This window comes from Listeria marthii, from assembly GCF_014227425.1.
GTDB classification, from domain to species: domain Bacteria; phylum Bacillota; class Bacilli; order Lactobacillales; family Listeriaceae; genus Listeria; species Listeria marthii.
The window spans coordinates 288357-346027 of sequence record NZ_JAASWB010000003.1 but is presented as its reverse complement, the minus strand read 5'-3'; the positions used below and the strand labels follow the sequence as shown (position 1 = coordinate 346027).

Annotated in this window: 51 protein-coding genes and 2 pseudogenes (2 of these 53 cut by a window edge); 40 read left to right on the top strand and 13 right to left on the bottom strand. The window is 38.3% G+C overall.

Annotation, left to right across the window (positions count from 1 at the left end; translation table 11 throughout):
• The 7 genes and pseudogenes from recN to HCJ55_RS07015 form a co-directional block, all read left to right on the top strand.
• Positions 1-1213: the 3' portion of a DNA repair protein RecN gene (gene recN, locus HCJ55_RS07045; RefSeq protein ID WP_185517581.1), read on the top strand. It extends 479 nt beyond the left edge of the window; the window shows 1213 of its 1692 coding nt (coding positions 480-1692); its start codon lies beyond the left edge, outside the window; its stop codon occupies positions 1211-1213.
• Between the two features lie 128 nt (positions 1214-1341).
• Positions 1342-2207, top strand: a pseudogene (locus HCJ55_RS07040) (phosphate acyltransferase).
• A gap of 136 nt (positions 2208-2343) precedes the next feature.
• Positions 2344-3411 (top strand): butyrate kinase, encoded by a 1068-nt coding sequence (gene buk / locus HCJ55_RS07035; RefSeq protein WP_185517579.1) that lies wholly within the window; start codon positions 2344-2346, stop codon positions 3409-3411.
• 14 nt (positions 3412-3425) lie between these two features.
• Positions 3426-4853: a dihydrolipoyl dehydrogenase gene (gene lpdA / locus HCJ55_RS07030; RefSeq protein ID WP_185517577.1), complete on the top strand. Its 1428-nt coding sequence runs from the start codon at positions 3426-3428 to the stop codon at positions 4851-4853.
• A 24-nt stretch (positions 4854-4877) separates the two neighbouring features.
• Entirely contained in the window at positions 4878-5873 is a 996-nt protein-coding gene (locus tag HCJ55_RS07025; protein ID WP_008947750.1) for a thiamine pyrophosphate-dependent dehydrogenase E1 component subunit alpha, read from the top strand.
• Between the two features lie 16 nt (positions 5874-5889).
• Positions 5890-6873 carry an alpha-ketoacid dehydrogenase subunit beta gene (locus HCJ55_RS07020; protein WP_008947751.1) on the top strand — a complete coding sequence of 328 codons (984 nt, stop codon included), beginning with the start codon at positions 5890-5892 and terminating at the stop codon, positions 6871-6873.
• 30 nt (positions 6874-6903) lie between these two features.
• The gene (locus HCJ55_RS07015; RefSeq protein WP_185517575.1) at positions 6904-8151 is read left to right on the top strand and encodes a dihydrolipoamide acetyltransferase family protein; all 1248 of its coding nucleotides are present in this window, start codon (positions 6904-6906) and stop codon (positions 8149-8151) included.
• Between the two features lie 157 nt (positions 8152-8308).
• Here the strand turns inward: HCJ55_RS07015 and prli42 are convergent, their stop codons facing one another.
• Positions 8309-8404, bottom strand: coding sequence for a stressosome-associated protein Prli42 (gene prli42, locus HCJ55_RS07010; RefSeq protein ID WP_003722501.1), 96 nt, complete (start codon positions 8402-8404; stop codon positions 8309-8311).
• Positions 8405-8526: 122 nt separating this feature from the next.
• Between prli42 and HCJ55_RS07005 the strand changes: the two genes are divergently transcribed.
• The 4 genes from HCJ55_RS07005 to HCJ55_RS06990 all read left to right on the top strand — a co-directional run bounded on the left by HCJ55_RS07005 (position 8527) and on the right by HCJ55_RS06990 (position 13504).
• Entirely contained in the window at positions 8527-9621 is a 1095-nt protein-coding gene (locus tag HCJ55_RS07005; protein ID WP_185517574.1) for a M20/M25/M40 family metallo-hydrolase, read from the top strand.
• A 144-nt stretch (positions 9622-9765) separates the two neighbouring features.
• Positions 9766-11184, top strand: coding sequence for an NADP-dependent phosphogluconate dehydrogenase (gene gnd, locus HCJ55_RS07000; RefSeq protein ID WP_185502199.1), 1419 nt, complete (start codon positions 9766-9768; stop codon positions 11182-11184).
• A 191-nt stretch (positions 11185-11375) separates the two neighbouring features.
• Positions 11376-12056: a response regulator transcription factor gene (locus tag HCJ55_RS06995; RefSeq protein ID WP_003719652.1), complete on the top strand. Its 681-nt coding sequence runs from the start codon at positions 11376-11378 to the stop codon at positions 12054-12056.
• Positions 12053-13504, top strand: coding sequence for a HAMP domain-containing sensor histidine kinase (locus tag HCJ55_RS06990; RefSeq protein WP_185517572.1), 1452 nt, complete (start codon positions 12053-12055; stop codon positions 13502-13504). The genes HCJ55_RS06995 and HCJ55_RS06990 overlap by 4 nt, the downstream gene beginning before the upstream one ends.
• Before the next feature lie 36 nt (positions 13505-13540).
• Here HCJ55_RS06990 and HCJ55_RS06985 read toward each other — a convergent pair whose 3' ends face one another.
• The 3 genes from HCJ55_RS06985 to HCJ55_RS06975 all read right to left on the bottom strand — a co-directional run bounded on the left by HCJ55_RS06985 (position 13541) and on the right by HCJ55_RS06975 (position 15053).
• Positions 13541-14368, bottom strand: a complete 828-nt coding sequence (locus tag HCJ55_RS06985) for a membrane protein insertase YidC (RefSeq protein WP_185517570.1) — start codon at positions 14366-14368, stop codon at positions 13541-13543.
• A 36-nt stretch (positions 14369-14404) separates the two neighbouring features.
• Positions 14405-14686: a hypothetical protein gene (locus tag HCJ55_RS06980; protein WP_185391319.1), complete on the bottom strand. Its 282-nt coding sequence runs from the start codon at positions 14684-14686 to the stop codon at positions 14405-14407.
• Between the two features lie 85 nt (positions 14687-14771).
• Positions 14772-15053 carry an acylphosphatase gene (locus HCJ55_RS06975; RefSeq protein ID WP_003722507.1) on the bottom strand — a complete coding sequence of 94 codons (282 nt, stop codon included), beginning with the start codon at positions 15051-15053 and terminating at the stop codon, positions 14772-14774.
• A 139-nt stretch (positions 15054-15192) separates the two neighbouring features.
• Here HCJ55_RS06975 and HCJ55_RS06970 point away from each other — a divergent pair, with 139 nt between their 5' ends.
• Positions 15193-15540 carry a DUF1033 family protein gene (locus HCJ55_RS06970; RefSeq protein WP_008947759.1) on the top strand — a complete coding sequence of 116 codons (348 nt, stop codon included), beginning with the start codon at positions 15193-15195 and terminating at the stop codon, positions 15538-15540.
• A 28-nt stretch (positions 15541-15568) separates the two neighbouring features.
• The gene (gene fni, locus HCJ55_RS06965; RefSeq protein ID WP_185517568.1) at positions 15569-16645 is read left to right on the top strand and encodes a type 2 isopentenyl-diphosphate Delta-isomerase; all 1077 of its coding nucleotides are present in this window, start codon (positions 15569-15571) and stop codon (positions 16643-16645) included.
• Between the two features lie 39 nt (positions 16646-16684).
• Here the strand turns inward: fni and trhO are convergent, their stop codons facing one another.
• Positions 16685-17644: an oxygen-dependent tRNA uridine(34) hydroxylase TrhO gene (gene trhO / locus HCJ55_RS06960; RefSeq protein ID WP_185517566.1), complete on the bottom strand. Its 960-nt coding sequence runs from the start codon at positions 17642-17644 to the stop codon at positions 16685-16687.
• A gap of 251 nt (positions 17645-17895) precedes the next feature.
• On the opposite strand from trhO, the gene HCJ55_RS06955 reads away from it, so the two are divergent.
• Positions 17896-18822: a YitT family protein gene (locus tag HCJ55_RS06955; protein ID WP_003727465.1), complete on the top strand. Its 927-nt coding sequence runs from the start codon at positions 17896-17898 to the stop codon at positions 18820-18822.
• A gap of 150 nt (positions 18823-18972) precedes the next feature.
• Complete coding sequence (locus HCJ55_RS06950; RefSeq protein WP_185506815.1) at positions 18973-21246, top strand: FtsK/SpoIIIE family DNA translocase; 2274 nt, start codon at positions 18973-18975, stop codon at positions 21244-21246.
• A gap of 35 nt (positions 21247-21281) precedes the next feature.
• Here HCJ55_RS06950 and proG read toward each other — a convergent pair whose 3' ends face one another.
• Entirely contained in the window at positions 21282-22121 is an 840-nt protein-coding gene (proG, locus tag HCJ55_RS06945) for a pyrroline-5-carboxylate reductase ProG (RefSeq protein ID WP_185517564.1), read from the bottom strand.
• Between the two features lie 352 nt (positions 22122-22473).
• Here proG and HCJ55_RS06940 point away from each other — a divergent pair, with 352 nt between their 5' ends.
• From HCJ55_RS06940 to pflA, 20 genes are all read left to right on the top strand, one after another.
• Positions 22474-23547 (top strand): BMP family lipoprotein, encoded by a 1074-nt coding sequence (locus HCJ55_RS06940; protein WP_185391325.1) that lies wholly within the window; start codon positions 22474-22476, stop codon positions 23545-23547.
• Positions 23548-23979: 432 nt separating this feature from the next.
• Positions 23980-25521, top strand: a complete 1542-nt coding sequence (locus HCJ55_RS06935) for an ABC transporter ATP-binding protein (protein ID WP_008947766.1) — start codon at positions 23980-23982, stop codon at positions 25519-25521.
• Entirely contained in the window at positions 25514-26566 is a 1053-nt protein-coding gene (locus tag HCJ55_RS06930) for an ABC transporter permease (RefSeq protein WP_008947767.1), read from the top strand. The genes HCJ55_RS06935 and HCJ55_RS06930 overlap by 8 nt, the downstream gene beginning before the upstream one ends.
• Positions 26563-27513 carry an ABC transporter permease gene (locus tag HCJ55_RS06925; RefSeq protein ID WP_003723916.1) on the top strand — a complete coding sequence of 317 codons (951 nt, stop codon included), beginning with the start codon at positions 26563-26565 and terminating at the stop codon, positions 27511-27513. The genes HCJ55_RS06930 and HCJ55_RS06925 overlap by 4 nt, the downstream gene beginning before the upstream one ends.
• 117 nt (positions 27514-27630) lie before the next feature.
• Positions 27631-28923, top strand: a complete 1293-nt coding sequence (gene yfmF / locus HCJ55_RS06920) for an EF-P 5-aminopentanol modification-associated protein YfmF (RefSeq protein WP_185517562.1) — start codon at positions 27631-27633, stop codon at positions 28921-28923.
• Complete coding sequence (gene yfmH, locus HCJ55_RS06915; protein ID WP_185517560.1) at positions 28904-30190, top strand: EF-P 5-aminopentanol modification-associated protein YfmH; 1287 nt, start codon at positions 28904-28906, stop codon at positions 30188-30190. The genes yfmF and yfmH overlap by 20 nt, the downstream gene beginning before the upstream one ends.
• A gap of 92 nt (positions 30191-30282) precedes the next feature.
• Entirely contained in the window at positions 30283-31014 is a 732-nt protein-coding gene (gene ymfI, locus HCJ55_RS06910) for an elongation factor P 5-aminopentanone reductase (RefSeq protein ID WP_185503572.1), read from the top strand.
• Positions 31015-31065: 51 nt separating this feature from the next.
• Entirely contained in the window at positions 31066-31986 is a 921-nt protein-coding gene (locus tag HCJ55_RS06905; protein ID WP_185517558.1) for a helix-turn-helix domain-containing protein, read from the top strand.
• Positions 31987-32076: 90 nt separating this feature from the next.
• The gene (pgsA, locus tag HCJ55_RS06900) at positions 32077-32655 is read left to right on the top strand and encodes a CDP-diacylglycerol--glycerol-3-phosphate 3-phosphatidyltransferase (protein ID WP_003723921.1); all 579 of its coding nucleotides are present in this window, start codon (positions 32077-32079) and stop codon (positions 32653-32655) included.
• 66 nt (positions 32656-32721) lie between these two features.
• The gene (locus HCJ55_RS06895; protein ID WP_185517555.1) at positions 32722-33969 is read left to right on the top strand and encodes a competence/damage-inducible protein A; all 1248 of its coding nucleotides are present in this window, start codon (positions 32722-32724) and stop codon (positions 33967-33969) included.
• A gap of 270 nt (positions 33970-34239) precedes the next feature.
• The gene (gene recA, locus HCJ55_RS06890) at positions 34240-35283 is read left to right on the top strand and encodes a recombinase RecA (RefSeq protein ID WP_008947774.1); all 1044 of its coding nucleotides are present in this window, start codon (positions 34240-34242) and stop codon (positions 35281-35283) included.
• A 300-nt stretch (positions 35284-35583) separates the two neighbouring features.
• On the top strand, positions 35584-37146 hold the full coding sequence (gene rny, locus HCJ55_RS06885; RefSeq protein WP_003721904.1) for a ribonuclease Y: 1563 nt from the start codon (positions 35584-35586) through the stop codon (positions 37144-37146).
• 114 nt (positions 37147-37260) lie between these two features.
• Entirely contained in the window at positions 37261-37758 is a 498-nt protein-coding gene (locus tag HCJ55_RS06880; RefSeq protein WP_185517553.1) for a GNAT family N-acetyltransferase, read from the top strand.
• 4 nt (positions 37759-37762) lie between these two features.
• The gene (locus HCJ55_RS06875) at positions 37763-38566 is read left to right on the top strand and encodes a TIGR00282 family metallophosphoesterase (RefSeq protein WP_185517551.1); all 804 of its coding nucleotides are present in this window, start codon (positions 37763-37765) and stop codon (positions 38564-38566) included.
• A gap of 16 nt (positions 38567-38582) precedes the next feature.
• Complete coding sequence (locus HCJ55_RS06870; RefSeq protein WP_008947779.1) at positions 38583-38945, top strand: YlbF/YmcA family competence regulator; 363 nt, start codon at positions 38583-38585, stop codon at positions 38943-38945.
• A 109-nt stretch (positions 38946-39054) separates the two neighbouring features.
• The gene (gene mutS, locus HCJ55_RS06865) at positions 39055-41637 is read left to right on the top strand and encodes a DNA mismatch repair protein MutS (protein ID WP_185517549.1); all 2583 of its coding nucleotides are present in this window, start codon (positions 39055-39057) and stop codon (positions 41635-41637) included.
• 21 nt (positions 41638-41658) lie between these two features.
• Positions 41659-43470, top strand: coding sequence for a DNA mismatch repair endonuclease MutL (gene mutL, locus HCJ55_RS06860; protein ID WP_185503567.1), 1812 nt, complete (start codon positions 41659-41661; stop codon positions 43468-43470).
• A gap of 16 nt (positions 43471-43486) precedes the next feature.
• Positions 43487-44035 carry a glycerol-3-phosphate responsive antiterminator gene (locus tag HCJ55_RS06855; RefSeq protein ID WP_008947782.1) on the top strand — a complete coding sequence of 183 codons (549 nt, stop codon included), beginning with the start codon at positions 43487-43489 and terminating at the stop codon, positions 44033-44035.
• A 425-nt stretch (positions 44036-44460) separates the two neighbouring features.
• Positions 44461-46692, top strand: coding sequence for a formate C-acetyltransferase (pflB, locus tag HCJ55_RS06850; RefSeq protein WP_185502212.1), 2232 nt, complete (start codon positions 44461-44463; stop codon positions 46690-46692).
• Between the two features lie 76 nt (positions 46693-46768).
• Positions 46769-47515 carry a pyruvate formate-lyase-activating protein gene (pflA, locus tag HCJ55_RS06845; RefSeq protein WP_008947784.1) on the top strand — a complete coding sequence of 249 codons (747 nt, stop codon included), beginning with the start codon at positions 46769-46771 and terminating at the stop codon, positions 47513-47515.
• Between the two features lie 36 nt (positions 47516-47551).
• Here the strand turns inward: pflA and HCJ55_RS06840 are convergent, their stop codons facing one another.
• Positions 47552-48082: a PadR family transcriptional regulator gene (locus HCJ55_RS06840; protein WP_008947785.1), complete on the bottom strand. Its 531-nt coding sequence runs from the start codon at positions 48080-48082 to the stop codon at positions 47552-47554.
• 166 nt (positions 48083-48248) lie between these two features.
• Between HCJ55_RS06840 and mdrL the strand changes: the two genes are divergently transcribed.
• From mdrL to HCJ55_RS06820, 4 genes are all read left to right on the top strand, one after another.
• Complete coding sequence (mdrL, locus tag HCJ55_RS06835; RefSeq protein WP_008947786.1) at positions 48249-49442, top strand: multidrug efflux MFS transporter MdrL; 1194 nt, start codon at positions 48249-48251, stop codon at positions 49440-49442.
• A gap of 133 nt (positions 49443-49575) precedes the next feature.
• Positions 49576-50124 (top strand): DUF2975 domain-containing protein, encoded by a 549-nt coding sequence (locus HCJ55_RS06830; RefSeq protein WP_185506825.1) that lies wholly within the window; start codon positions 49576-49578, stop codon positions 50122-50124.
• Positions 50125-50139: 15 nt separating this feature from the next.
• Positions 50140-50367, top strand: coding sequence for a helix-turn-helix domain-containing protein (locus HCJ55_RS06825; protein ID WP_185502215.1), 228 nt, complete (start codon positions 50140-50142; stop codon positions 50365-50367).
• Between the two features lie 39 nt (positions 50368-50406).
• Positions 50407-50940: a P-loop NTPase family protein gene (locus HCJ55_RS06820; protein ID WP_185517547.1), complete on the top strand. Its 534-nt coding sequence runs from the start codon at positions 50407-50409 to the stop codon at positions 50938-50940.
• 741 nt (positions 50941-51681) lie between these two features.
• Here the strand turns inward: HCJ55_RS06820 and HCJ55_RS06815 are convergent.
• A pseudogene (locus HCJ55_RS06815) lies at positions 51682-51750 on the bottom strand (LPXTG cell wall anchor domain-containing protein); the annotation flags it as partial.
• Positions 51751-51820: 70 nt separating this feature from the next.
• Positions 51821-52990, bottom strand: coding sequence for a thiolase family protein (locus HCJ55_RS06810; RefSeq protein ID WP_185517545.1), 1170 nt, complete (start codon positions 52988-52990; stop codon positions 51821-51823).
• Between the two features lie 149 nt (positions 52991-53139).
• Here HCJ55_RS06810 and HCJ55_RS06805 point away from each other — a divergent pair, with 149 nt between their 5' ends.
• Positions 53140-54306, top strand: a complete 1167-nt coding sequence (locus HCJ55_RS06805) for a hydroxymethylglutaryl-CoA synthase (protein ID WP_008947793.1) — start codon at positions 53140-53142, stop codon at positions 54304-54306.
• 23 nt (positions 54307-54329) lie between these two features.
• Here HCJ55_RS06805 and HCJ55_RS06800 read toward each other — a convergent pair whose 3' ends face one another.
• The 4 genes from HCJ55_RS06800 to HCJ55_RS06785 all read right to left on the bottom strand — a co-directional run.
• Positions 54330-54929, bottom strand: coding sequence for a VanZ family protein (locus HCJ55_RS06800; RefSeq protein ID WP_185517543.1), 600 nt, complete (start codon positions 54927-54929; stop codon positions 54330-54332).
• Between the two features lie 69 nt (positions 54930-54998).
• Complete coding sequence (locus tag HCJ55_RS06795) at positions 54999-56243, bottom strand: MFS transporter (RefSeq protein ID WP_185517541.1); 1245 nt, start codon at positions 56241-56243, stop codon at positions 54999-55001.
• Between the two features lie 18 nt (positions 56244-56261).
• Entirely contained in the window at positions 56262-57530 is a 1269-nt protein-coding gene (locus HCJ55_RS06790; protein ID WP_185517540.1) for an alkaline phosphatase family protein, read from the bottom strand.
• Positions 57531-57593: 63 nt separating this feature from the next.
• Positions 57594-57671, bottom strand: partial view of an AI-2E family transporter gene (locus HCJ55_RS06785; RefSeq protein WP_008947797.1) — the 3' portion only. 960 nt of this gene lie beyond the right edge of the window; 78 of the gene's 1038 nt are visible here — the last part of the coding sequence; its start codon lies beyond the right edge, outside the window; its stop codon occupies positions 57594-57596.

Below are 57671 nucleotides of genomic sequence, written 5' to 3'. Positions count from 1 at the left end.
GACGAAGTATCAAACTAATTTTAAAGAATACCAAGCGATTGAGAAAGAATGGCAAAACTGGACAAAAAATGAACGAGAACTAGCACAGCGACTAGATATGCTTCGTTTTCAACAACAGGAAATCGAAAATGCCAATTTACAAGCTGGCGAAGAAGATCGTTTGTTAGAACAAAAAAACATTTTAGCTAATTTTGAAAAACTGAATGAAAATTTGCAAGGTGCTTATGCGGCGATTCAAGGTGAGCCTGGTGGGCTAGAGTTTGTCGGGGAAGCGATGCGCCAAATGGAAACAGCGGCCAGCATCCATACCGACTATAAAGCAGTCAGTGAGGCAATTTCGTCTAGTTACTATATGTTAGAAGATAGCATGAGCCAGATTAGACAATCGCTCGACCAGCTAGAATTCCAACCAGAAGAACTTAATCAAATTGAATCTCGTTTGAATGACTTAAACCAATTGAAACGCAAATATGGTAAAACAATTGAAGATATCATTCAATACGAACAAGAAATAAGCAGCGAAATGGAAAAACTAACGGATAGTGAATCGCATGTAGGTCATTTAGAGACGAAATTAGCTGCTCTTAAAGCCGAACTAACGAAACAGGCGAACACGCTCACAGATATCCGTAAAAAAGCGGCCGTTATCTTAGAAAAACAAATTAAACAAGAATTAAATCAACTTTATATGGAAAAAGCTATTTTTAGCGTGCGTTTTGAAACAAATAAAATGGAACTAACAGAATCTGGACAAGATAGCATCGTTTTCTACATGTCCACTAACCCAGGGGAACCATTAAAACCATTAGCAAAAATTGCTTCTGGAGGGGAGTTATCGCGGATGATGTTAGCGTTGAAAACCATTTTCTCAAGACACCAAGGCATTACTTCCATCATTTTTGATGAAGTAGATACGGGTGTAAGTGGCCGGGTCGGTCAAGCAATTGCAGAAAAAATATACGCTGTTTCTGTAGGATCGCAAGTGCTATGTATTAGCCATTTGCCACAAGTTGCTGCTATGGCGAATCACCATTACTACATCACCAAAAAAGTCCAAAACAAGCGGACAACAACCTCCGTCGCCGTGCTTAAAGGTGAAGATAAAGTAGAAGAAATCAGTCGAATGATTGCTGGAATAGAAGTAACAGAACTAACAAAACAACATGCAAAAGAAATGATTGAACAAGCAGAAAAAGTAAAACAAACCTATTAAAAAACGAAATTGCTTGCATATCGAATAGTTTTTGCTTAAAATGAATAAGGTAGAAATTATTACCTGGTCATAAAAACAACTACTAATTCGAAATGCGGCTTTTTTGTGCGATAAAGGAGTTATTTTTTATGACAAAAAGCAGATTTTTTACAGAAGTAGCAGACACAAGCTCATTTGTTTTTGCGGTAGCAGGCGCGGATGATGAAGTAGTACTTGAAACGATTCGCCTCGCATTAAACCAAAAGCTAGGTAAATTTCTTTTATTCGGTAGAAACGAAGATAAAACGTTAACAGCGAACGAAAGTGTTACGTGGATTCAAGCAGATACAGCAGAAGCAGCAGCACAGGGCGCGATTTTAGCGGTGAAAAATAAAGAAGCAGACATTTTAGTTAAAGGTTTTATTCCAACGGCTACATTGATGAGTCATGTATTAAAAAAGGAAAATGGCCTTAGAACAAACCAATTATTAAGCCAAATTGCTATTTTTGATATTCCGACTTACCATAAACCATTGCTCCTAACAGACTGCGCCATGAACGTTGCACCAACAACCAAAGAAAAAATCGCGATTACAGAAAATGCGGTCGCGGCTGCGCATAAGATTGGCATAGCAAATCCCAAGATCGCTTTGCTAAGTGCCGTGGAAGAAGTAACAGAAAAAATGCCATCCACTGTGGAAGCGCGGGATGTGGTGGCTCATTTTGGCAATACCATAAACATCTCAGGTCCATTAGCGCTAGATGTAGCCATTTCAAAAGAAGCAGCCCTTCATAAAGGTATCACCGATAGTTCAGCTGGTGAAGCGGACATATTAATAGCACCAAATATCGAAACAGGAAATGCGCTTTATAAATCACTCGTATACTTTGCAGGCGCCAAGGTTGGGAGTGCGATTGTTGGCGCGAAAGTACCAATTGTTATTTCCTCGAGAAATGATACACCAGAGAATAAATTAGCTTCATTTATTCAACCGTAAGAATGGTTGGGAAATGATGAAATAATGTGAATAGACGGACTTTAACAAACTGAATGCAAAGGCTTTTATTTGATTACGCCCTACGTGTTACAATAGTCCATGGGAAAATGATAACCTACTGCATTTTTCACAATTAAATTTGGAGGAAAGCAAATGTCTTTTGATGTTTTGACCATAAATCCTGGTTCCACGTCTACAAAACTCGCTGTTTACCAAGGCGATAAAGTACTTTTTGAAGAAACAGTCAGACACACAATGCAAGAACTAGCCGATTTTAACAATGTACAGGAACAATTTGATTTTAGAGGGCAAGTTTTACGTCGAGTGATGGATGCATTTGGTTATGATGTAAAGAATTTACAAGCAGTAGTTGGTAGAGGTGGCTTACTTAGACCAGTTGCTGGCGGTACATATATGGTTACAGAAAAAATGATAGCGGATTTAAAAGAAAATAAATACGGAGAGCATGCTTCGAATTTAGGTGCGATGCTAGCAAAGAAACTAGCAGATGAACTCGAAATTCCAAGTTTCATTGTCGACCCAGTGGTAGTGGATGAAATGCAAGCCATCGCACGAGTTTCTGGAAACGTCTTGGTTGCAAGAAAAAGTATTTTCCACGCGTTAAACCATAAAGCTGCGGGTCGGAAAATTGCAAAACAACTAGGATCAGATTACGAAAAAATGAATTTCGTTATTGCCCATCTTGGGGGTGGAATTTCAGTTGCTGCTCATCGACAAGGTGAAGCGGTTGATGTGAATAACGCTTTAGATGGAGATGGCCCTTTTAGTCCAGAACGTTCTGGTTCACTTCCGATGAATGATTTTTTAGAGGCGTGTTTTAGTGGGAAATGGACGAAACGCGAACTACATGATTTGATTGTTGGTCGTGGTGGAATGATTTCTTATCTAGGAACTAATAGCATGCTAGATGTAGAAGCGAAAGTTCAAGCCGGTGACGAAAAAGCAATTGAAGCGTTTGATGCAATGGCTTATCAAGTGAGTAAAGAAATTGGTGCTTGCTCTGTTGTCTTACAAGGCAAAATTGACGCGATTATTTTAACTGGCGGACTTGCTAGAAGTGAGCTTTTTACAAAGAAAATTACCGAGCAAATAAGCTGGATAGCCAGTGTGATTATAGAGCCAGGAGAAGACGAATTAGAAGCATTAAATAGCGGCGTACAACGCGTGCTCGCTGGTCTTGAAGAAGGAAAAGTGTATTAAAAGGAGGAGATAATGTGGCAACAGAATATGATGTAGTTATTCTTGGCGGGGGAACTGGCGGTTACGTTGCAGCAATTCAAGCAGCTAAGAATGGCCAAAAAGTAGCTGTCGTTGAAAAAGGAAAAGTTGGTGGAACGTGTCTTCACCGAGGCTGTATCCCAACAAAAGCTTTGTTACGATCAGCTGAAGTTCTACAAACAGTAAAAAAAGCAAGTGAATTTGGTATCTCGGTTGAAGGAACAGCCGGAATCAATTTTTTTCAAGCACAAGAACGAAAACAGCAAATCGTAGACCAATTAGAAAAAGGTATCCACCAGTTATTTAAACAAGGTAAAATAGACTTGTTTGTTGGAACGGGAACGATTTTAGGACCATCGATTTTTTCACCAACCGCTGGAACAATTTCAGTCGAATTTGAAGATGGCTCTGAAAATGAAATGCTAATTCCTAAAAACTTAATTATCGCGACTGGCTCCAAACCTCGCACATTAAATGGTTTAACAATTGATGAAGAACATGTTTTATCATCTGACGGCGCGCTAAACCTTGAAACTTTACCAAAATCAATCATTATTGTTGGTGGCGGAGTTATCGGGATGGAATGGGCTTCAATGATGCATGATTTCGGCGTAGAAGTGACTGTGCTAGAATATGCGGATCGAATCTTGCCAACCGAAGATAAAGAAGTAGCGAAAGAATTAGCAAGACTGTATAAAAAGAAAAAACTAACGATGCATACATCTGCTGAAGTTCAAGCAGCTAGTTATAAAAAAACAGATGCTGGTGTGGAAATTAGCGCAATCATCAAAGGCGAAGAGCAGACTTTCACAGCGGACAAAATTCTTGTTTCTGTTGGTCGTTCAGCTAACACAGAAAATATCGGCTTACAAAACACGGATATCGCGACCGAAAACGGCTTTATCCAAGTAAATGACTTTTATCAAACAAAAGAAAGTCATATTTATGCGATTGGTGACTGTATCCCAACTATTCAACTGGCGCATGTTGCCATGGAAGAAGGAACGATTGCAGCCAACCATATTGCCGGAAAAGCGACCGAAAAACTTGATTATGACTTAGTTCCACGCTGTATTTATACTTCTACCGAAATCGCAAGTGTTGGTATCACAGAAGAGCAAGCAAAAGAACGCGGTCATGAAGTGAAAAAAGGTAAATTTTTCTTCCGTGGTATCGGGAAAGCGCTCGTTTACGGAGAATCAGATGGTTTTATTAAAATTATTGCAGATAAAAAGACAGACGATATCTTAGGCGTGAGCATGATTGGACCGCACGTAACGGACATGATTAGCGAAGCCGCTTTAGCGCAAGTTTTAAATTCAACGCCGTGGGAAGTGGGCAACACGATTCACCCGCACCCAACTTTATCAGAAAGTTTTAGAGAAGCTGCCCTTGCTGTGGATGGCAATGCAATTCACGGTTAATACAGCTTTAAAGGAGGAACAAAAATGACTTTAAAAGAAGCAGGTTTAACAGAAGATAAATTAATTAAAATGTATGAAACGATGTTAATGGCAAGAAGACTTGACGAGCGTATGTGGCTACTTAACCGTTCTGGGAAAATTCCTTTCACCATTTCTGGACAAGGACAAGAAACGGCACAAATTGGCGCTGCGTTTGCCTTTGATTTAGATAAAGATTACGCATTACCATATTACCGCGATTTGGCGGTTGTGTTAGCATTCGGAATGACAGCGAAAGATATTATGTTATCCGCGTTTGCTAAAGCCGAAGACCCGAACTCTGGCGGACGTCAAATGCCAGCTCACTTTGGACAAAAATCAAACCGCATCGTGACACAAAGCTCACCAGTAACAACGCAATTTCCGCACGCAGCAGGTATTGGTCTTGCAGCAAAAATGGCCGGTGATAAGATTGCAATTTATGCTTCAACTGGGGAAGGATCTTCTAACCAAGGTGATTTCCATGAAGGAATCAACTTCGCATCTGTACATAAGTTGCCAGTTGTTTTCGTGATTCACAATAACCAATATGCCATTTCTGTGCCAGCATCGAAACAGTATGCCGCAGAAAAACTATCTGATCGAGCAATTGGTTACGGCATCCCTGGTGAACGTGTTGATGGAACGAACATGGGAGAAGTTTATGCAGCATTTAAACGTGCAGCAGATCGCGCAAGAAACGGCGAAGGACCAACTTTAATCGAAACAGTTTCATACCGCTTCACACCGCATTCCTCTGATGATGACGATAGCAGTTATCGTTCCAGAGAAGAAGTTAACGAAGCAAAAGGAAAAGATCCACTGACAATTTTCCAAACAGAACTACTTGAAGAAGGTTACTTAACAGAAGAAAAAATCGCTGAAATCGAAAAAAGCATTGCGAAAGAAGTTAACGAAGCAACCGATTACGCGGAAAGTGCAGCATACGCTGAACCAGAATCATCTTTACTTTATGTATATGATGAAGAAGCGAATAGCTGATTAGGAGGGAATTTGAATGCCAGTCATTTCATATATTGATGCAATAACAATGGCGCTTAAAGAAGAAATGGAGCGCGACGATAAAGTATTTATTTTAGGAGAAGACGTAGGGAAAAAAGGTGGCGTATTTAAAGCGACTGCTGGCCTATATGATGAATTCGGTGAAGACCGAGTTCTTGATACGCCGCTTGCTGAATCCGCGATTGCCGGAGTTGGAATTGGCGCAGCGATGTACGGCTATCGTCCAGTTGCAGAAATGCAATTTGCTGACTTTATTATGCCAGCTGTGAACCAAATTATTTCAGAAGCATCCAGAATTCGCTACCGTTCCAATAATGATTGGTCTTGCCCGATGGTTATTCGCGCACCTTTTGGCGGCGGGGTACACGGAGCACTTTACCATTCACAATCAGTTGAAAAAGTGTTTTTTGGACAACCAGGTTTGAAAATAGTTGTTCCTTCTTCACCATATGATGCAAAAGGACTTTTAAAAGCAGCGATTCGCGATAACGATCCAGTGCTTTTCTTTGAACATAAACGTGCGTATCGTTTACTAAAAGGCGAAGTGCCGGAAACAGATTATATTGTTCCAATCGGCGAAGCAAATGTCGTACGTGAAGGCGATGATATTACCGTAATTACTTATGGACTTGCGGTTCAATTTGCGCAACAAGCAGCAGAACGTTTAGCAGCGGAAGGCGTAGAAGCGCATATTCTTGATTTACGGACAATCTATCCACTAGATCAAGATGCAATTATTGAAGCAACGAAAAAAACAGGTAAAGTACTTCTTGTAACGGAAGATAACAAACAAGGAAGCATTATCAGTGAAGTGGCAGCAATCATTTCAGAGCATTGTCTATTTGACTTAGACGCACCGATTGCTAGACTCGCAGGACCTGATACCCCAGCAATGCCGTTTGCTCCAACAATGGAAAAACACTTTATGATTAATCCAGATAAAGTAGCGGATGCAATGAAAGAATTAGCGGAATTTTAGACCCGTTTTAAATTAAAGGAGTGAAGACCCGTGGCAGTTGAAAAAATCACCATGCCCAAATTAGGGGAAAGCGTAACAGAAGGAACGATTAGTTCGTGGTTAGTGAAACCTGGCGATACAGTCGAAAAATATGATGCTATCGCGGAAGTTTTAACCGACAAAGTAACAGCTGAAATCCCGTCTTCTTTTAGCGGGACAATCAAAGAAATTTTAGCTGAAGAAGATGAAACTTTAGAAGTAGGCGAAGTGATTTGCACGATTGAAACAGCAGAGGCGGGCAGTTCAGAGCCAGTTGCTGAAGTAGAAAAAGCAGAAACAAAAGCGCCTGAAAAACAAGAAACGAAACAAGTTAAATTAGCAGAAGCACCAGCTAGTGGAAGATTTTCCCCAGCTGTACTGCGAATTGCTGGCGAAAATAATATTGATTTATCAACTGTAGTAGGCACTGGTAAAGGTGGCAGAATTACAAGAAAAGATTTACTTCAAGTCATTGAAAACGGACCGGTAGCTACTAAGCCAGAAGTGCAAAGTGCGCCGCAAGAAAAAGCAGCTGCATCAACACCTGTAAGTTCAGCGGCCGGCGATAAAGAAATCCCAATCAATGGCGTAAGAAAAGCTATTGCGAAACATATGAGCGTCAGCAAACAAGAAATCCCGCACGCATGGATGATGGTGGAAGTAGATGCAACTGGACTTGTTCGCTATCGTAATGCAGTTAAAGATAGCTTCAAAAAAGAGGAAGGTTACTCGCTAACTTATTTCGCCTTTTTCATCAAAGCTGTTGCACAAGCCTTGAAAGAATTCCCGCAACTTAACAGCACATGGGCAGGAGATAAAATCATTGAGCACGCTAATATCAATATTTCCATTGCTATTGCGGCCGGCGATTTATTATATGTTCCAGTCATTAAAAATGCAGATGAAAAATCCATTAAAGGGATTGCTCGCGAAATAAGCGAACTTGCTGGAAAAGCGCGTAATGGCAAACTAAGCCAGGCGGATATGGAAGGTGGTACATTCACAGTAAACAGCACCGGTTCATTTGGTTCTGTTCAATCTATGGGAATTATTAATCACCCACAAGCAGCGATTCTTCAAGTGGAATCGATTGTTAAACGTCCAGTTATTATCGATGATATGATTGCCGTGCGCGATATGGTTAACCTATGCCTATCCATCGACCACCGTATTTTAGATGGCTTACTAGCAGGGAAATTCTTACAAGCAATTAAAGCCAATGTCGAAAAAATTTCCAAAGAAAATACAGCGTTGTATTAAAGATGTTTTAATCTAGGTTTAGCGGGTATTGTTTAGTACATCTAGATCCATACCCCTAAACTCCCTAGATGTCTTGGGTAGTACTTTCGGGTGCTGCTCTTTTTTTGAGGAGAAAAATAAAAAAAGTCTGAACCAAATTGGCTCAGACGGAGGATATTTATAAAAACATTAATACCCCGGTTAAAACACTTGATAATACAATCGCGATTAACATTAAAATAACGACAACGCGAACTACTTTTTTATTAGTCATTGCGGAAGAAAACTCCTCTCATAAAGCATTTCAGATATATCCATCTTACTGATAATTAAAGCAAATTTCAAGTTATTTCTTGATTTTTTTAGGCAAATAGGAAGAATGTAGGTGAAAATAAGATGATAGCCAATGCGAAAAAATATTTTACCGAATTAATCCAAATTCCATCTGTTTCTGGGAAAGAAAAAGCCATTTTAACTTACATAAAAAAACATTTAACGACATTGGACGTTCCCTATAGTTTGGACGAAAATTATGGCTTGATTGCACGGATTCCGGCGACTAGAGAGAAGTATCCAACAATCTTTTTCTGTAGTCATGTTGATACGCATCCAAATGCAGCTGCGCCAGTTTTTCAACTCGAACAAGATGTATTTACAGCGACAAATGGGACTTCTTTAGGTGCAGATGATAAAGCGGCCGTTGCAGCTATGTTGGCGGCAATTGATTATTTTTGCACCGAAAAAACACCGCACGGGGAAATTGAATTCATTTTTACAACAAAAGAGGAACTCGGAATGATCGGGATGCGGTTGTTTCCGGAAGAAAAAATTACAGCTGCATACGGGTATTGTTTAGATGCACCAGGCGAGGTAGGCAGTTATCAATTGCAAGCAAGTACGCTAGTTACGATGGGATTTACGATTGCGAGTTCTGATAGTGCCCAAATGTCGCCGATTTCCATTGCTAGAATGGCGCTTCATGCAACACGCCCAGGACGAATTGACCGGGAAAACAAATGGGAAATACAGTCGTTTTCTGGCGGAATAAATGATGAAAATGAGCAAGATGCGCAGTTAGAAGTTCTTTTCACGTCAGCAGCAAGTTTTCGTAAAGCGCTTCTGCATATTCAAACAATTAGAGAACGTTTTGCTCAAACCTGCGAGAAATATGGTGCGATGTTAACACACGATACGAAACTGATTTACGAAGGTTACCATATCCGTTCTAAACATCCGCTAATGAATATTTTCCAAAAAGCGGCTAAAAAACAAGCTTTAGAAACGCACGAAATTTTGTTAGAGGGCGGAACCGATGCCAATGTGTTAAATGAAAAAGGTATTCCAACTATGCTCTTGTCGGCGGGATATGAAAATGCCCACACAGACAAAGAAACAATTTCTGTAGGGCAGTTAGAAAAACTCACACAACTCGTGATTGACCTTGCAGAATCCGCTAAAAACGAGAAAATTTTACTCAGAAAGCTAAATTAATGAAAAAAAGTCAAATAATTCGGATTGATTCATTGTCCAAGAAGCAATTCTTTGATATAGTAATTAATGTTGATACTTTTATGTGTCATGTTGAAGTAAGACAGATTTTTCTGCCTTAATAAACCGGAAAGGAAGAAGTGCAAAATGGCAAAACAAGAAATTGGCGTTATAGGAATGGGCGTTATGGGCCGTAACTTGGCTCTAAACATTGAAAGCCGCGGTCATACAGTATCTATCTTTAACCGTTCTACTGAAAAAACGAAAGCGGTTATGGAAGAAAATGCGGACAAAAAATTAGTACCAACTTATAGTTTAGAGGAATTTGTCGAATCTCTTGAAGTGCCTCGCCGTATCCTTATTATGGTAAAAGCTGGCGATGCTACAGATATGATGATTGAAGCAGTTAAACCTTTCTTAAACGAAGGCGATATTTTAATCGATGGTGGTAATGCGTTCTTCAAAGATACGATTCGTCGTAATAAAGAACTAAGCGAAGAAGGATTTAACTTCATCGGAACTGGTGTATCAGGCGGAGAAGAAGGCGCACTTAAAGGCCCTTCCATCATGCCAGGTGGTCAACGCAAGGCATATGACCTTGTAGCCCCTATTTTACGTGAAATTGCTGCAGTAGCAGACGGAGAACCTTGTGTGACTTATATTGGTCCAGATGGTGCCGGACATTACGTTAAAATGGTGCATAACGGTATCGAATACGGCGATATGCAATTAATCGCAGAAGCTTACACTATTTTGAAAGAAATCGGTGGATTAAGCCATGATGAACTTGCTGACGTATTTGAAGAATGGAATAATGGCGAACTTGATAGTTATTTAATCGAGATCACTAAAAATATCCTAAAAGTAAAAGACGAAGAAACCGGCAAACCAATTGTCGATGTTATTCTTGATAAAGCTGGTCAAAAAGGAACTGGTAAATGGACTAGCCAAAGTGCACTTGACTTAGGTGTTCCACTTTCCTTAATTACAGAATCTGTATTTGCTCGTTATATCTCTGCTCTTAAAGAAGAACGTGTTTATGCAAGCACTGTATTAAATGGCCCATCTAACTATCATTTTGAAGGCGACAAAAAAGCATTTGTTGAATCTGTTCGTCGCGCACTTTATTTCAGTAAAATCGCATCTTATGCACAAGGTTTTGCTCAAATGAGAGCTGCTAGCGAAGAGTACAACTGGGATTTACAATACGGCGAAATCGCGAAAATTTTCCGCGCTGGTTGTATTATCCGTGCTCGTTTCTTGCAAAAAATTACCGATGCTTATAACCAAGATAAAAACCTTAAAAACTTGCTATTAGATCCTTATTTCAAAGATATCGCTCATAACTACCAAGGCGACCTTCGTACAGTTGTTGCAGAAGCAGTAAAAGCTGGAATTCCAGTGCCAACATTCACTGCAGCAATCAGCTACTACGACAGCTACCGTTCGGAAGTATTATCTGCAAATCTAATTCAAGCACAACGCGACTACTTTGGCGCTCATACGTATGAAAGAATCGACAAACCAGGCGTATTCCATACAGAATGGCCACAAGTAGAAGATTGATTTAAAAATACGGCATCCACTTTCACGAGTGGATGCTTTTTTTATGAGATTTGAATTAGTAAATCATGGTAAACCGCTAAAAAATACAGGAAATATCTATTTATGCGCTGTTATTAGTTGTTTTTGAGCCAAAGTTCGTTACAATAGTAATAGGAATATAGTGTAATGACCGAAAGAGAGGGTTAGGCCAAATGAATAGAATATTAATCGTAGAAGATGAAAAAAACTTAGCGCGCTTTATTGAATTAGAATTACAACATGAAAATTATGAAACGGCAGTCGCTAATGATGGTCGTGCTGGACTCGAACTGGCATTAAATGAAGAATGGGATGCAATTTTACTTGATCTAATGTTGCCACATTTAAACGGTGTAGAAGTTTGTCGTCGTGTGCGCCAAGTGAAACAAACACCTATCATAATGATAACCGCACGTGACTCTGTTATTGACCGTGTATCAGGGCTTGACCACGGGGCAGATGATTATATCGTCAAACCTTTCGCGATTGAAGAATTGCTGGCTCGTCTTCGTTCGCTACTACGCCGAGTAGAAAATGCGGAACAATCTGCTAAACAAACGACGCTTCAATACAGAAACTTAATCGTTGAAAAAGAAAATCGGATTGTTAAACGCGACGAAGAAATTATTGACTTAACCAAACGAGAGTACGAACTTTTACTTACATTAATGGAAAATGTCAATATCGTTCTAACGCGAGAAGTGCTGCTCAATAAAGTTTGGGGCTATGAAACAGAAGTAGAAACAAATGTAGTAGATGTGTACGTTCGTTACTTACGAAATAAAATTGATCATCCTGACGAAGAAAGTTACATCCAAACAGTTCGCGGGACAGGGTATGTGATGCGTACATGACAACTAGCCCATTCTCCTTAAAAAGTCGTTCGTTGAAATTTAAATGGACTTTTGGAGCTAGTGCAGCGATTTTTCTAACATTTTTCTTATTTTCCTATGCGATTTATCAAGGGATTGGGCAAATGTTGCTAAATGAAGAAGAACCGGAAGTAAAAGAACTGCTTCTAGCGACAACAAGTACGTTAACAAATCAAGATTTAACCGACAATGAGGAAATTAAATATCTATTTAACAACGATAAAACCGTGAACCGCAAACTGCAAGACCAAGTGATTAATCTCTATGATAAAGATGGCCATTTTATTAATAAGTATTATTTTTCTAGAAATCAAGATATCACGAGTATTGATTTTTCGCAGTATTTTGTTAGCGGCACGGATAAATTTATTATGAATAAACCAACGATTGATGGGCAGAAGATGATGACGGCGCAAATGCCGATTGTGGCGGACGATAATACGACCGTGATTGGTTATGCGCAAGTCGTAAACCCGCTCACTTCCTATAATCGGATGATGGATCGACTGCTTGTTACGATGATTTTACTCGGAGCAGTGGCGCTCTTTATTAGTGGGATGCTCGGCTACTTGCTAGCTCAAAACTTCTTAAATCCGCTTACTCGACTAGCGCGCTCTATGAACGATATTCGTAAAAATGGTTTCCAAAAACGTATCGAAACACAAACAAATTCCCGAGATGAAATCGGCGAATTGACCGTCGTTTTTAACGATATGATGACGCGCATTGAAACTAGTTTTGAACAGCAAAAACAATTCGTTGAGGATGCTTCCCATGAATTACGGACGCCTGTTCAAATTATGGAAGGTCATTTAAAACTTCTGACACGTTGGGGAAAAGATGATCCAGCGGTTCTTGATGAATCATTAAATGCTTCTTTAACTGAACTAGAACGGATGAAAAAATTAGTGCAAGAAATGCTTGATCTATCCAGAGCAGAACAAATTTCGCAAACAAAAGAATTACAAATTACGGATGTAAATGCGACAGTGGAGCAAGTAAGACGTAATTTTGAAGTGATGTATGAGAATTTCACTTTTACCTTAAAAGAAGATGATACGAATTTACGGGCGCTTATTCAGCATAATCATTTAGAGCAGATTTTAATTATTATTATGGATAATGCCGTGAAATATTCGGGTGATGGCACAGAAGTGGATATGCATGTTTATAAAGAACAAAAGCAAATCCATATTGATGTGCGTGATTACGGGGAAGGTATCTCACAAGAAGAAATTGATAAGATTTTTAATCGTTTCTACCGCGTAGACAAAGCTAGAAGCCGTGAAAAAGGTGGTAATGGCCTCGGACTTGCGATTGCTAAACAATTAGTCGAAGGATATCTAGGAACGATTAATGCAGTTAGTGAGCCAGATAAAGGCACGACCATCAAAATTACACTTCCTTATATTGAACCAAAATCTAAATAGAAAAACCGCAACCTTATGACGAGGTTGCGGTTTCTTTTATTTTTCTTTCTTTTGTTCTTCTACGATTTGTTCAAATTCTTTTTCTTCTTGTTCCATTACTTTTATTTCTGGATGTTTATTCATGTAGAGTTTTTTCGTTAGCAATGTTTGACCTGCTAAGAATAGTCCGCCGACAGCCCAGTATAATGCTAGAGCAGAAGGAGCTGTAAAGGATACGAATAAAATCATAATAGGTGACATTAAACCGATAATTTTCATTTGTTTCTTTTGTTCTGGTGAATAACCAATCATCGAAACAAAGTATTGTGCTAAGTAGACAAGTCCGGCGATAATCGCAAGTACCATATCTGGTGAACCTAGGTTAAACCACAAGAATGTGTGTTCTGCAATTGCAGATGAACCGCGAATTGCATAGTAGAACGCCATCAAAATCGGCATTTGGATAAGTAGTGGTAAACAACCCATTTGCATCGGATTGATATTATACTTGGAATAAACAGTCATCATTTCTTTTTGGATAGTTGCTTGTTCTTCTTTCGATGTAGCACGTTTTAAGCGAGCTTGAATTTCGTCGATTTCTGGTTTAGCAATCGCCATTTTGGATTGCATACCCATTTGAGCTTTAGCAGTACGTAAGTTTAGCGGCATAATTAGCGCACGGATAAGGAGCGTTGTAATAATAATCGCGACCCCGTAATTCCCCCCAACAAACTTTGCAACAAACACAATAAAGCTAGTGAATGGTTGAATCAGATAAGTACTGAAAAAACCATCTGTATTTTGTGACGGGTCCATACTACAACCTGTAAGTAATAGTAGAGCACCAAGTAAAACGCTAATTAAAATAATATTTTTCTTTTTCAATGTTTCATTTTCCTCCTAAATAGTAAAATAATAAATTCATACGTTGGAAAATGAAAAACTGTCTTCATCATCAGTAATGGCGCTACATTTCCTAGTTATCGCTAGCCAATTAATAATAAAATTAGGCGAGGTTCTATAAAAATGTGCTCGAAGTGCGATCTTTACTGGCTTTAAGCAGATAGCGTCAGCGGGTAGCACCATTTTCGGTTTTAATAATGTAATTGCCGACCAATAACTGAAGATCGTCAACATTAATAAAAACGTCACTGTGAGTGAAATGAATTCTGGTTCAAGTAAGATTTGCAAAATGGAAATCATGCCACGCAGTCGCTCCTTTCAAGGTTTTAGTACTCATTAACTATAATGCAAAAAGAGCTATAGCACAACTACTATTTTTGGGATTTTAGTAAACGATATCAAATGTTTTTCGTTCTTCTACAGGCGCCCCTTTATAAATATAAACATGCTCGATGCGGCAACCAGGGGACGGGCCTTTTTTTATTGCATCGATAAATTTATTTAAGTTTTCTTCTTCTGCAATTGCATGGATTTCAACGGAACCATCGTCTAAATTTTTTACTGTTCCACTAATATCGTATTTGTAAGCGACATGTTTTGTGGTGTAACGAAATCCAACACCTTGCACAAATCCAGTTACTCTCAAAATCGCTGTATCTCTAGCCATGGTAAAACCAACTCCTTTTATTTTTCCTCACTACCAGTGTATCTGTTTTTGCCGTTACTTTCAAAAATTTGCATTCCAGTATTTCAAGAAAGCTTGTGCTATAATAAGTGTATTATATTTACTGTTGGGAGTTTTTGATATGACAAAATGGAATGTCTATCTAACCAAAGGAGAATACGAGCCTTGGTGGTTTTTCGAGGAGTGGGAAACATCCATTCAAGCAGAATATTCTTTTTCGGATAAAGAAGCAGCTTTTCTGAAGTACCAAGAATTAGCAGAGGACTTACTGCGGAATTATCCTAACCATCAAACAAAAAAAGATTGTTTGCTTGCTGCTTGGAACGAAGAAGAAGTGGAATATTGTGAGGACTGTGAAGATGATATTCAAACATTTCACGGACTTATTTTATTTTTAGATGGGGAAGTATATCAGCCAACTCCCGATGAGAAAGAGACCATTTTTAAACCAGTTTTAACCTTTGCTTGAGGCGAAAAGAAATTTGGAGGATTAACAGATGCAGAAGAACGATGACTTATTAAGAGAACGCCGAAAAGACGAACATGTCGCTCTTGGTGTAAAGCAAAATGAGCAATTAGCGCTGTCTAGTTTAGAAGATATTCAGCTGATTGGGACGTCTATCCCGCGCTATAATGTGAAAGATATTGATTTAACGACTACTATTTTTGGGACGAATGTGCCGTTCCCGTTTTATATTAATGCAATGACAGGCGGCAGTCGCCATACGAAAAAAATTAATGCGGAACTTGCTGAAATAGCGCGCGAAGTAGCTATCCCGATGGCCGTTGGTTCACAATCTGCAGCTCTAAAAAACAGCTCGCTAATAGATACATATAAAATCGTGCGGGAAGTTAATCCGGCAGGTGTGATTTTAGCGAATGTCAGTCCAGAAGTGGCGATTCAAGATGGTCTGCGCGCGGTTGAAATGTTAGAAGCCGATGCGCTACAAATTCATATTAACCCTGCGCAAGAATTAGTCATGGAAGAAGGCGACCGAGCTTTCAGTCACTGGCTGACAAGAATAGAAGAGTATGTCAAACTTTCTCCAGTACCAGTTGTCGTGAAAGAAGTTGGTTTTGGCATGACGCGCGAAACAGTTAAAACATTAGCCGAAGTTGGTGTAGAAACAGTAGACTTAGCTGGAAGAGGCGGAACGAACTTCGCCCAAATTGAAAATGACCGCCGCCGCGACCATGCGTACGACTTTTTACTTGATTGGGGTATTTCAACTGGGCAAGCATTAATCGATATGCAACACGCCGATGCACCAAAAATTGCTTACTTAGCATCAGGGGGCATTAGAAACCCGTTAGATATCGTGAAAGCTTTGGCGCTCGGAGCAGATAGCGTCGGCATGGCTGGCCAAATCATCTATTCCCTAAAAAAAGATGGCGTCACAAAAACCATCGAAAAACTGGAATTATGGAAAGAACAGCTACGCGGCTTATTTGTTTTAGCTGATGCGAAAAATATCGCGGAACTAAAGACAACCCCGTTAATCGTAAGTGGCGAACTTGCTAGCTGGGGAACTTTACGAGGAATTGATTTAGCCGAACTTGCTAATAGAAAATAAAAACCAGCTGCTATTTATTTAGCAAAGCTGGTTTTTTATTTATTGAACCATTTCTGGTAAAGTTTCATCAATTGCTTGAAGACGTTCTGTGAATTCTTCTTTAGATAAATTTTTCGTATAAAGATTTGCTGGGTGAACGCGGCAATCATGCGAACAACTACGCAAATATTTTTCTTCGTTTTGTGTAGAAGCAAGGATTTGCTTATTACAGTACGGATTAGCACAATTAATGTAACGTTCGCAAGGTGTTCCGTCAAAGTAATCTTTCCCAACAATGGTAGGATTTACTTGATTAATCGGAACCGCGATTCGTTCATCAAAAACGTACATTTGACCGTCCCAAAGTTCTCCTTGTGTTTCTTCATTTTTGCCGTAAGTGGCAATCCCGCCGTGTAGTTGACTCACATCGTCAAAGCCAGCTGTTTTTAACCAACCAGAAAATTTCTCACAACGAATGCCGCCAGTACAGTAGGTTACGATTTTTTTGTCTGCAAGTTGCTCACGATTATCTTCAATCCAAGCTGGTAACTCGCGGAAATTTTGAATATCTGGACGAACAGCACCGCGGAAATGACCAATATCAAATTCATAATCATTTCGAGCATCTAAAATCACCGTTTCTTCATCCAAAAGGGCTTCCCGAAACTCAGCTGGTTCTAAATAAGTCCCAGTTACTTCTAACGGATTTACATCTTCTTCTAAACTCAAACTAACAATTTCAGTACGAGGTCTAACATGCATCTTCTTAAACGCATGAGAGTCAGCCGCATCAATTTTAAATACCATATCAGCGAAGCGAGCGTCATTTACCATGTATTCGATGTACTTGTTTGTTGCTTCTACTGTTCCAGAAACGGTGCCATTAATCCCCTCAGACGCCACCAAAATCCGGCCTTTCAATTCCATTTCTTTGCAAGCCGCAAGATGCTCTTTTGCAAAAGTTTCTGGATCATCAATCGTTGTGTATTTGTAATATAACAACACTTGATAGTCACTCATAATCTTATCACCCTTCAAAATGTATTTCATGTGTAAGAATAATTCTCCACAAGTTTGCGCATTAATACTATACTATAGCAAATTCAGACTGGCAAGTAACCGAACTGCAAAATAAATGCTTCTTATTATTAACTATATGTACAAGTACAAAACAGCTATGGTATACTTATTAAATATGAAGCGAAAATTTTGTTGATGGAAGCAAATCTTGTTTTCATTGCCTAAAATAAAGAATGAAGTAAGGATTGGGCGTGAGCTATGTGCAAATAAATGAATCGTTTATGGAAGAACTAGCTTTAAAAAAAGTAAAACAAGAACGCAGAAAAAGGTTAAAGTGGTTTGTTTATAAATTTTTAATGATTACCTTTGGGGCGATTTTAATGGGGGTTGGATTGGAACTTTTCCTTGTAAACAACCGGATTTTAGATGGTGGTGTCGTGGGTATTTCGATTATTATTTCGCAGTTAACACCACTACCACTCGGGGTTTTAACTTTTGTACTTAATATTCCATTTTTTATTATCGGATATCGGAAAATCGGAAAGGTATTTGCGTTATTTACATTGTACGGAATTGCGGTCATGTCGATTGTGACGCTCGTTTTACATGATATGGATCCAGTGACAGATGACTTGTTGCTGGCGACTGTTTTTGGTGGCATGACGCTTGGGTTAGGCGTAGGGCTTGTCATTCGTAATGGTGGGGCGCTCGATGGGACGGAAATCATTTCTATCATCATCAACGGACGGACACCATTTTCGACAGGACAAATTATTATGTTTATTAATATTGTCATTTTCATTGTTGCGGGGCTGGTGTTTAACTGGGACCGAGCGATGTATTCTCTCATTACCTATTTTCTAGCGTATAAAGTGATTGATATTGTTATTCAAGGTGTAGATGAGTCGAAAAGTGCTTTTATTATCAGTCGCTATTACGAGGAAATTGGTGCAGAAATTATGGAGCAGCTTGGTAAAGGTGTTACATATTTAGATGCCACTGGCGGATATTCCGGCGATGTAAGAAAAGTAGTTTTCGTTATCGTCTCAAGATTTGAAGAAGTGAAAGTGAAAGCGATATTGGACGAAATCGATCCAGATGCCTTCTTAGCGGTCGGAGGAAGTATGTCAGAAGTCCGCGGCGGAAAGCTGATGAACACGAAAACACCACATCTATAACGATGCTAAAACCATGTATCTTCTATTCGAGATATGTGGTTTTTTGACGAAAGGAAACATTTGTTTGTATAATAGGGCTATAGTATGAGCGACAGAACGAATAGATGTGCTATAATAAAACAAGCAAAAAAGGAATGGGTGGGACTTGGCATGGCGACACAGAAGAAAAAAACGAGCGGACGAAAAAAATCGTCAACACGTTCAAAGAAAAAACAATCAGCCTCTTTTCGTTTAGAAATAACAGGGGTTGTTTTGATAGCAATAGGGATTATCGGACTTTTACAACTAGGCTTTGTCGGCCGCGGATTTTTTGCGTTGGCTGAAATGTTTGTTGGTCTTCTAAGCTATGTATTACTTGCTGGAAGTGTAATACTTGGTGGCTATATGGTCATTAGAAGAAAAATGCCGCATCTCTTTAGCAAACGTTTAGTAGGAATTTACCTAATTATTTTAGGCTTTTTAACTTATATACATATGTATTTTATTATCCACAATTTAGGGGCAAATGCGTCCGTTATTTCTAGTACATGGAAATTAGTTCTAGAAAATTTATTTAGACCAAATCAAGTTGGATTTGTTGGTGGAGGCATGATTGGGGCTGTGATTACCTCAATTACCTACTTCTTATTAGATCGCCTTGGCACAAATCTAATTGCGGCATTGCTTATTATTTATGGCTTTTCACTTGTATCTGGCATTTCTATCCGTCAATTTTTCGCGAAAATGACAGAATTTGTCCGCTACTTATTTACAAAAGGTAAAGCGGCAACAGAAAAAGGCAAAGAAGTAAAAGCGAAACATGATAAAAAGAAAGCAGAAAAAGTCGTTGAAGTGGAGCCTGAAGAGGTAATCGACCTAATAGAACCAACCCCAGAAGAAAAAGTACCACCAATTATTTCTAACTTTAGTTCAAAAGTGGAACAAGAAAAAGCGCCTGTGGAAGAACAGACAGAGCAAAAAGAACAAGAACTAGAAATGTTCCAACAAGAATCTTTTGAAAATGAGATTTACCAATTACCGCCAGTAGATATTTTAGCACCGGCAAAAGTTACCGATCAAAGTAAAGAATATGATCAAATTAAAGTGAATGCTAAAAAACTAGAAGATACCTTTGAAAGTTTTGGCGTAAAAGCGAAAATCACACAAGTACATCTTGGACCAGCTGTTACAAAATACGAGGTACAGCCATCTGTTGGTGTTAAAGTAAGTAAAATTGTTTCTTTAAGTGATGATATCGCCCTTGCTTTAGCTGCAAAAGATATCCGTATCGAAGCGCCAATTCCTGGGAAATCCGCGATTGGTATTGAGGTAGCAAATCAAAATGTGGCAATGGTATCGTTGCGTGAAGTGTTAGAAAATAACCCTAAAAATAATCCGGAAGAGAAACTGCAAATTGCACTTGGACGTGATATTTCTGGTGAAGCGATGATGGCGAGTCTTGATAAAATGCCCCATTTACTTGTCGCAGGAGCAACAGGGAGCGGGAAATCCGTTTGTATTAACGGAATTATTACGAGCATTTTACTCCGCGCCAAACCGCATGAAGTGAAAATGATGATGATTGATCCGAAAATGGTCGAGCTAAATGTCTATAATGGTATTCCGCATTTACTTGCGCCAGTTGTAACGAATCCTAAAAAAGCAGCTCAAGCCTTACAAAAAGTCGTTGCTGAGATGGAACGCCGCTATGATTTATTCTCACATACCGGTACACGTAATATGCAAGGTTACAACGATTATGTGAAAAAACAAAATGAGCTAAACAATGAAAAACAACCAGAGTTACCATTTATCGTCGTTATTGTAGATGAGTTGGCTGACTTGATGATGGTTGCTTCGAACGATGTAGAGGATGCTATTACACGATTAGCACAAATGGCACGTGCGGCGGGAATACATTTAATTATTGCCACACAGCGGCCATCTGTAGACGTAATTACAGGTGTTATTAAAGCGAACATCCCATCGCGTATTGCTTTTGCTGTATCGAGTTCGATTGATTCAAGAACGATTTTAGATATGGGTGGGGCAGAGAAATTGCTTGGACGAGGAGATATGCTGTTACTACCAGTTGGATCAAGTAAACCGACGCGTATTCAAGGGGCCTTTTTATCTGATGCAGAAGTAGAAGATGTCGTGAACTACGTTATTTCGCAACAAAAAGCACAGTACAGCGAAGAAATGATTCCTGATGACATCCCGGAAGTAGAAGGAGAAGTGACGGATGAGCTTTATCACGAAGCAGTAGAGCTTGTTGTAGAAATGCAAACAGCTTCCGTCTCAATGTTACAACGGAAGTTCCGAATCGGCTATAATCGCGCGGCGAGATTAATTGATGAAATGGAACAAAGAGGTGTCGTTGGCCCGCACGAAGGTAGCAAACCAAGACGCGTAAATGTTGAAATTAGTCCTGAACATGAATAAAAAAAGGTTGCGACTCTTAGTCGCAACCTTTTTTTCTAGGAAAGTAAATCCTTTTTCTGCGTTTGGATTTCTTTTTCGCTAGATGCATATTTCGCTTGTGTTCGGTCAAGCAGTTCATCGAAGAATTTTGGTAACTCTGATTGGCTGAGTTCCACGCCTTCAGCAGTTATGCCACCCTTTGTTGCAACTCGTTCAATCAAGCCGTTAAACGTATAATCTTCCTCAACTAACAGCTTGGAAGTTCCAGCTAAAGCAAAATTAATCATTTGGAAGACCTCCGCATCCGATAAAGAAGACCTTCTAAGAGCAGCTTCCACAAATTGTTCGAAAATCGCTGCGATAATGCCAGGCGAAGAGCTAGTTAAATCACTTGCAACATCGATATTCTCTTCACGAATCGTCATCACATGTCCGAAATGCTCAAATATAGCTTCTAACCAAGCGCTGTTCTTTGTAGCAACTGTATCAGCATGCGCAATCAATGTTGTCCCCACACCGACAGTTGTCGTGATAGAAGGAATCAATTTACTAACTTGTAACGCAGGAGAAATTGCTAAAATATCAGATGTACTGACGCCAGCCGCAATAGAAATAACATGACGTTCCGATGTTAGTACTGCCGAACAATCTTTAATAAGCGGTAAAACAGCAAGTGGTAATGTGCAAATAAAACTATGCGCCGCTTTTGTAAAAACCTCAGCTTCATTGCTAGCTAATTCCGCTGTCGGATAGGTATCATAAAATTGTTTGAAATGCTCATTTTTGGAATTGGAATAGAGGATGATTTCTTCGGGAGCAGCAAGCTCAGTTTCAATTATTTTAGTCGCAATTAACGATGCCATACTTCCAAAACCGATAAAACCTATTTTTGTCATTTTCATCCCGCCTTTCATCATTCATTTTATTATGAAGGGAATAAAAGGGGATTGCAACTAAACTTGATTGTTTGCTTTTTCACGTTAACGCGCTTGTGCCTAAGGATTGACGAAAAAGCGAATGATTCCGATAGAATTAAATTTTCTGAATTCATTTGCATTAAAAATTTATGAAGTTGGTTATTTATTTATTTTATTTTCCATGTTATATTAAGAACAGTTGGAGAAGACGTTAAATGTTTTTGTGCGTTTTCCGAAAAAGGGACCATACATAATTTTCTAATACGCGCCTGAATGTTTGTTTTGACAGATAGCTCTAACTAACATTATATCTCTCGGGAGGGGTTTTAAGGTGAAAAAGCGTACATTTGCTTTAGCACTATCAATGATTATTGCTTCTGGCGTTATCCTAGGTGCTTGTGGTTCGAGCAGCGACGATAAAAAAAGTAGCAGTGATAAGAGCAGTAAAGATTTTACAGTAGCAATGGTTACAGATACTGGTGGTGTTGATGACCGTTCGTTTAACCAATCTGCATGGGAAGGCTTACAAAAATTTGGTAAAGCTAACGACATGGAAAAAGGTACTGATGGTTACAACTACTTGCAATCAGCTTCTGAAGCAGACTACAAAACAAACTTAAACACTGCTGTTCGTAGCGACTATGATTTGATTTATGGAATTGGTTACAAACTGAAAGATGCAATTGAAGAAGTTTCTAAACAAAAACCTAAAAATCAATTCGCTATTGTTGATGACACAATTGATGACCGTGATAATGTAGTAAGTATTGGATTTAAAGATAACGATGGTTCTTACCTTGTTGGTGTTGTAGCCGGCTTAACAACAAAAACAAATAAAGTTGGATTTGTTGGTGGGGTAAAAGGAACTGTTATCGACCGTTTTGAAGCTGGTTTCACTGCTGGTGTAAAAGCTGTTAATCCTAACGCACAAATTGATGTGCAATATGCAAACGATTTCGCTAAAGCAGACAAAGGACAACAAATCGCTTCTTCCATGTATTCAAGTGGAGTTGACGTAATTTTCCATGCTGCTGGTGGTACTGGTAACGGTGTCTTTGCAGAAGCTAAAAACTTGAAGAAAAAAGATCCTAGCCGTGCTGTTTGGGTAATCGGTGTTGACCGTGACCAATGGGACGAAGGAAAAGTTACAGCAAACGATGGCAAAGATTACAATGTAACACTTACATCTGAAATCAAACGCGTTGATATCGCTGTAGATGACCTTGCAACTCGTGCTAAAGCTGGAGATTTCCCAGGCGGAACTAAAATTGAATACGGTCTTGATAAAGATGCTGTAGGGCTTTCTGAACATCAAGATAATATTTCAAAAGACGTTTTAGCTAAAGTAGAAGAATACAAACAAAAAATCGTTGATGGGGACATTAAAGTTCCAGAAAAACCTTGATTTTATAGTTATAAAAACTGAGTAATACGAACGAAGTAAAACCTTTTATGAAAGTCGGCATGCAACGTGTCGACTTTCATAAAAAATTAATTTGTAAGCGTTTTAATTTGATAGGTAAACCCTTTTACTAAAAGAAAATAATCGGTATATTGGAATTTATGATTGCAATGAATGCCATTTAGAAATAAAATAAGGAGATGGCTTTTTTAATCGCTTAAAAATGCAAGGCAAGCTTTCGTACATAGATGGTATAATAAAACGTGTTTTTACAACATACCAAAGCATTGAAGCGAGGAAGTCATTGAACAACAAACGGATAAAAAACTCGGAACCTTCTTCGGGAGGAAGTACGGGGAGAGGCGGCGTCCTTCGAGAGAATCGCGCGTGTGGCTGTTTTTCCAGTTTGAACCAGACGACAAGGGGAGTGAAGAAGTGGACTTTGTTATTGAAATGTTAGGAATCAGGAAGGAATTCTCTGGATTTGTAGCAAATGATAACATTACCTTACAGTTAAAGCAGGGAGAAATTCATGCTTTGTTAGGTGAGAATGGCGCAGGTAAATCTACGCTAATGAATGTCTTGTTTGGTTTATATGAACCAGATGGTGGCGAAATTCGTGTTCGTGGTACGAAAGAAAATATTAATAGCCCGAACAAAGCAAATGAGCTTGGAATCGGAATGGTCCATCAGCATTTCATGTTAGTGGATAAATTCACGGTTGCAGAAAACATCATCCTTGGTAAAGAGCCAAGCAAACTAGGTGTTATCGAAAAGAAAAAAGCGATTGAAGAAATTAAAGAAATTTCTGATCGTTACGGCTTGCGAGTGGATCCAAATGCGGTTGTGCGCGATATTTCTATCGGTATGCAACAACGTGTAGAAATTCTAAAAACACTTTATCGTGGTGCGGACATCCTAATTTTTGATGAACCAACAGCTGTTTTAACACCCCAAGAAATCAAAGAACTAATCCAAATTATGCGTTCTCTTATAAAAGAAGGCAAATCAATCATTTTAATCACACATAAACTAAAAGAAATCATGGATGTTTGTGACCGTGTAACTGTTATCCGTCGTGGTAAAGGCATGGGTACAGTAAACGTTCCGGAAACAACGCCACAAGATTTGGCTAATTTAATGGTTGGCCGTGAAGTCGTCTTTACAACAGAAAAAATTGATGCAACTCCTGGAAAAGATGTTTTAGAAGTAAAAGATTTAGTCGTGAAAGAAAGTCGCGGCGTCGAAAGTGTTCGCGGACTTAATTTGACTGTCAGAGCTGGCGAAATCGTTGGAATAGCTGGGGTCGATGGTAATGGTCAAAGTGAACTTATTTCTGCGATTGCAGGTCTTTCTAAAGTAACTAGCGGAAGCATCCTTCTAAACGGCGAACATATCGAAAACAAAAAACCACGTAAAATTACGGAAGCTGGTTTAGGACATATTCCAGAAGACCGTCACAAACATGGTTTAGTACTCGAAATGTCGCTTGGAGAGAATATTGCTTTACAAACATATTATAAAAAACCTATTTCTAGCAAAGGTTTCTTAAATCATAAAGCAATGTACGACTTTGCGCGTGAGTTAATTGAAGAATACGATGTTCGTGCAAGTAGCGAATACGTAGCAGCAAAATCACTTTCTGGTGGTAACCAACAAAAAGCGATTATTGCAAGGGAGATAAATCGTAATCCAGATTTCTTAATTGCGGCTCAACCAACACGTGGACTAGATGTTGGTGCAATTGAATTCATTCATAGACGCTTGATTGAACAACGAGATAAAGGGAAAGCAGTATTACTTATGTCGTTTGAATTAGATGAAATTATGAATGTAAGTGACCGTATCGCGGTTATTTACGAAGGGAAAATCGTTGCTATTGTTGATCCGAAAGAAACAACGGAGCAAGAGCTTGGCCTAATGATGGCTGGTTCATCCAAACAGGAAGCGGAAATGGGGGAGAAAGAGCATGTCTAAACGACTACAAGCATTAGTTATCCCAGTTACAGCCGTTATTCTTGGACTTATCTGCGGTGCGATTATCATGCTTATTTTTGGATATGACCCAATTGCAGGTTATTCAGCACTTGTAGAAGGCGTTATCGGAGAACCTTTCTACATCGGTGAAACAATTCGCCAAGCTACACCATACATTTTAGTTGGTCTATCTGTTGCTGTTGCATTTAAAGCCGGACTTTTCAATATCGGTGCAGAAGGTCAAATGCTTATGGGGTGGTTAGGTTCAATCATCATCGCAGTAAACTTTGATGGTTTAACAAAATGGATTCATTTACCACTTGCGATTATCACTGGTATGGTTTTCGGTGCAATTTGGGCATTCATTCCAGGTATTTTAAAAGCAACTTTACGTGTAAATGAAGTTATTGTAACAATCATGCTTAACTATACAGCACTTTATATTTTCAACTATGTAGTGCAAAACTTACTTACAGATGGTTTAGATAAAACGCAAGAAGTTCATGCGTCTGCGTCTTTACAATCTGAATTATTACAATCGTTGACGGATTATTCCTCGTTACACTGGGGGATATTGATTGCTCTTGGTTTCGCAATTATTATTTGGATAATGTTAAATAAAACTACTTTCGGTTACGAAATCGAAGCAGTTGGATTTAACGAAAATGCATCGCAATATGCCGGTATGAGTGTTAAGAAAACAATTATCTTTTCCATGGTTATTGCCGGAGCGCTTGCTGGTCTTGGTGGCGTAATGGAAGGTCTTGGAACATATGGAACGGCTTATGTACTAACTTCTTCTCCAGGGATTGGTTTTGACGGTATCGCCGTTGCTTTACTCGGAGGAAGTTCTCCAATTGGGATTGTCTTCTCTGCCATCTTGTTTGGCGCTCTAAAAGTCGGAGCACTAAATATGCCAGCAGTTGCAGGCGTTCCAAACGAATTAGTCAATGTAATTATCGCTCTGATTATCTTCTTTGTGGCATCCAGCTACATTATCCGCTGGGCGATGGCAAAATTTAAGAAGGGGGCGAAAGCAGAATGACAGCCATTTTAGCGACAATTGTTTCTAGTACACTGCTTATGGCAGGCCCACTAATTTTTACTGCTCTCGGGGGCGTTTATTCAGAACGAGGCGGTGTGGTTAATATTGGACTAGAAGGTATGATGGTAATGGGAGCATTCTCGGCTATCGTCTTCAACCTTACTTTCCAAGATACTTTTGGCAATTTAACTCCTTGGATATCACTTATCGCAGCGATGGTCGTTGGGGGATTATTCTCTCTTGTACACGCTGTTGCAACTATTAATTTCCGCGCTGACCACGTAATCAGTGGTGTAGCGATTAACTTTTTAGCAACTGGTCTATCTTTATTCCTTGTAAAAGTAATTTACGATAAAGGCCAAACAGATCAAATTAAGTACTACTTTGGTAAACCGGATATTCCTGTTTTGAGTGATATTCCAGTCATTGGTGATATTTTCTTCAAAAACATTCCGGTAATGAGTTATGTGGCGATTATTTTCGCTATCGTATCTTGGTTTATTATTTACAAAACACGCTTTGGTCTTCGTCTTCGTTCTGTAGGGGAACATCCTCTTGCAGCAGACACAATGGGAATCAAAGTTCGTTGGATGAGATACCAAGGTGTTATCATTTCTGGTATTCTTGGTGGTCTAGGTGGCGCGGTTTACGCCCAATCCTTTACACTTGATTTCGGACATGCAACTATTTCCGGACAAGGTTATATGGCCCTTGCAGCGATGATTTTTGGTAAATGGAATCCGCTTGGAGCGATGGGAGCAGCAATTTTCTTCGGTTTTGCGCAATGTTTGGCAATTACCGGTGGATCACTACCATTCTTCAAAGACATTCCAGACGTTTACTTACAAATTGCGCCTTATGTATTAACAATCCTTGCGCTTGTTGGCTTTATCGGTAAATCCGAAGCGCCAAAAGCAGACGGTGTGAACTACATTAAAGGTAAATAATACGAGTGAACAGCCTAGATTAAATTCTAGGCTGTTTTTTTATGCTAGAAAATTGTGTGTCACAACAACTTACGATACAATAGGAAAGTGAGATCATTGCTTGAAAGGAGCATTATAATGACAGACAAAATATTTCAAGAAAAAGTTGGCCCAGTTGCCCTGACAATTGTTCCAACCCAAAAATATAAATCCAACAAAATTGTTTTTAAATTTCGCGCTCCATTAGAAAGAGAGACAGTAACTAAACGGGCTTTGCTTTCGATATTATTAGAAACAAACAGTGAAAAATATCCAACTCAAACGGATTTTAGAAAACAATTAGCGAACCTTTATGGTGCCAATTTTTATACAACAACTGCCAAAAAAGGCAATGAACATGTACTGACCGTTATTTTCGATATGATTGACGGACAATATGTATCTGATGGCAATCATATTTTGCAAGATGCGTTTGCCTTTATTGAACAAGCTTTATTCCATCCAAACGTTGCAAATGGTGCTTTCAATGAAGAAACACTTACTCGTGAAAAAGAGAATTTAAAAAGTAGTTTAGAAGGCATTTACGATGATAAAATCCGTTTTGCTTCCAAACGATTAATAGAAGAAATGTTCCAAGACGATGCATTTCGCTTTGGTTCAGCTGGTATTTTGGAAGATATTGACGCTATCACAGCGAAAGATTTGTATGAATACTATTTACAATTTATCGCAGAAGATACGGTCGAAATGTTTATTTGCGGAGATGTAAAAACAGAAGAAGTCATGCCGCTTATCGAAAAAATGGCTTTTGCGCCGCGTGCTGAACGAAAAGGTGTTTTTTATACAAAAGAAGCACCAAAAGAAGTACGTGTTATTCATGAGCAACAAGCGATTAACCAAGGGAAACTTGTACTTGGCTATCAAACAGAAACATTATTTGGAGATGATGATTTCGTTGCGCTTCAACTTGCCAATGGTCTGCTTGGCGGATTTGCTAACTCCAAAATCTTTATCAATGTGCGTGAAAAAGCAAGCCTAGCTTATTATGCTTCTAGTCGTATTGATTCTTTCAAAGGGTATATGATTATTTCAGCTGGAATTGATGAAGTGAATTACGAACAAGCTTTATCAATTATTGAAGAACAAATCGTTGCAATGAAACAAGGCGATTTTACAGAAGATGAATTAAACCAAACAAAAGAAATGCTTATTAACCAATTACTTGAAACAAATGACCAAGCACAAGGCCTGATTGAGCTCGTATACAACAATGTTTTACGTGAAGCAAACTTAGACCTAGAAAACTGGATTAAACAAATTAAACAAGCGACGAAAGAAGAAGTAGTTGCTGCCATCAATAAAATTAAACCAGACACAATTTATTTCTTGAGTAAGGGAGGAGAAGAACTTCATGGAAAAAATCACATTTGAGCAAGTAAAAGAAGCAGTCTTTCATGAAAAAATGGCAAATGGCTTACAAGTATATCTTCTTCCAAAACAAGGATTTAGTAAGACTTATGCTGTATTCACAACAAACTACGGTGCCATCGATAATAATTTCGTCCCAATTGGCGAAACCGAATTCACGAAAGTTCCAGACGGCATTGCCCATTTCTTAGAGCATAAAATGTTTGAAAAAGAAGACGGCGATGTATTCTTCAAATTTGGCGAAAAAGGTGCATTCACGAACGCGTTCACCTCTTTTACCAAAACAGCATATCTTTTCTCAAGCACTTCTCGTGTAGAAGAAAACTTGGAAACGTTAATTGACTTCGTACAAGAACCATATTTTACCGAAGAAACTGTCGAAAAAGAAAAAGGCATTATCGGCCAAGAAATCAGAATGTATGATGACGATCCGGATTTTCGCGCATATTTTGGCGTAATTGAAAACATGTATCATAATCACCCAGTAAAAATCGACATCGCTGGAACAGTTGAATCCATCGCGGAAATTAACAAAGATTTACTTTACCTATGTTATAACACGTTCTATCACCCGAGCAACATGGTACTTTTCGTTGTAGGTAACTTAGAACCTGAACAAATGATGGACCAAATTCGTTCTAACCAAGCGAAAAAAGAATTTCCTGAAGCTGCACCAATCAAACGTCATTTCCCGGAAGAACCGAAAACCGTTGCTGTAAAAGAACGCAAAATCCATTTCCCAGTTCAAATCGCTAAAAATTTAGTGGGGATTAAAGAAGATATCGGTTCCATGGAAGGACAAGCGGCATTAAAACAAGAAATTATCGGTGATGTTGCCTTGGAAATGCTATTTGGCACAACTTCTGACACCTACTTGAAGTTATATAACGAAGGAATCATTGATGACACATTTGGCTATGATTACACACTTCAAGATAGCTTTTCATTCGTGCTAGTTGGCGGCGACGCAAAAGACCCGGACAAACAAACAGCCAAAATTAAAGAAGCTATTCAAGCAGCGGCTAAAAATGGTTTAAGTGAAGCTGATTTAGCACTCGTTAAACGCAAACGCATCGGCCAATTTTTACGTTCGTTGAATTCGCCTGAGTTTATTGCGAACCAATTTAGCCAATACGTTATGAAATCAGTTTCTTTGTTTGATATTTTACCTTTAATGGAAAAAGTGACCTTAGAAGAAGTAAATAGCTTCGTTAAAAACTTGGATCAAGAAGAGCGGACAACGAGTTTCCAATTACTTCCAGAGCAATAAATAAATTTATGTCTTTTTTTAGTATAAAAAATGGCATAAATTCTCGAGTCATGCTATCATAAAAGAAATAGACTGGAAAGGGTTGCCTTTTTTTGGATAAAGAGATAAAATATGCTTTTGTAACTGGAGCTAGCGGAGAAATTGGGCAAGCGATTTGTTTATCCCTTGCGAAAGCTGGCTGGAACTTGTATCTTCACTATTATCAAAATAAAGAAGCAGTAGAAAAATTATTGCCACAATTACAAGCGGAAGAAGTAGATGTTATGCTCATTCAAGCTGATTTTGATGATTTAACAAGTTTAGCAGAAATGGAAAAGCAGGTTTTTCAAATAGACGCTTTTATTCATGCGGCAGGGCACGCCCACTATAGTTTATTCCAGGATACTACAGATACAAATATAGCTGAACTGTGGAATGTTCATATGTTCATGCCAATGAGATTAATCCGTACTTTTATGCCAAAACTAATGAAAAGTAGCCAAGGTAGAATTATTTTCATTAGTTCAATATGGGGAGAAATTGGTGCGTCAATGGAAGTAGCGTACTCCACTGTAAAAGGTGCACAAATAGCCTTTTGCCGTGCGCTAAGCCAAGAAGTAGGACTGTCTGGAATAACTGTTAATGCGGTTACGCCAGGAGTTGTAGCAACAAAAATGATGGATCAATTTGCAGACGACGAGAAGGAAATGCTTCGTCAAGAAATTCCTTTAAAACGTTTTGCAAAACCCGAAGAAATTGCAGAAACAGTAGAATTTTTAACAAGCAAAAAAGCAAGCTATATCACTGGAGAAGTTTTGCGCTTAAATGGCGGTTGGCTTATGTAATTTTTAGCAAAAAAATGGAAATTTGAAATTAGTAATGGTAGGTGTTTAATTTTGACAGAACTCGGTGATAAACTGAAACAAGCTAGACGTGAAAAAGGACTCAGTTTAGATGACTTGCAACAAATAACGAAAATTCAAAAACGTTATTTAGTAGCGATTGAAGAAGGAAATTATGCTGTAATGCCTGGAAAATTTTATGCAAGGGCATTTATTAAACAATACGCAGAGGCAGTTGGGCTTGATAGCACAACACTTTTCGACGAGTTTGAAAGCGAAGTTCCTGAAACACCGCAACAAGAAGTAGTAAATAACGAGCCAACACGCGTACAAAGTAAAAGAAATCCAATTCCTGCACAAGCTGTAGGTAATCAGACTAACGCTCGTAATCGTTTCTTTGATATTTTACCAAAAATCCTTATCGCTTTATTTATCGTTTTTATTCTTTTCATCGTTTGGTTCTTCTTGCTCAATAAACAAGATAATTCCACAGAAAAAGTAAAAACAGACACAAGCAATCCTACTGTAAAAGTAGAAGACTCAACAAAAAATGAGGACACAAGTAAGGATACAGAGAAAAAAGATACGACATCTGACGAAGATAAATCAACTGAAAAAACAGAAGATACATCCAAAGAAGTGGAAGTGACTAAAGGAGAAACATCGGGTAATGCCACTACGTACACAGTGAAAAATACCGATAAAATGACTTTATCACTTAGCGCAACGGGTGATTCATGGATTGGTGTTTCCGATGCAAATGGTAGCACGATTCAAAATATAACACTATCTACGCAAAATCCATCCACTGAAATTGATTTGGGCGATAACAAGACAGTTTCTATCGTGATCGGAAATTCTCCTGTTACTACTGTCAAAATCAATGGCAAAGAGCTGGAACTTGCGCCTGATCTTGTTAAACAAGTCTTAACAATTAACTTAGAAGCGAGCGACACTAGCTCAGATGCTGAATAATTTGTTTTATATGGCGAAATCTGCTCATTAGATTTCGCCAACATTTTTTATAAATACATACTTTTTAAATGTGAAAAAGGAGAGAAAAAGATGAATTTACCAAATAAATTGACGGTTATCCGTATTTTTATGATACCAATTTTTGTCATTCTTTGTGTGGTACCGTTTGACTGGGGAAGCGTTACTTGGCTTGATTCGACTATTCCTGTTACAAGTTTAGTAGCAACAATTATTTTCATCGTAGCAGCCCTTACAGACTGGTTTGATGGGCATTTAGCTCGTAAGTATAACCTGATTACCAATTTCGGGAAGTTTGCAGATCCGATGGCAGATAAATTACTTGTAGCGGCAGCGTTTATTATTCTTGTAGAAATGCATATCGCTCCATCTTGGGTAGTTATTTTAATTATTAGCCGTGAGCTAGCTGTTACCGGCCTACGTTTATTACTAGTTGAGGGCGGCGAAGTATTAGCGGCAGGTCAACTTGGTAAAATTAAAACATTCACACAAATGATTGCTATTCCACTAATGTTATTAAACAATTTCCCATTTGCTTGGACTGGCATTCGCGTTGATTTAGTTTTCTTATATGTATGTGCGTTCTTTGCAGTATGGTCAGGAATCGACTACTTCTACAAAAACCGTGGCGTATTCAAAGGTTCTATGTAATAAATGAAAAAAGCATACCATTGTGTGCTTTTTTTCTATACAAAAATGAATTGGGGATGAAGCATAATGGCAAGTGCAGAAATTATTGCAGTAGGAACAGAGTTATTACTTGGACAAATTGTGAATTCTAACGCGGCATTTATTTCACAAGAATTAGCCGCTGACGGGATATATGTATACCATCATACGGTTGTTGGAGATAATCCGACACGTTTAAAAGAAGTAATCGAGATTGCTGAAAAACGCAGTGATATTTTAATTTTCACAGGTGGGCTTGGGCCAACTGAAGACGATATTACGAAACAAATTTTAGCGACCCATTTACAAAAACGATTAGTGGAAGACGAATACCACATGAATAAAATCACCGAGTATTTCGCTTCCAGAAATAAACCGATGACGGAAAATAATAAATTGCAAGCTGTTATCATAGAAGGTTCAATTGTCCTAAATAATGATTATGGTTTTGCTGCTGGAATGTATTTGAAAGAGAATAAGCATACCTATGTGTTACTTCCGGGACCACCGTCTGAAATGAAACCGATGTTTACGAGTTATGCGAATCCACTTCTTTTAAGCGAAAGTGGTGATCAAAATGTTTTAGAATCCAAAATTTTGCGCTTTTTTGGCATTGGAGAATCGCAATTAGCGGCAGATTTAAACGATTTAATTATTACGCAAGTTAACCCGACGATTGCGACTTATGCAGGCGATAATGAAGTAGTTGTGCGAATTACGGCAACCGCTAAAACGCAAGAAGAAGCTAGCGCGCTCGTTCGGGATACTGAACAAGAAATATTACGTCGTGACGGTACTTTCTTATATGGTTACGGAGAAGTTTCCTTGTCCGAATTAGTGACGGCAATACTGCTAGAAAAAGAGTTAACAATCTCTGCTGCAGAAAGTTTTACTGCCGGATTATTCCAAGCTGAAATTGCTCGTTTCCCCGGCATTTCTAAAATTTTCAAAGGTGGAATGGTAACTTACAGCGAGGAAGCGAAACAATCTATTTTAGAAGTTTCACCTCAAGTAATAAAAGAAAAAGGCGTCGTGAGTGAGGAATGCGCAAAAGAAATGGCTGAAAATGTAAGTCGTCTTTGTAATACTGATATCGGTGTTAGTTTCACAGGTGTTGCGGGGCCAGATAGTTTAGAAGGGCATCCAGCAGGCACTATATGGATTGGATTAAGTGTGAAAGGTCACGAAACTGAAGCTTATCAATTTGTGTATGGGAGAGATAGAAATCATAATCGTCACCGTGCAGTGATGCAAGGATTTCAGCTAATTAAGCAATTTTTAGATGCAAATAAGTAATTTTCACTAGAATAAAATGAAATAACAGCTTGAAAAAATCAAAATTAGGCTATAAAAAAGTATTAGACGAACGCTTGAAATCCCGTTATAATGGGAAAGAAAGCAGCCGGTGCTTACACAAAATAAAAAAATACGAATAAATGTTCGCTTTTTGCTTGCTTCTCACTCTAAAATGCGTTATAGTAATTCTAGGAAAAACATTCTGACTGTTTTTTGAGAGAGAAGAAGTAGAAAAACAGCTATTAGGATATTTATGAAGGAGGCAACATTGTGAATGATCGTCAAGCGGCATTAGACCAAGCTTTAAAACAAATTGAAAAACAATTCGGTAAAGGTTCCATTATGAAATTAGGGGAACATTCAGATCAAAATATATCTACTATTTCTAGTGGTTCATTAGCATTAGATATTGCATTAGGAGTTGGCGGATACCCTCGTGGACGTATTATTGAAGTATACGGACCAGAGAGTTCTGGTAAAACAACGGTTGCACTTCACGCTATTGCAGAAGTACAAGCGCAAGGCGGAACAGCAGCATTTATCGATGCAGAACACGCGTTAGATCCTGCTTATGCTAAAAACCTAGGCGTAAACATTGATGAATTACTATTATCTCAACCAGATACAGGGGAACAAGCCTTGGAGATTGCAGAAGCTTTAGTTAGAAGTGGCGCAGTTGATATGCTAGTAATTGACTCTGTTGCAGCACTTGTACCACGTGCTGAAATCGAAGGTGAGATGGGCGATGCGCACGTTGGTTTGCAAGCTCGTTTAATGTCTCAAGCATTACGTAAACTTTCTGGTGTTATTAATAAATCAAAAACCATTGCTATATTCATTAACCAAATTCGTGAAAAAGTTGGTGTTATGTTCGGTAACCCTGAAATCACACCAGGTGGACGTGCGCTTAAATTCTACTCGACTGTTCGTTTAGAAGTAAGACGTGCTGAACAATTGAAACAAGGTACAGACGTAATGGGTAACAAAACGAAAATCAAAGTTGTAAAAAATAAAGTAGCACCACCATTCCGTATTGCTGAAGTAGATATTATGTATGGTGAAGGTATTTCGCGTGAAGGTGAGCTTGTTGATATGGCCGCTGAAGTGGATGTAATCAATAAGAGTGGTTCATGGTATTCTTATAAAGAAGAACGCATCGGTCAAGGCCGTGAGAATGCAAAACAATATCTGAAAGAACACACTGATATTCGTGACGAGATTTCTAAACGCGTTCGTGAAGAGTATGAAATTGACGGCAACAAAGAACCTCTTGACGAAAACGAAGAAACTTTAAGCTTACTAGATGATGAATAAATAATTGCTAAATACGTGATGGGAATTTACTTCCTGTCGCGTATTTTTTGTTATTTTAAAAAAACTAAGGAAAATAGTGTGACATTTCATTCCTTTCCTTGACATTGTATGCTTTGACCTATAAAATTAAGTTGTATATTTTATATTGCTGGGAGACAAGGGGGAAGTTTTTCCTTTGAAAATCGGCTTCAACTGAATGGGGAGATTAGCACTCGGTTGTTGATGAAAAATACGCATGTGCCAGAATTCTGGCCACCGACATAACAATAACGAAAATTGAATAGCAAAGGAGGTGTAAGGATGACAATCGCAATCACGATCATCTCCAGTTTGCTTTTCTTAATCGTCGGTCTAGTTGTTGGTTCTCTAATTTTTAAATCTAGTACAGAGAAAAAACTGGCTGCTGCAAGGGGGACTGCTGAATTAATTGTAGAAGATGCAAAGAAAGAAGCAGAAACTACAAAAAAAGAAGCATTGCTTGAAGCGAAGGAAGAGAATCATAGGTTACGTACTGAAATCGAAAATGAACTTCGTGGGCGAAGAACAGAGACACAGAAAGCAGAAAATCGCTTATTGCAAAGGGAGGAAAACCTCGACCGTAAAGATACTTCTTTAAGTAAACGAGAAGCTACACTTGAAAGAAAAGAGGAGAGTATCAGTAAACGTCAACAACAAATTGAAGAGAAAGAAAGCAAACTAGCTGAGATGATTCAAGCGGAGCAGACAGAACTCGAAAGAATTTCTGCGCTCAGCAAAGAAGAAGCGAAATCTATCATCCTTAACCAGGTAGAAGAGGAATTAACACATGATACAGCTATCATGGTCAAAGAATCAGAAAACCGGGCCAAGGAAGAGTCGGATAAAAAAGCAAAGAATATTCTCTCACTAGCTATCCAGCGTTGTGCAGCTGATCATGTGGCAGAAACAACGGTATCTGTTGTTACCTTACCAAATGATGAGATGAAAGGACGGATTATCGGACGTGAAGGACGTAATATCCGTACGCTTGAGACACTAACAGGGATTGATTTGATAATTGATGATACGCCGGAAGCAGTTATACTTTCCGGATTTGATCCAATTCGACGTGAAATCGCTAGAATCGCCTTAGAAAAACTTGTTCAAGATGGAAGAATCCATCCAGCTCGAATTGAAGAAATGGTGGACAAAGCCCGTAAAGAGGTGGATGAACACATTCGTGAAGTCGGGGAACAAGCAACATTTGAAGTTGGAATTCATTCCATCCATCCTGATTTGATAAAAATTCTTGGCCGCTTGCGTTACCGTACTAGTTATGGACAAAACGTTCTTAACCACTCACTCGAAGTTTCGAAACTTGCAGGAATTCTTGCAGGAGAGCTTGGTGAAGACGTTACGCTTGCTAAACGGGCCGGACTACTTCATGATATTGGGAAAGCAATTGACCATGAAATTGAAGGAAGTCACGTTGAAATTGGCGTGGAACTTGCTACCAAATACAAAGAAAATGATGTGGTAATCAATAGTATTGCTTCCCATCACGGAGATACAGAAGCTACTTCTGTTATCGCAGTATTGGTTGCAGCGGCGGATGCACTTTCTGCTGCAAGACCAGGAGCTCGTAGTGAAACGCTTGAAAATTACATTCGTCGTTTAGAAAAATTAGAAGAAATTTCTGAGTCTTACGATGGTGTAGAAAAATCTTATGCAATCCAAGCAGGACGCGAAGTACGTATCATCGTTGAACCAGATACAATTGATGATCTTTCTTCTTACCGCCTGGCTCGCGACATAAGAAAACGAATTGAAGAGGAATTAGATTATCCGGGTCACATTAAAGTGACCGTAATTCGTGAAACAAGAGCAGTTGAATACGCTAAATAATAATTAAAAGATACATCGCAAATTTATTTTGCGGTGTATCTTTTTTTAATCGGTTGCCTAGCTTGGCTAAGAACGGTATAATCAAAAGATAAACGAAAAAGGGAGGCGGAGTTTTTGAGTGAGTGGAAAATTTTGCCGATGCTAGAAGAACACTATCCTGGAGTTGCTGCGGTTCATCAAGAAGGCATTGATACAGGGAACGCTACTTTTCAAGAAAAAACACTTACATTAGAAGCGTGGGATGAAAAGTACTTAAAAAGTTGTCGATTAGTTGTACTGATGAACGACCAAGTGATTGGCTGGGCAGCATTACTACCATTTTCAAGTATGTATGCTTATCGCGGAGTAGCTGAGTTAAGCATTTATATAGCAAAAAGCGCTCGTGGAAAAGGCGTTGGAAAGGCATTGATGCATGAAATTATCCAGACAAGTGAGCAAAATGGGTTCTGGACGCTCCAATCCTTAATTTTTCCAGAGAATAAAGCGAGCATTGCGCTTCACCATACATATGGCTTCCGAACATTATGCGTTCATGAAAAATTAGGTGAAATGAACGGCGTTTTTCGGAATGTTGTATTATTAGAACGTAGAAGTAATAGAAACGGAGAATAACAAAATGAAAATACTTTTTATCGGCGATGTTGTCGGCTCTATCGGCCGCGATGCTATTACAGAATATTTACCACAATTAAAGAAAAAATATAAACCTACTATCACAGTGATTAACGGCGAAAACGCAGCAAGTGGTCGTGGAATCACAGAGAAGATTTATAAAGATTTCCTAGAACTTGGTGCTAATGCAGTAACACTTGGAAATCACACATGGGACAATCGTGATATTTTTGAATTTATTGAGGATGCTAAATATTTAGTACGTCCTGCCAATTTCCCAGATGATACGACGCCAGGAACAGGTATGGTTTTTGTGAAAAGTAATCAACATGAAATTGCTGTCATCAACATGCAAGGCCGAACTTTCTTAGCGGATTTAGATGACCCATTCCGTAAAATGGATGCATTGATTGAAGAAGCGAAAAAACGCACTAATATTATTTTCGTGGATTTTCATGCGGAAACAACGAGTGAAAAGGAAGCGATGGGCTGGTATTTAGACGGCCGAGTGACTGCTGTGGTTGGTACGCATACCCATGTGCAAACTTCCGATAACCGCATTCTTCCAGAAGGAACAGCTTATTTGACGGATACTGGTATGACTGGCCCGTACGATGCTATCCTTGGAATGGAAAAGGAAGCCGTTATTCGCCGTTTTAAAACAGCTTTACCAACGAGATTCGAAGTTCCTAAAACAGGCCGTGCAGTCTTGTCTGGCTGTCTGATCACGCTTGACGAAAATACTGGAAAAGCACACAAAATTGACCGGATTCTCATCAACGAAGACCACCCATTTTCCTTTGATTAAGAATGGAGATGAAATTGTGACAGTTTCAAAAGAAGAAATCATGAAAAAAGCAACAGAACTTCGCGATGCACTGCAACAAACGGAAGAAGTATCTTTTTACCGAATAGCCGAGGAAAGAATAAATGCTAATTCCAAAGTATCAGCGAAAGTTTCTAAAATAAAGTTACTTCAAAAAGAAGCAGTCAACTTAGAACATTATCAAAAACTTGAAGCAATGAAACAAACCGAGAACCAAATTGATAACGTTCGTGCAGACATTGACTCACTCCCGATTGTAACAGAATTCAGACGCGCTCAAGAAGATGCCAATGATCTTTTGCAGTCAATTACAACGGAGATTACAACAAAAGTAACAACCGAACTTGAAAAAGAAAATTAACCATTTAAAACTGCCAAAACACTGGCAGTTTTTTTCTTTTGTGGTCGCGGCGAAATGAAACTTTATGCTATAATAAAAGGATGAAAAAGAAGTAAGGGATGATGAGATAATGACAGAATATACACCAATGATTAAGCAATACTTGGAGATCAAAGACAAATATCAAGATGCTTTCTTATTTTTCCGTTTAGGAGATTTTTATGAAATGTTTTTTGAGGATGCGCTTAATGCTTCTCAAATTTTAGAAATTACGTTAACTGGTCGTGAAGGTGGAACGAAAGAAAAAATCCCAATGTGCGGGGTTCCGTATCATTCTGCGAGCGGTTATATTGATACGTTAATCGAAAAAGGTTATAAAGTTGCGATATGTGAACAAGTTGAGGATCCTAAAACGACGAAAGGCATGGTTAAGCGCGAAGTAGTGCAGTTGATTTCACCGGGAACCGTTATGGACGAACGCGGCTTAAAAGCGAAAGAAAATAACTATATAGCTTCACTTTATTGCTATGAAGGCAAAGAATACGGTTTTGCTTATTCCGATTTATCAACAGGTGAACTAAAATCGACCGTCATTGAAGCTAGTGAAGATCGTTTAATTAATGAATTAACGACACTTTCAACGAGAGAATTAATCGTTTCATCGTCAGAAAAAGAAGTACTTTCAGATGTTATGAAGGAGCAACTAGGCTTGACTCTTTCGGTGCACGAAGAAGATATGATTCCAGCTGAAAATGAAAAATTAGTAACGCGCCACATGTCATTATCAGAAAAGCGAGCTATCGGCAAATTACTACATTACTTAAAAGAAACACAAAAGCGGGATTTAGGTCATTTACAACAAGCCATACATTACGAAACAAGTAACTACATGAAAATGGACTATTATTCCAAACGTAATTTAGAACTAGCGGAATCTATTCGTGGCAAAGGACGTCAAGGTACCCTGCTATGGCTTTTAGATAATACGCAAACAGCTATGGGCGGGAGAATGCTCAAACAATGGATTGACCGTCCGCTAATTGACCGCAAAAAAATTATCGAGCGCCAAAATGATGTTAGTGAACTAATGGCTCACTTTTTTGAACGCTTAGAGCTAGTAGAAAACTTAAAAAATGTGTATGACTTAGAACGTCTTGCTGGACGAGTTGCGTACGGAAATGTCAATGCACGTGATTTAGTTCAACTGCGTAATTCGCTATACCAAATCCCACGTATTCGCGCAACGTTATTATCAATGAATAGCGAGAGTCTTACAGAACTTGCGACCCAATTAGATCCGTGTGAAGAATTAACGGAAAAGCTGGAAGACGCAATTATGGATTCTGCACCAATTTCGATTCGTGAAGGCGGGATTATTAAAGATGGCTATAATAGTCAGTTAGATACGTACCGCGATGCAAGCCGTAACGGAAAAACGTGGATTGCAGAATTAGAACGGAAAGAACGCGAACTAACGGGCATTAAAACGATGAAGGTAGGCTTTAACCGCGTATTTGGTTATTATATTGAAGTTACCCGAGCAAACACGCATTTGCTCCCAGAAGGCCGCTATGAACGTAAGCAAACCCTAACGAATGCCGAACGTTACATTACACCAGAATTAAAAGAAAAAGAAAAACTCATTTTAGATGCCGAAGAAAAGAGCATGGAATTAGAATACCAATTATTTACAGAAGTGCGCGAAATGGTAAAAGACTACATAGAACGTCTGCAAAAATTAGCGAAGTCTGTAAGTGAAATTGATTGTCTTCAAAGTTTCGCAGATATTAGCGAGAAAAATCATTTCATTCGCCCGACACTCAGCGAAGATGGTTCTCTGCATGTTAAACAAGGTCGCCACCCAGTTGTAGAAAAAGTAATGGGTGCGCAAAGTTATGTAGCAAATGATTGTGATCTAGATGAAAATCGTGAAATCTTACTTATAACTGGTCCCAATATGTCAGGTAAAAGTACGTATATGCGCCAAGTAGCTTTAACAGCAATTTGCGCGCAAGTTGGTTGCTTTGTTCCTGCTGAGGAAGCGACATTGCCAGTTTTTGACCAGATTTTCACTCGAATTGGTGCAGCGGATGATTTAATCGCCGGCCAGAGTACATTCATGGTCGAGATGTTGGAAGCGAGAAATGCCATCGTCCATGCGACGAAAGATAGTTTAATTTTATTTGATGAAATTGGTCGTGGTACAGCTACTTATGATGGGATGGCACTTGCTCAAGCGATTATCGAATACATCCATGAGAACGTCCATGCTAAAACACTTTTTTCCACACATTACCATGAATTAACAGATCTCGAGAAAGAGCTAAGAGGTTTGCAGAATATCCATGTTAGTGCCGTCGAAGAAAATGGTAAAGTAGTTTTCCTTCATAAAATTAAAGAAGGTCCCGCAGATAAAAGTTACGGTATTCATGTAGCTGAGTTAGCGGAACTACCAAAAACACTAATCGAACGAGCAAGCCGTATTTTAGAACAGCTTGAAAGCGCCGATAAGAAAATAATTATTACTAATGATAAACAACCAGAAGAAGTTCATGAGGAAGTGCAACTATCAATGTTCCCTGTGGAGCCGGAGAAAAAAGCATCGTCTAAAGAAACAAAACTTCTAAAAGAAATTGCTTCTATGAACATTATGCAAATGACACCAATGGATGCAATGAACAAACTATACGAACTTCAAAGTAAAGTCCATTAAAATAGAAAGGCGGGTTTTTAAATGGCTAAACATATTGTCGAATTAACGGATGCTTTATCCAATAAAATAGCTGCCGGAGAAGTAGTCGAACGTCCTGCTTCTGTCGTGAAAGAATTAGTAGAAAACGCTATTGATGCGGGAAGCACAGTCATCGATATTTTGGTGGAAGAAGCGGGATTAAATAAAATTACGATTATTGATAACGGCAGTGGCATTGAAGAAGAAGACGTTGCAACTGCATTTTTACGCCACGCCACAAGTAAAATCAAAAACGAAGCAGACTTATTTCGGGTGCATACATTAGGATTCCGCGGTGAGGCACTTCCAAGTATCGCTTCTGTTTCCCATTTATCGCTTGAAACTTCTACCGGAGAAACTAAAGGAACAACGATTTCTTTAGAGGGCGGGAAAATCATCGAACAAAAAAGCGGGCACGCTAGAAAAGGCACACAAATTGAAGTATCACAGTTGTTCTTTAATACGCCAGCTCGCCTAAAATATTTAAAAAGCTTACCAACGGAACTAGGTAACATTACCGACATTCTAAATCGCCTAGCTCTGGCGCATCCAGATATCAGTTTCCGCTTTTCGCATAACGGAAAACCATTACTACAAACTAATGGCAATGGAGATTTGCGTCAAGTGATTGCAGCAATTTATGGGGTTTCGATTGCAAAAAAATCGATACCAGTCAAAGCGGAGTCGCTCGATTTTAAAATTTCCGGATACGCCGTGTTACCAGAAGTGAATCGTTCTAATCGTAATTATATTTCGACCATCATCAACGGCCGTTTTATTAAAAATTTCGCATTAGTAAAAGCAATTCAAGAAGGTTATCACACGCTTTTACCGATTGGTCGCTTTCCAATTATCGTTTTACAAATCGAAATGGACCCAATTATTGTAGACGTCAATGTCCATCCTGCTAAATTAGAAGTCCGTTTAAGTAAAGAAAAAGAATTAGGCCAGCTTATTAGTCAAATGATTAAAGCGGCCTTTCATAAGTTACAACTGATCCCAGATGGTGAGATTTCTAAAAAGCAAAAAGAAGTTCAAAAATCTGAGCAAATTCAAATGTCGTTTGAAGAGAATAAACCGCCAAAAGAAATACCAACACTTTTTTCCAAACCGACTATTCCTGAATATGTTCCTTCCGACGAAGATGCTCCGCGAGAAGACGATTTTATTTTAGAAACGATGCCGTCTTATGAGTCAGCACCTCAAAATGAGCACACAGAACAACCGAAAGAACGCATTCCAAAGATGTACCCAATTGGTCAAATGCATGCCACCTATATTTTCGCTCAAAATGAAAATGGTTTATATATTATTGACCAACATGCGGCGCAAGAACGAATTAAATACGAATTTTACCGTGAAAAAATCGGGGAAGTTAGCCGCGAATTGCAAGAGCTATTAGTGCCAATTGTGCTCGAATTCCCTGCAGATGAATATGTTCGTTTAGAAGAACAAAAAGCCAAACTAGAAGAAGTAGGTGTTTTTCTAGAAAACTTCGGACAAAATAGCTTTATCATTCGTGCGCACCCAACTTGGTTTCCGAAAGATCAAGAAGAAGAGATGCTCCGCGAAATTATTGATGAAGCATTATCTGCACCAAGTATTAGTATTCATAAACTAAGAGAAGATACGGCGATTATGATGAGCTGTAAAAAATCAATTAAAGCAAATCACTATTTAACAACTCAAGATATGGAAGCATTACTCGACACACTCAGAGAAGCAAGTGATCCATTCACCTGTCCTCATGGCCGTCCGGTAATCATTCAATATTCGACCTACGAACTAGAAAAAATGTTTAAACGTGTGATGTAAAAGAGGAGGAAAAAACGTGGTGTTACCATTTTCCGGTCAATCAATCATACCAGCTGCACACAATCAAAAAGATATGGAAAAAATTTTAGAGCTTGATTTGACTTATATGGTGATGCTCGAAACGCATGTAGCTCAACTAAAATCATTAGTCAAATACGCGCAAGCTAGCGGGAAAAAAGTTTTACTACACGCCGATTTAGTGAATGGCTTGAAAAACGATGATTACGCAATCGACTTTTTGTGCAAAGACATTTGTCCAGATGGAATTATCTCTACTAGGGGAAATGCCATTATGAAAGCAAAACAACACAAAATGCTAGCGATTCAACGTCTTTTCATGATTGATTCAAGTGCTTACAACAAAGGAGTGGCCTTGATTCAAAAAGTGCAACCAGATTGTATTGAACTTTTACCAGGGATTATCCCAGAACAAGTACAAAAAATGACGCAAAAGCTTCATATCCCTGTTATCGCAGGTGGTTTAATTGAAACTAGCGAACAAGTTGATCAAGTAATTGCGAGCGGGGCTATCGCTGTTACGACATCCAATAAACATTTATGGTAAAACAGAAGCTAAGTCGTGTAGCATTAACGGCTTAGCTCTTTTTATGAAAAACAATGAAAACGCTATATATTGCCGTAAAGTATTGCGCTACAAGGATTTAAGCGTTTTCTAACTGTTCTATAGAAAGAGACGATTTCCAAACTGTATCATAACAGATAAGGGTGTTTGAAGTGGTACAGTAAAAACGAAGAATTAAAATGAAAACAAAATTAGAATCATAACAAACTAGAAGAATGGCTTTATAAAAGGGATATAGGGCTTTTTAAATCAAAATGTCACAAAAAAGTCATAAAAAAGTTTGAAAAATATTGCACAAAACTGTAGCATTTTTCGGAGAATATGTTATGATAACAGTGTAGATTATTTATAAATCAGTTTGCTCAAACAAGCACGCTCGAGAATGAACAATAAATGGAGGTTATATGATGACTGAACAATGGTATGAATTCGCAGGTGGTAACTGGCAACAAGAAGTAGATGTACGTGACTTTATCTTAAAAAACTATCGCTTATATGACGGTGACGACACTTTCTTAGTTGGCCCTACCGAAGCAACTACAAAACTTTGGGATCAAGTAATGGACTTAACTAAAAAAGAACGTGAAAACGGTGGCGTACTGGATATGGATACCAAAATCGTTTCAACCATCACTTCACATGACCCAGGTTACTTAAATAAAGATTTAGAAAAAGTTGTCGGCGTTCAAACTGACGTACCTTTCAAACGCGCTTTACAACCATTCGGCGGAATCCGTATGGCAGAAGTTGCAGCTGAATCTTATGGTTTTAAAGTAGACGAAGAAATTAGCCATATTTTCTCTGAATACCGTAAAACACATAACCAAGGTGTATTTGATGCTTATACTGCTGAAATGCGCGCAGCTCGTAAATCAGGCGTAATCACTGGTCTTCCAGATGCTTATGGACGTGGACGTATTATCGGTGACTACCGTCGTGTAGCACTTTACGGTGTAGACTTCTTAATCAAACAAAAGAAACAAGATTTAAACAATACAGGTTTACGTACAATGAGCGATGACGTTATCCGTCAACGTGAAGAACTAAACGAACAAATTCGTGCTCTTGGCGAATTAAAAGTACTAGGTGAAAAACATGGTTTCGACCTTGCTCGCCCAGCTAAAACTGCACAAGAAGCTTTCCAATGGTTATACCTTGGTTACTTAGCAGCAATTAAAGAACAAAATGGTGCGGCAATGAGTTTAGGACGTACATCTACATTCCTTGATATTTATGTAGAACGTGACCTACGCAATGGCCTAATTACAGAAGAAGAAGCTCAAGAAATCGTTGACCACTTCATCATGAAATTACGTCTTGTAAAATTTGCTCGTACACCAGATTACAATGAATTATTCTCTGGAGATCCAACTTGGGTTACTGAATCCATCGGTGGTATCACAGAAGAAGGCGTTCCACTTGTAACGAAAAACTCATTCCGTTTCTTACACACATTAGACAACTTAGGACCAGCTCCAGAACCAAACTTAACTGTACTTTGGTCCACTCATTTACCATCAGGATTCAAGAAATTCTGTGCTAAAATGTCTATCAAAACATCTGCTATTCAATACGAAAATGACGATGTTATGCGCCCTAAATGGGGAGACGACTATGCAATCGCATGTTGTGTATCCGCAATGCGCGTTGGTAAACAAATGCAATTCTTTGGTGCTCGTGCCAACCTTGCTAAAACACTTCTTTATGCAATCAACGGTGGTGTTGATGAAAAATCTAAAGCACAAGTTGGACCAGCTTACCGTCCAGTTGAAGGCGACGTATTAGATTACAAAGAAGTAATGGAAAAATATGATGCAATGATGGAATGGATTGCTGAACTTTACCTTAATACACTAAACGTAATTCACTATATGCATGATAAATACGCTTACGAACGTATCGAAATGGCTTTACATGATACAGAAGTATTACGTACAATGGCAACTGGTATCGCTGGACTTTCTGTTGCAGCTGACTCCTTATCTGCTATTAAATACGCAACTGTTCGTCCAATTCGTGACGAAGATGGTATCGTTGTTGATTACGCAATCGAAGGCGACTATCCTAAATACGGAAACAATGATGACCGTGTAGATGAAATCGCAGTAGAGCTTCTAAAAACATTCATGACTAAAGTTAGAAAACATAAAACTTACCGTGATGCAGTTCACACAACTTCTGTTCTTACAATCACATCTAACGTGGTTTATGGTAAGAAAACTGGTAATACACCAGACGGACGTCGTGCAGGTGAACCATTTGCACCAGGTGCGAACCCAATGCATGGCCGTGATACGAAAGGTGCTTTAGCTTCTCTATCTTCTGTTGCTAAACTTCCTTACGAATATGGTCAAGATGGTATTTCTAACACATTCTCTATCGTACCAAAAGCTTTAGGTCGCGAAGATGAATCTCAAATCAATAACTTAGTTGCAATGCTTGATGGTTATTCCACAAAAATGGGACATCACTTAAACATCAACGTATTCAATCGTGATACGTTACTAGATGCGATGGATCACCCAGAAGAATATCCACAATTAACTATCCGCGTTTCCGGATATGCAGTTAACTTCATTAAATTAACACGTGAACAACAATTAGATGTTATTCACCGTACAATGCACGAATCTATGTAATATCAGGCGAGAACGCTTTGACAAGGATTGCTCACCAGTAGCAATCCTTGTTATTTAGGAAAGGAAGAGGAGAATTATGACAGAGGTTTTAGGAAGAGTTCATTCAGTAGAAACAATGGGAACAGTAGACGGTCCAGGTATCCGCTTTATTGTTTTTATGCAGGGGTGTTTACTTCGTTGCCAATTTTGTCATAATCCTGATACTTGGAAAATTGGTACCGGCACAGAACGTTCTGCCAAAGATGTATTTGACGAAGCGATTAAATATAAAGAGTTTTGGGATGCTTCTGGCGGTGGTGTTACAGTTAGTGGCGGAGAACCATTACTTCAAGTAGATTTCCTAATTGAGTTTTTCACGCTTTGTAAAGCAGCAGGAGTGCATACAACAATCGATTCCTGTGGCGGTTGTTTCACACGTGATCCTGAATTTATCGAGAAATTGGACCGTTTGATGGAAGTAACAGATTTAATTTTACTGGATATTAAACAAATCAATCCAGAAAAACATTTAAAACTGACTACAAAATCCAATGCGCCAATTATTGATTTTGCTCATTATTTACGTGATAAAGAACAACCAATTTGGATTAGACACGTACTAATTCCAACGAAAACAGATGATCCAGAAGATTTAACTAAGCTACACGAGTTCATTCAAACTCTACCAAACGTAAAACAAGTGGATGTGCTTCCATACCATACAATGGGTGTTTACAAATGGAAAGAAATGGGCATTCGTTATCCGTTAGAAGGCATCGAAGCTCCAGAAGAAGAAGTGGTAGCAATGGCTAATAAAATTTTGGAAACAAGTAGTTATAAATAGTAAAAAACCGGCGAACATTAGATTCGCCGGTTTTTTTTATAGTATTTTATACATTTCTTCGCACCATTTTAGTTCTGTTTGAATTAAATCAAATTTTCTTGCATAGACTTGATAAGACATGTTCTTAAGTTTGTCTTGTTTGGTTTTTAAATCAAATAAGTGAGCAAAATGATTAAGCGTTTCTTCAATTAAGACGAGTTGTTCTTTTAAATAGCTTTCTCTTTCTTGGATAAGCCCTTTAGTTCTAGTATTATTTAGCCAGTCTAGCTGTACTTTTGTGGTGAATTCATCTCTTGTTACAGGGATTTTAAGCGGAGTTTCTGACCATTCAAGCAAGGAGTCTAAGCCGGTTTGTGTTATCGTGTAGACTTTTTTATCCGGTTTTTTATCTTGGGAATGCTTATGTACAACTAAAAAACCTGCTTTTTCTAGCTTAGATAAAGAAGGATAGATTTGGCTGTGATGCGTATTTTGCATAATTCTAAGTCGGTTAGCAAGCTCATAACCACTAGATGCCTCACGAGCAATCATTTGTAACAACGTAAATTCTAAAACATTTGGTATCATACCATTGCACCTCTAAATTTCTATTTAACCCTATTGTAAGCGATAAACATCAATAAGTAAAATGGTTACATATGTAATAAATTATATATGTAAATATTGACATTAGTATTTAGCAAGCGTAGTATTATAGTTGAGTTTTATTTGGAAAGGGAAGTGTAGTTGGATTATGATGACGGACAAGGAAATGAATACGGGAAAATGGATAACCGCAGCAGCAAGTTTGCTTGCATTTATGGGGATAGGGGTTGTCGATCCACTTTTGCCATCGATTGCAGAAAGTATCGGAGCATCTCATTCGCAAGTTGAAATGTTGTTTACTGCGTATATTTTTACAATGGCGATTATGATGATTCCAATTGGGATTGTTGCAGGAAAATTAGGTGATAAAAAATTAATCGTTATCGGCCTATTTATTGTTACTATTTTTGCTTTATTATGTGGTTTATCGGACACGATTGGCGCTTTATCTATTTTTCGTGCTGGTTGGGGATTCGGGAACTCAATGTTTATGGCTACAGCGATGACGATGTTAATTGCTTTATCGGAGACACCTGGTCACGCAATCGGGATTTATGAAGCTTCAATGGGCCTTGGGATGGCATTTGGGCCATTGCTGGGTGGGATTTTAGGTAATATTTCTTGGCGCTATCCATTTTTTGCCACTGCTTGCTTGATTTTTATCGCATTTTTACTGATTTTATTTAAAGTGAAAGAACCGAAGAAAGTCGTACCAGCACCAACAGAGAAAAATGAAGTAGCTATCAAACAGATGCTCCATTTATTTAAATATCGTCCATTTTTACAAATTGCTTTTAGTGGGATGTTTTATTATTATTGTTTCTTCACGATTTTAGCTTATTCGCCACTTATTCTTGGCTTGTCGGCGATTCAAATCGGTTTTGTATTTTTCGCTTGGGGCTTATGTTTAGCGCTTGGATCTGCCAAAGTTTCGCATGCGTTAGAGGTTCGTTTTAATAGCAAACAAATTTTAAAAGGTTCGTTACTGGCCTGTGCTGTTATTTTAGCATTATTAGGATTTATTGATAATACGGCTGTGGACATTGGTTTAATCGTTGTCTCAGGTTTAGTTTTAGGTATAAATAATGCACTATTTACAACGACTGTCATGGAGCATTCACCTTATGCAAGAAGTGTAACGAGTGGCGCCTATAACTTTGTCCGTTGGTTAGGAGCAGCGTTCGCGCCACTTTGTTCAGGGCTGTTAAGTGAAGCATTAGGTATGAAAATGCCGTTTATCATCGCTAGCATCATTTGTTTAGCTGGCATGGGGCTGCTCTTTATTAAACTAAAACCAGCGCACTTTACCTTACAACAATCTACTTCAATTAAAAGTGAATAAAATAGAAAAGGCTGAGCGATTTAGTTCAGTCTTTTTTATGTTAAGGATTAATTATTTAACGTTTATCGTTAAAATTAGATTGACAGTCATGCTTCTTACTAGGTATAATTTAGAAAAAAGGGAGAGATTATACATGAAGCTAAAACGGTTACAAAAAATGAGTTATTTCCTCCATATTACGCTTAAAATTTTATCGGTAAGTTCTGTGGTAATGGCTATAATCGCTGTTTTAATGAAGCTTTTTAGTAGCAAAAATGTTATGATAAATAAATTGGAATCAGATACTATTTTTTATTTTCAAACAGAATTTTTCTCTGGCGCGGATCATCGGCAATATGTTCAAACCGAGGAATGGATTTTAGTAGGTACAGCTGTTTTTTCTATTATGTTAATCGCGTGGCTGTTATGGACTGCAAGTATAATTTTTAAAGATTTAGCAGCCGAATTTACGCCTTTTAGTGATGTTGAAGTGAATAGATTGCGGAGAATTTCCTATTTGTTGCTTATTTATGCGCTAGTACCACAAATAGTTTACTCGGTTTTGCATACAGTGCTCATACCAGGCTATAGCATTACTTTGGGGCTAAATATGTCATTTTTCTTTGCGCTTATTTTTTATTGTTTAACAGAAATATTTCGTTATGGTGCATCTTTGCAAAAAGAATCTGACGAAACTTTATGATTGGAGCGGAAAATGATGGCAATTGTATTGAGGTTGGATCGGATAATGGCCGACCGTAAAATATCTTTAAACCAGTTATCCCAAGAAGTTGGCGTAGCAAATGTCAACTTATCCAAAATAAAAACTGGCAAAGTAAGCGCCATTCGGTTTTCAACGCTAAATGAAATCTGCAAAGTATTAAACTGTCAACCAGGTGATATTTTAGAGTATGTAGCCGATGATTCTGTTGATAGCGAACTTTAAATGCGTTAGATTGATCATGCTTAGATAAGGAGCGCTTAAATGGATAAACATAATGAACTGCAAGCTGTGTTAACAAACAAGAAAAAAGTGTTGATTATTGGTCCTAATGGCGCTGGTAAATCCACTTTTGCAGCAAAACTTGGGACATACTATGATTTTGAAGTTTGTCATTTAGATAAGCTTTTTTGGCAGAAAAATTGGAATGCTGTGACAAAGGATGAATTTGAGAAAAAAGTGAATGAAATGATGTGTTCTGAAAAACCGTATATTATCGATGGCGATTATTTCTTTAATTTAGAGAAAAGACTCGAGGACGCGGATTTAGTTATTTGGATAAAAATTCCTTTATTAGTGTGTGTAGCAAATATAATTAAAAGAAGATTTAAATATGCAATGAATACTCGGCCAGATATAACTGAAGGCTGTAACGAAAAATTAAGTTTATCGTTTTTGATGTATGCTTTAAGGTATAACAAGCGTTCAGGAAAACAAACGAAGGAATTGTTGGATAATGTGTACGAAAAAGAATTGTTTATAATAGATAGTTATAGGAAATTGAATAATTATTGCTGATAATAATCAATGAATGCTTATGAAATAAGGATATTTGCTGGATTAAGTGTTTGTTGGTTGTTTGCGATAATTTTTATTACTTCCTATAATATATATTATGTAAACTAGAAAAGGAAGATATAAATCAAGTGAGAAATGTTGCTCTCTCTCGAATTATATCATTGGTTATTTATTTAATCTTTATTACATGCTACATATTAAATGTAATTAATTCCGCAATGATTTTTTTGCATATGAAATATCCATTTCTAAATCTAAATTCAGAAATCCATTCTAAGTTGTCTTCACTGCAGTTATTTAAATATTGCACTGTGTAATGCTCATCTTTGGAAAATATTTTTATTAACTGCTCCCATATATCATTAATCTTAGGGTCGTCTGGATGTAGGTTTTTTCGCTCAGTTATTAAATTGTTTACTTCACTGAATTTATCATATGATATTCCTTTCTTTTAGGGCTGTCGAGAGTTATCAGGGATAATTGTTGTTATTCGTCCATCTTTTTTAATTATTCCCACTCTAACTCCTTTATATGTACCAAAAACCCACTGCCCATCTGGTATATTTTGGTTTTCGGGTAAGTTATTTACATAGTTACCTGCATTTTTAATGTGAAAACCTTAACAATTAGTCAGACTAATTATAGCAGGAACAGATAAAACACGTCTACTTTTATAACGTTATTTGTTCTATTTAATTACAAAAGCCTTAATCACCATTATGATTAAGGCCAAATTGAAATTTATTTCGCTCTTTTTCTTCTTGTGGTAAAGATATAAACTCCGCCGATTAACAAACTAACGCCGATAATTGAAAGCAAACAAGCTAAAATCATCTAGTAATTGATTTTAGCTTGTTATTGTTATTAAAATGTAGTGTTATCAAGCTCTTTCGACAATAATGGCAATCCCGATGCCGCCACCAATACATAAGGAAGCAACTCCGGTTTTCTTGTTTTCTTGTTTTAACTCATTTAATAAGGAGGCAATAATGCGTGCCCCAGATGCTCCGATTGGATGACCTAGTGCAATTGCGCCACCGTATATATTAAGTTTCTCTTCTGGGATTTCTAAGTCACGAGCCACTGCAACAGATTGTGATGCAAAAGCTTCATTTAAATGGAATAAATCAATTTCGTCGATTGTGTATCCGCCTTTTGCTAATGCTTCATTAACTGCGTAGTACGGAGCATAGCCCATAATTGCAGGATCAACACCGATTTCGGATGTTACTTTAATTGTCGCGATATAAGGAATATTTTCAGCAATCGCTTTTTCCTTCGACATTAAAATAATTGCAGATGCCCCATCATTTATACCGGAAGAGTTACCTGCTGTGACAGTTCCGTCTTCTTTAAATACGCTTTTCAAGGTAGCTAATTTTTCTAAAGTAGAGTTTACACGGATTGTTTCGTCGGCTTCGAACAGTGAGCCATCCGGAAGTTCCACGGGGATAATTTCTTCGCTAAAAAGATTTTTTTCTTGCGCACTTGCGGCTTTCATTTGTGAGTTATGAGCGAATTTATCTTGTTCTTCGCGAGATACGGAGAATTTTTCAGCTACATTTTCTGCTGTAATTCCCATATGATATTCGCCGTAAACATCTGTTAATCCATCAATTAACATGCTATTTCTTAAATCTTTTGGATTGATTTCTTCACTAGCTAGTTCAGGGCTAAGTAACAATGGTGCTTGGGACATGTTTTCGGTCCCTCCTACTGCTACGATATCGGCCTCTCCTAGTTGGATTGCTTGTCTACCAAGCATGATTGATTTTAAACCGGATCCACAAACTTCATTGATAGTGACGCCGGGTACTTTATAAGGAATTCCTGCTTTAATAGCGACTTGTCTAGCTACGTTTTGACCAAGGCCGGCTTGTAATACATTACCGAAAATAACTTGATCTACGCGGTCTGGAGCGATGTTGGCTCTTTCTAAAACGCCTTTTAGAGCGGTAGCGCCAAGGTCTACTGCACTGATGTCTTTCAAACTGCCACCGAATTTTCCAATTGGTGTTCTAACTGCATCTATTATAACTACTTCGTTCATAGCAATCTCCTTTAAATGTAATCTATCCGTATTATATCATGAAACTAGCTAAAAACTCACTAGATTAAGCCCAATGTATTGTATTTTATGCATTTTTCTACTAAAATTAAAGTACTTACAAATAAAATATAAAGGACTTGAGAGTACATATGAAAATTGGAATTGATAAAATAGGTTTTTATACTCCTGCATTTTATGTTGATATGACAGAACTTGCTGAAGCTAGAAATATTGACCCTAATAAATTTACTATTGGTATTGGCCAAGATAAAATGGCTTTTGCCCCGATTACGCAAGATTCTGTGACAATGGGCGCAAACGCTGCTTTACAAATTTTAGATGATGAAGATTTGAAAAAAATTGATTTAGTTATTTTAGCAACAGAATCGGGCATTGACGAGTCGAAAGCTGGTGCGGTTTATATTCACCGTTTACTAGGTATCCAACCCTTCTCTCGAGCTATCGAAATAAAAGAAGCTTGTTACGGAGCTACTGCAGGAATTAATTTAGCGAAAGATTATGTAGCGAAACATCCTGATAGCAGAGTGCTTGTTATCGGGTCGGATATTGCTCGTTACGGTCTTGCTACTGGCGGTGAAGCAACTCAAGGAGCTGGAGCTGTTGCGATGGTTATTGCGGCTAATCCGCGCTGTATTACACTTGAAGATGATAATGTTTTCTATACAGAAGATATTATGGACTTCTGGCGCCCAGTTTATTCTGAGTATGCTTGTGTAGAAGGTAAATATTCGACAGAACAGTATATCCACTTCTTCCAAACTATCTGGGAAAAATATTCAGCAAAATTTGGCAAGAATTTAGAAGATTTTGCGGCTATTTGCTTCCATTTACCATATACAAAAATGGGTAAAAAAGCGTTAGATACTATTATTGAAACAGCTCCAACTGAGGTTCAAGAAAGATTGCTGGAAAATTATCGCCTAAGTACGCTTTATAGCCGTAATGTCGGTAATATTTATACTGGTTCCCTTTATTTAAGCTTTATTTCCTTGTTAGATAACCAAACGGATTTACAAGCAGACGATAAAATTGGCTTCTTTAGTTATGGATCTGGTGCTGTTGGCGAGTTCTTCCATGGTGTACTTCAACCAGACTATAAAAAATATATCCGTAAAGATGAACACGCTGAATTATTAGCGAACCGCACGAAGTTAGCTATTCCAGATTATGAAACGAAATTTAAACAGCAACTGCCAAAAGATGGTTCTACTTTCGAAGTGGATCCTGCTAGCGATCCAGCAGCGATTGTGTTAACTGGAATTCAAGACCATAAACGTCAATATATCAAAAAATAATCAAAAAAACCGACTAAGCTAAATCAGCTAGTCGGTTTTACTTTGAGTTGTTTAAATTTTCTTGGGGACAAAAAACGAATCACGATGTACCCAAGCATAATGCCGCAAACATTGAGGAAGACATCTCCGGTATCAAAGAATCCCACGTGCATGATGTACTGCGCCCCTTCTACAGCAAAAATCAACATCCCAGCTGATAATAACGCCGTGAAAAATCCCAATTTCTTTAATAAAAAGCCAATTGGTACAAAAGCTAATACATTTCCCACAATAATGACCCGTAAATTACCAGATAAAAATGTATCAACAAATCCAAAGGTATCGCTTGAAAATCCTTGTGTATCGGAAGCTTTTCCGAATAATAAACAAAGTAGAATACTGAAATAAATAATGTAACAAAAAACGAGCAATGCCTTATTTATTTTCCAGTTTACTAATTGTACAGCGACAAAATAGAGTAAAATCGCCGTGATGCCAACCGTAATGTAGCCCATATGACTAACTGTGGCCATTACGTGCTTTAAATAAAAATAAAGCCATCCCTGGAACCAGGAAAAATACATCGTTACAGCAGCAAATATCGAAATGATTGGTAAAACAAGAATTATAAAGTATCTTTTCATCCTGGCGTCCTCCTTTTCAAAGGCTAACTCAAGGATAACACTTGAAAATAAGGACTTTCTTAAAAGGATTTAAAGATTTTCTAAGTTTTTCTCTTTTACGAATACGAATAAAATGCCGCCAACGAGGAAAAGTACAATTAAACTAGCAACCCCGTATTGCGTTTTTCCTGTGATTTGTGTGATTACGCCCATAAGTGCGGGTCCCATAATTGCTGAAAATTTCCCGAAAATGTTATAAAATCCGTAAAACTCATTGGAGCGTTTTTTAGGAATAATTTTTCCGAAGAAAGAACGACTCAATGCTTGAATACCACCTTGTGAAGTTCCAACTAACATCGCTAAAATCCAGAAATCGAGCGCAGATTTCATGAATACAGCATAAACGCAAATAATAATATAGACAAATATTGCTGTGAAAATAAGTGGTTTTGCACTGAATCGTTTAGCTAAATAGCCGTACAATAATGTAAACGGGAAGGCGACGAGTTGTGTCATTAAAAGAATTAAAATGAGCGTTGTTTGTGAAATCCCAAGGTCAATCCCGTAAGATGTTGCCATACGGAAAATCGTATCTACCCCGTCTATGTAGAAAAAATAGGCAATTAAGAAAATGACAATATTTTTATGCTCGCTAATATGACTAATGGTATGAAATAATCGCTTAAAACTTGTGCGCACAGGATTTTTCACCGCGGGAATATAGTGGATTTGATGAACATTTTTCCACATCGGAATCGTGAAAAATAGCCACCAAAGCGCCGTCATCACGAAGCCGATATTGACAAGCGCCACATCACTAATCGGTAAAATTCCTGTCGCTTGAAAAATGATGAAAATAATAAAAGGTATGCAACTACCTAAATAACCATACGCGTAGCCAGCCGAGGATACTTTATCCATCCGATCATTCGTTGTTACATCAATCAAAAATGCATCATAAAATATATTTGCACCAGAAAAGCCAATTAACGATAGCACGTAAAAACCAAGTAATAACAACCAGGCATCCGTTGGTATGAAAATTAATAAAAAAGTAAAAGCAATTCCGATGGCCGTGAAAATGCCGAAAAACCGTTTCTTGAAAAATTGATAATCAGCTATTGTTCCGAGTATTGGTGCTAGTAGCGAAATAAGTAAAGTTCCAATCGAGTTCGCATAGCCCCAATAAGCCGTCGAAGAAGTATCCGCAATCCCTGCGTTCGCTGCAACCCCTTTAAAATAAATCGGTAAAATCGCCGTTGTAATCATAATTGAATAGGCCGAATTTGCCCAATCTTGAAAAATCCAACTTTTCTCCTCTTTTGTATATGCCAAGTGTGTTTCTCCCCTTTTCTATTCGAATAGCGCTTCTATTACTTTGCCTGCAGTATTAGGAAATTGTAACCCTAAAATCTTGGCAAATGTAGGAGCTTCATCAACTAAGTGCGCACTTGAGATTTTTTCTCCTTTTTTAATACCCGGTCCGTTGAAAATAATCGTTGTTTTGTAATCCGGTTTATGAGGAGAATAGCCATGGACAGCTTTATAGTAGCCCGGTTTACCAAGCATTTCCTCGGTCACTTCTTCGTATAGCGGACCATATAAATCATCCATAAAATAGTAACCAGCCTTCCCTTCCACCATCAAAGTAGCACTGCTATCTGCCCCACGACGAGCAATTTCAGCCGCTGTTAAAACTTCTTCTATTTCAGGCATGTTTTGAAGCACCTGTTGAATTTCTTTTATATGTTGCTCGTTTTTCGTATAAATATAACAGGATCCATCGCAGCTTTTAGCGTATACTTCCCAGTCGGTAATCTTATCAGCCACAACTGTCACCCACCCTTTTTCAGCAAAAAGTACATTTAAACGAATTGCGTGCGTTACATTGATTTGATAATGATCCCCTAGAACTGCAAAAACGGTATTTTCATAGATACCAGCGTCTTTTGTAGCTTGGATAATCTCAGCTAGGCGCCGGTCATGCCTTTTTAATGCGGCGGTTGCTTCGGGTGACGTAACGCCGTGCGCATGTCGCATGCTATCCATATCGACTAAATGTGTTAACAATAAACTAGGCTTTTTCGTTTTAATTGTATCGACTACACTAGCTGTCAAAAATATATCTAAATCTGGCTGATTAATCCCTTTTCGTAAATGGCCAAATTTTCGGTCCATATCGATTAAAAATAATGGCGAGCTCGCGTGAAGTGATACCATCATTTGCGTTAACCAAAAACGATTCGGGAAAATTTCGGCAATATTATAATCAATCCCACTTTTTGCAGCGACAGGCCATAAAAATGCGGCGGTTGTCATTCCATGCTCTTTCGCTAAGTCATAGAGCGTTGGAACTTGAATCGCTTTTTTATACCAATACCAATCAGGAGAGTCTTTTTCGGGCTGGATTTTCGTATTATTAACGATGCCATGTGTTGCGGGATAATGCCCGGTGATGATGCTCGTATGCGCTGGGTATGTTAGTGATGGATAAATGGTTTCTACTTCCTGAATATGAGTCCCTGTTTCGATTAATTCGTGTAAAACTGGTAAATCTGCCGTGTCTTTTAAATCAAGCGCCCCAAGTGCATCTAATGAAATCACAAAAAGATGTTTTTCCATTATTTTCTCCCCTTTCAAAAAAACAGGGATTTTCCAGCAAATCTGGAAGAACCCCCGTGTGAATTACGTATGACTGATTGTATCTTTTGGCTGTTCGATTTCCTCTTGATTCGTAACACCTAGAACATCTAAGAAGAACAT

Excerpts from the sequence above, each read along its gene's own strand:
- buk (WP_185517579.1), top strand. The coding sequence starts at position 2,344 with ATGTCTTTTGATGTTTTGACCATAAATCCTGGTTCCACGTCTACAAAA.
- HCJ55_RS07025 (WP_008947750.1), top strand. The coding sequence starts at position 4,878 with ATGACTTTAAAAGAAGCAGGTTTAACAGAAGATAAATTAATTAAAATG.
- HCJ55_RS07020 (WP_008947751.1), top strand. The coding sequence starts at position 5,890 with ATGCCAGTCATTTCATATATTGATGCAATAACAATGGCGCTTAAAGAA.
- prli42 (WP_003722501.1), bottom strand. The coding sequence starts at position 8,404 with ATGACTAATAAAAAAGTAGTTCGCGTTGTCGTTATTTTAATGTTAATC.
- HCJ55_RS07005 (WP_185517574.1), top strand. The coding sequence starts at position 8,527 with ATGATAGCCAATGCGAAAAAATATTTTACCGAATTAATCCAAATTCCA.
- gnd (WP_185502199.1), top strand. The coding sequence starts at position 9,766 with ATGGCAAAACAAGAAATTGGCGTTATAGGAATGGGCGTTATGGGCCGT.
- HCJ55_RS06995 (WP_003719652.1), top strand. The coding sequence starts at position 11,376 with ATGAATAGAATATTAATCGTAGAAGATGAAAAAAACTTAGCGCGCTTT.
- HCJ55_RS06990 (WP_185517572.1), top strand. The coding sequence starts at position 12,053 with ATGACAACTAGCCCATTCTCCTTAAAAAGTCGTTCGTTGAAATTTAAA.
- HCJ55_RS06980 (WP_185391319.1), bottom strand. The coding sequence starts at position 14,686 with ATGATTTCCATTTTGCAAATCTTACTTGAACCAGAATTCATTTCACTC.
- HCJ55_RS06975 (WP_003722507.1), bottom strand. The coding sequence starts at position 15,053 with ATGGCTAGAGATACAGCGATTTTGAGAGTAACTGGATTTGTGCAAGGT.
- HCJ55_RS06970 (WP_008947759.1), top strand. The coding sequence starts at position 15,193 with ATGACAAAATGGAATGTCTATCTAACCAAAGGAGAATACGAGCCTTGG.
- fni (WP_185517568.1), top strand. The coding sequence starts at position 15,569 with ATGCAGAAGAACGATGACTTATTAAGAGAACGCCGAAAAGACGAACAT.
- trhO (WP_185517566.1), bottom strand. The coding sequence starts at position 17,644 with ATGAGTGACTATCAAGTGTTGTTATATTACAAATACACAACGATTGAT.
- HCJ55_RS06950 (WP_185506815.1), top strand. The coding sequence starts at position 18,973 with ATGGCGACACAGAAGAAAAAAACGAGCGGACGAAAAAAATCGTCAACA.
- proG (WP_185517564.1), bottom strand. The coding sequence starts at position 22,121 with ATGACAAAAATAGGTTTTATCGGTTTTGGAAGTATGGCATCGTTAATT.
- HCJ55_RS06930 (WP_008947767.1), top strand. The coding sequence starts at position 25,514 with ATGTCTAAACGACTACAAGCATTAGTTATCCCAGTTACAGCCGTTATT.
- HCJ55_RS06925 (WP_003723916.1), top strand. The coding sequence starts at position 26,563 with ATGACAGCCATTTTAGCGACAATTGTTTCTAGTACACTGCTTATGGCA.
- yfmF (WP_185517562.1), top strand. The coding sequence starts at position 27,631 with ATGACAGACAAAATATTTCAAGAAAAAGTTGGCCCAGTTGCCCTGACA.
- yfmH (WP_185517560.1), top strand. The coding sequence starts at position 28,904 with ATGGAAAAAATCACATTTGAGCAAGTAAAAGAAGCAGTCTTTCATGAA.
- pgsA (WP_003723921.1), top strand. The coding sequence starts at position 32,077 with ATGAATTTACCAAATAAATTGACGGTTATCCGTATTTTTATGATACCA.
- HCJ55_RS06895 (WP_185517555.1), top strand. The coding sequence starts at position 32,722 with ATGGCAAGTGCAGAAATTATTGCAGTAGGAACAGAGTTATTACTTGGA.
- rny (WP_003721904.1), top strand. The coding sequence starts at position 35,584 with ATGACAATCGCAATCACGATCATCTCCAGTTTGCTTTTCTTAATCGTC.
- HCJ55_RS06875 (WP_185517551.1), top strand. The coding sequence starts at position 37,763 with ATGAAAATACTTTTTATCGGCGATGTTGTCGGCTCTATCGGCCGCGAT.
- mutS (WP_185517549.1), top strand. The coding sequence starts at position 39,055 with ATGACAGAATATACACCAATGATTAAGCAATACTTGGAGATCAAAGAC.
- mutL (WP_185503567.1), top strand. The coding sequence starts at position 41,659 with ATGGCTAAACATATTGTCGAATTAACGGATGCTTTATCCAATAAAATA.
- pflB (WP_185502212.1), top strand. The coding sequence starts at position 44,461 with ATGACTGAACAATGGTATGAATTCGCAGGTGGTAACTGGCAACAAGAA.
- pflA (WP_008947784.1), top strand. The coding sequence starts at position 46,769 with ATGACAGAGGTTTTAGGAAGAGTTCATTCAGTAGAAACAATGGGAACA.
- HCJ55_RS06840 (WP_008947785.1), bottom strand. The coding sequence starts at position 48,082 with ATGATACCAAATGTTTTAGAATTTACGTTGTTACAAATGATTGCTCGT.
- mdrL (WP_008947786.1), top strand. The coding sequence starts at position 48,249 with ATGATGACGGACAAGGAAATGAATACGGGAAAATGGATAACCGCAGCA.
- HCJ55_RS06830 (WP_185506825.1), top strand. The coding sequence starts at position 49,576 with ATGAAGCTAAAACGGTTACAAAAAATGAGTTATTTCCTCCATATTACG.
- HCJ55_RS06825 (WP_185502215.1), top strand. The coding sequence starts at position 50,140 with ATGGCAATTGTATTGAGGTTGGATCGGATAATGGCCGACCGTAAAATA.
- HCJ55_RS06820 (WP_185517547.1), top strand. The coding sequence starts at position 50,407 with ATGGATAAACATAATGAACTGCAAGCTGTGTTAACAAACAAGAAAAAA.
- HCJ55_RS06810 (WP_185517545.1), bottom strand. The coding sequence starts at position 52,990 with ATGAACGAAGTAGTTATAATAGATGCAGTTAGAACACCAATTGGAAAA.
- HCJ55_RS06805 (WP_008947793.1), top strand. The coding sequence starts at position 53,140 with ATGAAAATTGGAATTGATAAAATAGGTTTTTATACTCCTGCATTTTAT.
- HCJ55_RS06800 (WP_185517543.1), bottom strand. The coding sequence starts at position 54,929 with ATGAAAAGATACTTTATAATTCTTGTTTTACCAATCATTTCGATATTT.
- HCJ55_RS06790 (WP_185517540.1), bottom strand. The coding sequence starts at position 57,530 with ATGGAAAAACATCTTTTTGTGATTTCATTAGATGCACTTGGGGCGCTT.